This is a genomic window from Pseudomonas sp. JZ134 (genome assembly GCF_051027695.1).
GTDB lineage: Bacteria > Pseudomonadota > Gammaproteobacteria > Pseudomonadales > Pseudomonadaceae > Chryseomonas > Chryseomonas luteola.
In genome coordinates, this window is the sequence record NZ_CP069250.1 from 2297169 (window position 1) to 2354839 (window position 57671).

The following is a 57671-nucleotide window of genomic DNA, read 5'->3' on the forward strand; positions in this document are numbered from 1 at the left end:
AGCGGTGACGGTTTTGCCTTTGATTGCGAGACACCACGCCACCGCGTCTTTGTCGATGAGTTTCAGTTGGCGAGTCGCCTGGTCACCAACGGTGAGTACATGGCCTTTATCGAAGATCAGGGCTATAGCCGCAGTGATCTCTGGCTGTCCGATGGCTTCAGCCAAGTGCGGCAGGCCGGCTGGCAAGCACCCCTCTACTGGGAGAACGTAGACGGCCGCTGGTACGCCATGGGCTTGGGCGGCCTGCAACCTGTCGATGAGCAGGCACCCGTCTGTCACCTGAGCTTTTACGAGGCGGACGCATACGCCAGCTGGGCCGGCGCCCGCCTGCCAACCGAAGCCGAATGGGAAGTAGCCGCTGCCGGTCTTTCGCGTACAGGCAACTTTGTCGAGCAGGACCATCTTTCGCCTGTGGCCTGTAGGACTCACACGCCCGATCAACCCTGCCAGCTGTTTGGAGACGTTTGGGAATGGACTGGCAGCGCCTATCGCCCCTACCCCGGCTTCAAGCCGCTGGATGGCAGTCTGGGCGAGTACAACGGCAAATTCATGTCCGGGCAGATGGTCTTGCGGGGCGGCTGTTGCGCCACCCCTACCGATCATATTCGCGCGACCTACCGTAACTTCTTCTACCCAGCCATGCGTTGGCAATTTGCCGGCCTTCGCCTTGCCAAGGAGATCTGATCATGGCTCTAGCGGTTCGCTTCTACGATCAACAACCGGACGTCGCCAGCGACTCCCTACGTGAAGATGTCCTGAATGGTTTGGCAGCCGAACCCAAGGCCATTCCGCCCAAGTACTTCTATGATCAGCGCGGCTCCGAACTGTTCGAAGCCATTACCGGTACGCCAGAGTACTACCCGACTCGTACTGAAGAGCGCATCCTGACCGAAGCGGCTGGCGATATCGCTGCTATTGCAGGCTCCGGCATGACGCTCATGGAACTGGGCAGTGGTGCCAGCCGCAAGATTCGGCTCCTGCTGGAAGCCCTGCGTCCTCAAAGCTACCTGGGTGTGGACATTTCCCGAGACTTTCTTCTGTCCAGCACGCACCGCCTGGCCGCCGACTATCCCTGGCTGGACGTAAGTGCGCTGTGCACGGATTTCACACAGCCGATGAAGCTTCCCCAAACGCTGGGAAAAGCGCCCGTGCTGGCCTTTTTTCCCGGTTCGAGCATCGGCAACTTCACGCCAACCCAGGCATGTGCCTTTCTGCGTAACCTCCATCGATTGCTGCCACCGGGTAGCGGGCTGTTGATCGGTGTGGATCTGATCAAAAGCAAGGCCCGCCTGGAGGCGGCCTATAACGATGCCGAGGGCATTACCGCGGCGTTCAACCTCAATCTGCTGGAGCGTATCCGTCGCGAGATGGATACCGACCTTGATCCTTCGCGCTTCAGCCATTACGCCTTTTATAACGAACCGCAGTCTCGTATTGAAATGCACTTGGTTAGCCGCCGCGCCCAGACGATTCGTGTCGAAGACCAGCGCTTCATGTTTCGTCAGGGCGAAACGCTGCACACCGAAAACTCTTATAAATACAGTTTGAAAGGATTTGAAACCTTGAGCCGGGAAGCTGGCTTTTCCCCAATAGCCGTATGGAAAGATCCCGCGGCCCTCTTTAGCGTGTACTATCTGGGACGATAGCGCCCAAGCAGCGGTCAGCCGCGTCGTTAAGGGCTGACCGTTAGGGTACTCATGATGCCGATGCGCCACTCTGGCGCAGATGCCAAGGCTAAGCTATTCCTATAGTTGTACTAAACCGTTGCGATTATTAACTGTTTAGTGGAAATGAGCTGTAGAGCGCTCATGCGAAAGTATGGGTGTGTTATTTAGCAGACATGTCTGCAGGATTTAGCTTATGAGTAATGGCGCTGCCCTTCCGCCTAATGAAACAGAGCGCTTGGCTGCTTTGCGCAGTTCAAACTTGCTGGACAGCCCAGCTGACCCCGCATTTGACCACATAGCCGAAATTGCTACCGAACTCTTCGACGTGCCTATCGCCATCGTTTCGCTGGTGGATGAGCATCGACAATGGTTCAAGTCTATCCGCGGACTCGACGCGCAGGAAACGCCTCGGGATATCTCGTTTTGCTCTCATGCCATCCTGGATGAAAACATCATGCAGGTGCGTGATGCCCAGACCGACCCACGGTTCAAGGATAATCCACTGGTAACCGGTAACCCTGGCATACGCTTCTATGCCGGCATCCCGTTACGGACCCACGAAGGCTTGGCCTTAGGCACCTTATGCCTGATAGATACCAACCCACGGTCTGAGCTCAGTGGTGCCCAGGTACGACTCCTCAGTAAATTACGCGATATGCTGATGGAGCGCATCGAGACGCTGCGTTCACTCAGCTACGTAGACCCTATTACCCAACTGCCTAACCGCAGCCGTCTGCTGGAAGATGCCGAATCGATGCTGCGCAGCTCCGAAGAGCTGCTGGCTGTCTCCATGGACGTGTTCGACCCGTTCTATCTCAATGGCCTGCTTAATGCGCTGGGCCAGGACCACTACGAAGGACTGCTCCAGTCCATCAAGGAGCGACTGCTTTCCCTGATGCCTTCGGGGATACGGTTGTACTCCATCGGTACGGCCCGCTTTGCATTTTTGGTCCACGGCATGACCGATCTGCAAGGCAAGGAAGTACTCGATTGCATCGAGCGCGGCATGACGGGGCTTATCGACTACAACGGCATCCCGATTGAAACCCGTCCCGGTCTTGGGATTCTCAAGCTCAAGCCCGGCGACACCCGTGATTGGCTGAGGGCGCTCATCTCGACGGCCGATATAGCCCGCGAACGTAGAATGGGGAGCCGTTATTACGACTCCGCCCACGATCTTGCTCAGCAACGGGCCTTTGCCCTGTTGAGCAGCCTGCCGGTCGCCCTGCACAGCGAAGGTCAGCTCTCCCTGTTTTATCAGCCTCGTGTAGACCTCAAGTCGGGTGCCTGCCGCTGCGTGGAAGCCCTGTTGCGCTGGGCTCACCCAAAGCTGGGCGCCATCGGGCCTACCGAATTCATAGCACTGGCTGAGAAAACGGCCCTGATTCGCTCTATCAGTTACTGGGTCATCGATGCTGTCTTGAGCCAGTATGCGCTTTGGAAAGCAGACGGCCATTGTTTCAATGTGTCGATCAACATTTCGTCCCACGACCTGGACGATCCAGATTTTGCCGAGCGGGTAGCGGAAAAAATGGCCAAACATGGCGTACCGCCCTCCTGCGTGGAGTTCGAGGTGACGGAAAATTCGCTCATGTGCAATTTTGAGAACGCTCGCATCCAGTTGGATGCGCTTCGGCATCTAGGAGCCTCTATCTCAATCGATGACTTTGGAACGGGATACAACAACCTGATCTATCTCCGCCAGATACCAACGGATTACATCAAGATCGATCAGAGTTTCATTCGCTGCCTGCCAGGCGACGACAAGGACGCACTCATCGTTCGCACCATGGTGGAACTGGCACACGGCCTGGGATACGAAGTCACCGCGGAAGGCGTGGAAACACCCGAGATTCTGGACACCGTGCTGGCGCTAGGATGCGATGAAGGTCAGGGCTACCACATTGCCAAACCCATGGGTGCGCTTGAGCTTGAGCACTGGCTCAGGCGACCCGTAACGCCTCAGACCTCTGGCCAGGGCGGCTCGCCTTTCTCCTCGTCTTACGCAACGAACTAGCTCTGATACGAAATTGGCCCTGTAATCAACAGGGCCAATTCGTTTATTCCGCGTCCGTCTTCTTACGCCGCAGAGGTGCCATGCCATCCTGGCTGACCACCTTGGAAGCGCTGGGACGCTTGGGCCGTGGCGATGTCTTGGCTTTCGTCACTGGCTTCTTGGTGTCGGTCTTTTTCTTCTTGGTGCTGGCAGCCTTGCCAGACGCCTTGAGCTTCTTCGGCCCTTGATAGGTACCTTTAAGCGGTTGCACCACGCGCCGCTCGAAACGCAGTTTCAGGTAGCGTTCGATGCTGGACATCAGGTTCCAGTCGGTATGGCAGATCAACGAAATTGCCATGCCCGCCTCGCCGGCACGTCCGGTACGGCCAATACGGTGGACATACTCATCCCCGCTGCGCGGCATATCAAAGTTAATGACCAGATCCATGCCTTCTACATCCAGGCCACGGGCCGCTACATCCGTAGCAACCAGCACGGACACGGCGCCCTGCTTCAAGCGCTCCATCGCCAGCTTGCGGTCTTTCTGGTCCTTTTCGCCATGCAGAACGAAAACCTTGATGTTGCTGGCGGTCAACACGCCACCTAGGCGGTCGGCCTGTACACGGGTATTGGTAAAGACAATGGCCTTGCGATAGGTCTCGTGGGCCAGCAACCATTGCAGCAGGCGCTCCTTGTGAGCCACGTCATCGGCAGTGATGATCTGCTGGGTGACCGCCTCGTTGAGTTCCCCGGTGCGATCAAGCATGAGCACTTCCGGCTCACGCAGGACATGTTCTATGACAGTACGCAGGGAGCTACCGCCGCTGGTAGCCGAGAACAGCAACGTTTGTCGGGACTCTGAAGTGCACGCGTCGGCCAGTTTAAGCACATCTTCAGAGAAGCCCATGTCAAGCATCCGGTCGGCTTCGTCCAGGACGAGAAAATCGACATCGTCCAACTCAAGGCTACCGCCATTCAGATGCTCGATCAGCCGTCCGGGCGTTCCGATAAGAATCTCGGGATTCTTGCGCATCGCCGCGGCCTGCTCCTTGAACCCCTCACCTCCGGTAATGAGTCCGGCCTTTAAAAACGTGAACTGGGCAAACCGCTCGACTTCCTTGAGCGTCTGCTGGGCCAGCTCGCGGGTAGGCAGCAATATCAACACCCGAGCACCCACTTGGGGTTTGGGCTCGGACAACAGACGATGCAAAATCGGCAGGACAAAGGCAGCCGTCTTGCCACTGCCGGTACGGGCAGTCACACGCAGGTCTCGCCCATCCAGTGCCGGGCCGATGGCGGCCTCCTGAACCGGCGTGGGCTTTTTGAATTTCAGCGTGTCCAGTGCCTTGAGCAGACGCTCGTGCAGGTCGAAATCGGAAAACAAGGACGCATACCTCAAAGAAAATCGTAGTTCTGCTGTATAGCCTACCGGTTACGCAACAAAATCGCTGCCTTATTTAGCGCAGCGGATGTTTCAGCTTCCCAATGGGTAGCTCATCGACGTGGCAGTAGACGGCTTGTAGATCAGCTGCCAGCTGACGCGCACGTCCAACGCGAACCGGAGCACGCTCGGTATCGATGACAAGGACAGACGCATCAAGACGAGGCAATGAGGTCCAGGCGCGTACACGGCCATCGGTCATCACAACGATACTTACCGGCTCATTGCCGAGACGACGTTGGTGTTGCTTTAGCCACTCATGTGCGTGCTTCAGGGATTCAAGCAAGGGAGTACCGCCCCCTGCACCCAGGTCTTCAAGCCAACCCGGAACCTGTTGACTGGCTCGACGAGCCTGGGCAAGCCAGTGCGGCTGTACACCTGTTGCCCCTAGCACCGCTACGCTTGCCCGCGCGCGGTAAGCCTGCTCGAGAAAACCCAGCAATATGCCCTTGGCTTGAACCAGGGCGCCATGACGTCGCATGGACGCCGAGGCATCGACAATGAACAACCAATGCTCTCGTGGCGACTGAGAGCGAGGCTGGCGTATCAGGTCAGCCTCACGTCGAGGAAGCTCCCTCAGTAAGGTGGGTACCCAGGCAACTGCCCCTGCCTCACCTGTGCGAGAAGCACCGTGCCGGCCGCTACTGGCCTTCCCCGGTAAAGGTCGAGCATCCGCCACTTGGGTTACACGCGGGCGAATGCTCAGCGCTTTTTTGGCCAACTCTCACCTGAGCGCTTTTCTCCAATCGCCGTCGCCTGAGGCGGTAGCTCACCCCATTGCCCTTCACTCTTCGAATGGCTTGAAGAGGGTTCGGAGACGGGACGATCAGAAGATGGCGGTAGCGGTAACTCCGAAGGGGGTTGCTGTCGTCGACGATGACGCAACGCGAACTCTTCCACCGCATCGATATCATCTTCAGTAATCATTTCACTGCCGCGCCAAGCCGCATGGGCGCGTGCTGCCCTTAGCCATACCAGGTCCGCACGCATGCCATCCACTGCCGCTGCAAAACAGCGCTCGGCAATACGCGACAGCGACAGATCATCCAGTGCGACCCCTGCCAGCCGGCTACGTGCAGCCTGGCAGCGCTCGACAAGGTCCGCCTGGCTTCCGGCCCAACTGGCAATAAAACCGGGCGGATCAAGGTCGAACGCCAGACGGCGGCGCATGATCTCGGCTCGCTCCGCTGGCGCAGGATGGGCATTCAGCACCACATTGAAACCAAACCGATCTAGTAATTGGGGGCGTAACTCCCCCTCCTCGGGGTTCATGGTGCCAATCAGTACAAAGCGCGCCGGATGCCGATGGGAAATCCCGTCGCGCTCCACGGTGTTTACACCACTGGCGGCTACGTCCAACAACAGGTCAACCAGATGATCCGGCAGCAGATTGACCTCATCCACATACAACACTCCGCCATCCGCCTTGGCCAACACGCCAGGTGAAAATGCAGCGCGCTTTTCACCCAGGGCGGCGTTCAGGTCGAGTGTGCCGGTAATACGCTCTTCGCTGGCCCCCAATGGCAAGGTCACGAATGAACCACCCGGCATCAGGGCGGCCACGCCGCGTGCCAGGGTGGACTTCGCCATACCGCGCGGACCTTCGATCAATACCCCACCGATACCCGGATCAATCGCATTGAGGCAAAGCGCCAACTTCAAGGAGTCAGCTCCTACAATGGCAGCCAAAGGAAATTGCGGAGTATCAGTCATAGAGGGCTCATTAATGGGCTGGTATTATGAGAAAACATCTACTTAGCTTTCCTCGCTGTCCATCAGAATGTTTTCCAGCGCTTCCCGATAATGCCCAGGCTCCTGCCAGAGCCCGCGTTGCTGGGCCTCCAGCAATCGCTCGGTCATTTCTCGCAAGGCATCAGGATTGTGTTGCTGGATGAATTCGCGGGTGGCCGGATCGAGCACATAGGCATCGGCCAACAGTGCATACTGATGGTCATCGATCAATGCTGTCGTGGCATCGAAGGCAAATAGATAATCCACCGTGGCCGCCAGTTCAAAGGCGCCTTTATATCCATGCCGCTTCACACCATCGATCCATTTGGGATTGGCAGCCCGGGAGCGAATAACGCGGTTGAGTTCTTCCTTGAGGGTACGGATGCGGGGCGACTCCGGCTGGCTGTGGTCGCCGTGATAGGACGCTACCGCTTCACCCTGCAATGTCTCCGCAGCGGCTAGCATGCCACCCTGAAACTGATAATAGTCGTCCGAATCCAGTAGATCGTGCTCACGGTTATCCTGGTTGTGCAGCACAGCCTGTAAATGGCCGAGCCGCTCGACGAAGCGCTCCCGTGCAGGCGTGCCTGGGTCATCTGCGCCATAGGCGTAGCCGCCCCAATTAAGGTATACCTCCGCCAGATCATCGCGAGATTGCCACTGACGCTCATCGATCGGGCCTTGCAGACCCGCCCCATAGGCGCCGGGCTTGGAACCAAATACCCGCCAGCCAGCTTGGCGCCGCGCCTCGTCAGTCGCCAGCCCCTTCGCTTCGAGGACACGTTGCTCCTCACGGACCCGGGCGGCCAATGGATTCATATCGTCCGGCTCGTCCAGCGCGGCCACCGCCTGCACCGCGGCATCAAATAGCCTAATCAGGTTGGCGAAGGCATCACGGAAAAAACCCGAAACCCGCAACGTGACGTCTACACGCGGCCGGTCCAGGATTGTCAAAGGCAGGATCTCGAAATCACTGACACGCTGGCTACCCGCCTGCCAGACGGGGCGCACGCCCAGCAATGCCATGGCCTGGGCGATATCGTCGCCACCTGTTCGCATGGTAGCGGTTCCCCAAACGGACAGCCCCAATTGCCGCAGGTAATCGCCATGATCCTGCAAATGACGCTCCAGCAAGAAGTTGGCTGATTGCCAACCGATTCGCCATGCCGTTTGGGTTGGCAGGTTGCGGACGTCTACCGAATAGAAATTGCGGCCCGTAGGCAACACATCCAGACGGCCTCGACTGGGTGCTCCGCTGGCACCTGCCGGGACGAACCGTCCTGCCAGTGCGCTGGTAATGCCCTCGATCTCCGCCGGACCGCAGGCGTCAAGAAGCGGTGCTATATGGCTTTTGAGCTGGGCCAGCACCAGCCCCGCATAGGGCCACTGCGCCTCATTCAACTCACCGCCCAGTGCCTGCTCAATCAGTCGACCGGCTAGTAATTCCAGGCGCTCACGCGTGTCACCGGCGATACGCCAAGGCTCCGTACTGACTGCCCGTAACGCTTCAGGGTGCGGCCCAGGCCAGGGCTCTCCCAACGCAGCATCAAGGGGATCAATATTCAGGCTCAGGTCTTTAGCCAATGCCTGAAGCAGGCTGGCATTACCGCCCTGCCCGTTACCGCGGGGAATACGAACCAACGCCAGCAGGGTATCAAGCCGCAGGCGCTCCTGCGGAGACTCACCAAAGATATGGAGCCCGTCGCGTATTTGCGATTCCTTCAGCTCGCACAGGTAGGCGTCTACCTTGGGTAACCAGTCTTCGGGTGCTTCGGTATCCGAAAGTTTCAGCTCCTGGTCCAGACTGGAGCGGCGTAACAGCTGTGCGATATCGCCTTGCAGCTCGCGGGCGCGACGCGGATCAAGCAGTTGCGCTTCATAGAACTCATCGGCAAGCCGCTCAAGATCGCGCAAAGGCCCATAGCTCTCGGCGCGCGTCAGCGGAGGCATCAGATGATCGATGATAACCGCCTGGGTACGACGCTTGGCCTGCGCCCCTTCGCCCGGATCATTGACAATGAAAGGATAAATGTTGGGCGTTGGGCCAAGCACGGCATCTGGCCAACAGGTTTCAGACAGACCAACACCCTTCCCTGGAAGCCACTCAAGGTTGCCATGCTTGCCGACATGCACCAGCGCATGGGCGCGATAGACGTGCCTCAGCCAAAAATAGAACGCCAGATACCCATGCGGCGGCACAAGGTCCGGATCGTGGTAAACCGCACCGGGATCAAGGTGATAGCCCCGCGCCGGCTGGATACCTACAAACGTCAGTCCGAACCGCAGCCCGGCAACCATCATGCGGCCGCAGCGAAACATGGGGTCCTGCTCGGGATCGCCCCAGCGTTCCCGCACCGCGTCCTGGTTCACCTGCGGCAATTCGGCGAAAAAGCGCAGGTAGTCCTCCAACCCCAGGCTTTGATGGCATGGCCGTAGATCCAGGCTTCCCAGATCATTCGTCACGCCGCCCAGTAGAGAGTGGACCAGGGCCGTTCCGCTCTCGGGCAGGCCTTCGACCGGATACCCTTCGGTCTCCAGCGCTTTGAGAATATTGAGTGCAGCGGCAGGCGTATCCAGCCCTACACCATTACCAATCCGGCCGTCCCGGGTCGGGTAATTGGCCAGGATCAAGGCGGTACGCTTTTCACTATTTGGCAATCGAGCCAACATGATCCAGCGCCGAGCCAGTTCAGCCACAAACGCCATTCGCTCATGAACGGGCTGATAACACACCACATCGCTCTGGCTGCGCTCATCTCGCCAGGCCAGGCCCTTAAAACTGACGGGGCGCGTGATGATCCGCCCATCCAGTTCCGGTAAGGCAATGTGCATCGCCAGGTCGCGTGGACCAAGCCCTTGGGCGTTCTCCCGCCATCCCGGTTCGTTATCCTGGGCACAAATAGCCTGCAGTACCGGCACATCGCGACGAAACGGGCGGAGATGAGGGGAATCCGGGTTGGACTGGGCAAAACCTGTCGTATTGATGATCAGCTCGGTCTCTGTCGCCTCCAGCAGTGCCTCGACCTCAGCAAGGCACTCCGGCTCCTTGAGACTGGCTACGGCAACAGGTAACGGATTAATCCCTTGAGCTATCAATGCTTCGCAGAACGTATCGATGAACCCTGTATTGGCCGCTTGTAGATGACTGCGGTAGAACAACAGGGCTGCTACCGGCCCATTCTCCTGCCAACGCTGCTGCCACGAGCCCAGCGCCTTATCTTTATCACGCTCTGGCGCATACACCGCAACACGCGGTAGCGGCTGAGGCTCGACCCACATCGTCTCACGTCCAAACCATCGCTGGCCGATGAAGCGATACAGCATGCGGGCATTATCCATGCCGCCCTGTCGCAGGTACTGCCAGATCCGCTCGGCATCCTCAACGGAAGAGTTACCCAACGCCATTAGCTCAGGATCGGGTTTGTCATCTCCGGGTACAAGAATCAGCCTGGCACCTTGTGCGGCCAGCTGGGCCAATTGATCTACACCGTAGCGCCAGTACGCCGCCCCGCCCAGCAACGAGACAATGATGACCTTGGCATGCTGAAGCACCTCATCGACATACAGATCAACCGAGGCGTGATTCATCAGCTGCATGGGGTTGGCCAGGCGCAGGCTTGGAAAGTCCTCAGGCAGCCCGCGCGCCGCTTCGGCCAGCAGCGCTAGATGAGAATCGGCACTGCACAGGATCACCAGGTCGCCCGGGGTCTGTGCAAGATGAGCGATTCCGTCGTCGGGAGTAAAGCCGCCGGGCTGAGTCCTGAGGAGATGCATCGTATTAAGCCAGTACGCTGCGGAGTTCAGCGCTGATGGCAGCCTGATCCAGATCCTGGCCAATCACGACCAGACGTGTCTGCCGAACCTCATCCGCCTTCCAGGCACGATCGAAGTGCTTGTCGAAGCGGGTACCTACCCCTTGCACCAGCAGGCGCATCGGCTTGGCCTTGATGGCGACGAAGCCCTTGATACGCAGGATGCCGTGGCGCTGCACCAGCCCGGTCAATGCGTCCAGCAAGACACTCTCCTCTACCTCTGGCAGATCGACCGCAAACGAGTCGAATTCGTCATGATCATGCTCCTCATGAGGCTCATGGTCGTGATGCGTCTTTCGCGCGTCGATATGCAGCTCGGCCTCGGCATTCAGCCCCAGCAGGACAGACAACGGCAGCTGCCCATTGCTCGCTTCGATGATTTTCACGGACGCTGGCAATTCGCTCTCGATCTGGCTACGCACGGCCGCCAGGGCCATTTGAGGCATCTGGTCGACCTTGTTCAGGATGACCAGATCGGCGCTTGCCAGTTGATCCTCGAACAGCTCATGCAGTGGGGACTCGTGATCCAGGTTGGGGTCCAGCTGACGCTGGGCATCGACTTTTTCGGGATAGGCCGCAAACGTACCCAGGGCAACCGCCGGGCTATCCACCACGGTGACAACGGCATCCACGGTGCATGCATTACGGATTTCCGGCCACTGGAAGGCTTGTACGAGCGGCTTGGGCAGCGCCAGGCCAGACGTCTCGATCAGGATGTGGTCGATATCGGCACGTCGGGCCACCAGGTCGCGCATCACCGGAAAGAACTCTTCCTGCACGGTACAGCACAGACAGCCGTTAGCCAGCTCGAATACCCGGCCTGCGGCTTCTTCTTCGGTACATCCGATGCTGCACTGCTTCAGGATTTCACCGTCGATACCCAGCTCACCGAATTCATTCACAATGACGGCGATGCGCCGCCCTTGGGCATTTTCCAGAATATGGCGCAGCAATGTGGTTTTGCCGGCGCCGAGAAAGCCGGTAATGATTGTGACAGGAATCTTGGCCAAGGTTTTCATGAGCTGCCTTATGAAAAAGGGACAGGCAGGCATGACGAAGACGCGCTCATACGCAGTCCAGACGCCACACCGGATCACCCCGCCCGGTTGTCGGAAAGAATACGGCTCACACGTGCAGCCGCATTCTGAAATGTGTTCAAGGCAGGTCTCCTGGCTCACGGCAACGCTTCTCGCCTTCCCGCCCAAGAGCAGTGGCTTCCTGAAAAGCATCGATTAAACAACCGTTTACAGTTGCGGGGGCAGCTGCGGTCTCGCACCGCATTCCCTCTTAGCTTTGGTCATGTGCCAAAGCACCCTGAAGGCGCAAAGGCTACGAGCGACACTCTGGAGTGTCAATCGATGAAGTTGACGCTTCGCCCGTGTTCGTGGTCTGCTTGCGCCTGATTTCAGGTGTCGCCACGCGGTTCGTGGCGGTGAAACGGGAAGCCGGTTCAAGTCCGGCACTGCCCCCGCAACGGTACGTGAGTGTAGATCGATATCCACTGTGCTCGGCTGTAGAGCATGGGAAGGCCGATCTTGCAGGCGTTGGAGCCCCTTGCTCCACCCCCTTCACAAGTCCGGAGACCGGCCTGATTGACGATTGAGCAACCCGCGGTGGGCGGGCGCAGCTGAATGGCGTGGCGCGCAAGCGACCGCGCCTTCGTGCGTTCCCTCATCCTCGCCACACTCCTAGGAGGGAATCCATGAATAGCCAATCCCTGTCTCATGTGCCTACGGCATCCGGCACCCTGACTCAACGCCTGACTGCCGCCGCCCTGGCGTGCGTGTTGGGAGCAGGCCTGGTCTTTCTAGCCGGCTTCTCACACATCGACGCCCTTCATAATGGCGCTCATGACACCCGTCATAGTGAAGGCTTCCCCTGCCATTGAGGCTGTGACATGTACAAACGGATTGCCTTTACAGCCAGCTTTGCCGGACTACTGGCGGCACTGCTCCTGAGCGTGCTGCAGGGTCTTTGGATCACGCCGCTTATCCTGGAAGCCGAAACCTATGAGGTAGCGGGTGAAGCGCACGCGCATGCCGCTGACACGCCTGCTCACCACCATGACGACGAGGCCTGGGCGCCTGAAGACGGCTGGCAACGAACGCTTTCGACACTCGGCGGCAACCTGGTCGTTGCGGTTGGATTCAGCCTGATATTGGCAGGCCTGTTTACGCTACGAGCCCCGCGCCACGCCTGGCATGGCTTTCTTTGGGGCGCTACCGGCTATCTGACCTTTTGTCTTGCGCCCTCCCTGGGGCTGCCACCGGAACTGCCCGGCACCGCAGCGGCTGAACTGACCGCACGGCAAGGCTGGTGGATCGGCACCGCGGCTGCCACAGCCTGCGCCCTGGCCCTGCTATTTTTCACCCGCCATAGGGTGTTGCGTCTGGCCGCATTGGCCCTTTTGGCGCTGCCCCATATAATTGGCGCACCACAACCTGCCGAACAGGCAAGCCTGGCCCCTGAATCCCTGCAGCAACATTTCCAGTTGGCAGCACTTGTTTCCAATGCCGTTTTCTGGATTGTGCTGGGCTGGCTGAGCGCCTGGTTCTACACCCGTGATACAGCTGAGAACACCTGATGACTTTAAGTAACAGCGCACCCGCCATTCTCGTCGTGGGGCATGGCACTCGCAGCAGGCCGGGCGTCGAAGAGTTCTTCCGCCTCGCCGAACACCTCAAGAGCCGCTTTCCAGATCGTCTGTGCACCACAGGCTTTCTCGAATTCGCCCGCCCGACCATTGCTGAAGGCCTTAACAAGCTGATCGCAGAAGGTGCTCGTAACATTACCGCCATTCCTGGCATGCTGATGGCCGCCGGCCATGCCAAGAATGATATTCCCAGCGAACTCAACGAGTTCATGGCCGCGAACCCGGAAGTCAAGATCACCTACGGAGTGGAACTGGGCGTCAACGCCAAGATGATGCGCGCTGCACGCGATCGTATCGAGGCGGCCGAAGCGCAGTTTGGCGATGATTACCGTCGCGATGAAACCCTTCTGGTCGTTGTCGGGCGAGGCGCGTCCGATGCTGACGCCAACTCCAACATCACCAAGATCACGCGCTTCCTGTGGGAAGGCATGGGCTTCGCCTGGGCCGAGACCTGCTATTCCGGCGTAACCAAGCCGCTAGTAGCCGACGCGCTGCCTGTCGTGCATCGCCTGGGCTACCGCAATGTCATCGTATTCCCCTACTTCCTTTTCACAGGACGCCTGATCGATCGCATCTATGCAGACGTAGATGCCTATGCCGAGGCGCATCCCGAGGTACGGGTTGTCAAGGCCGGTTATCTCAACGACCATCCCTTGGTCATCGAGGCGTTGGTGGACAAACTCCATGAAACCGAGGAAGGCACTGGCAACATGAACTGCCAGCTTTGCCATTACCGCGAGCAGATCATCGGCTTCGAAGACCGTGTCGGTGCTCCCCAGTTCGGACACCACCACCATGTGCGCGGTATTGGCACCGATGCCGATCATGACCACCACCATCATCACCATCATGGTCATGAACATGGCCACAGTCATGATCATGCTCTGTCACCTGCCCAGGCAGCGCCGCTCAAAGGTGTTCAGAAACTGACCCCGGCGGATTGATTGCATGCCCTTCGATTATCAGCGCGACCCGGAGGCCATCGAGCGTCAGTCCTTTGAACAGATCAGGACATTGACCGACCTCAGCCGCTTTGACCCTGACCAGGCGCAGATTGCCATGCGCCTGGTACACACCTGTGGCGAACCGGAGATTGTGGAAGCGCTGCACTTCAGCCCACATGCCATGGAAGCCGGTCTTGCCGCCGTGGAGGCGCAGGCCTCTATCCTCTGTGATGTCGAAATGGTCAGGCACGGCCTGACCCGACGCCTGTTCGGTGAACGTCCCTTATGCTTTCTGAATGACGAGCGCGTCCCGGCACTGGCAAAAGCAACGGGTGAAACGCGCAGCATGGTGGCGCTGTCGCTGTGGGAGCCCTATCTGCCCGGCAGCATTGTAGTCATTGGCAACGCCCCGACAGCCCTGTTCAGACTGCTTGAGCACTTGGAATCGGGTGGCCCCAGGCCCGCCCTTGTCATCGGGATGCCGGTTGGATTCATTGGTGCAGCAGAATCCAAGGATGCGCTCATGGCTCATGGGCAAGCACTCGGCATCGAGTGGATAGCACTCAGTGGCCGACGGGGCGGCAGCGCGTTGGCCGCCGCTACGCTCAATGCACTGGCACGTGTGCAGCAAGGGATACGCTGGTGAGCGAACGAACCTGGAATGGCCCTACGCTGGAAGTCATCGGCCTTGGGCTCTCAGGCGAAGCCCTTTCGGCCGAAGCGCGGCAGGCACTGGACTCGGCTGAGCTGGTCATTGGTGCACCGCGTCATTTCGAAGCGCTCGAGCAGCAAGGCCTCGATGTTCCTCGCCGAGCCTATTTTCCAAGCCCGTTTTCAGCGCTCTGGTCGCTTCTGGCAGAGCACTCCGGCCAGCGCATCGTCCTGCTTGCCTCTGGCGACCCGCTTTTTTATGGCCTTGGCGGACATCTGCGCAAGCACCTCACCGCTGAAAAGCTTCGCTTTTATCCGGCAGTGTCCAGTATCCAGGCCGCCTTTGCCCGGATCGGCCAACCCTGGCAAGAGGCTGAAGTGGTCAGCCTGCATGGTCGTCCCCTTTCCAGTCTGCGCGCCGCCCTGAAGGTCAACCGCTGGTTTGCAACGCTCACCGATGCCCACAGCCATCCTGCCGCGATCGCAGACGAGCTGGTTGCCGGAGGCTTTGGTGATTCCACCGTTTGGGTAGCAGAAAACCTGGGCACCCATGAGGAACGTGTGTCCGCTCATACGGCCAGCCTTCTCAGTGAGTCGACTGAAGTCTTTTCTCCCTTGAACGTCGTGATCTTCAGGACTCAAGGTGCAGGTGGCGTACTGCCTGAATTCCCGGGCATCACCGACGCCGCGTTCAGCACAGACGGTGACGAAGCAGGCAGAGGTCTGCTGACCAAGCGCGAGGTACGGCTGTGTGTTCTTTCGCTGCTTGAGCCCCGTGCAGGTGATATCGGCTGGGATATTGGTGCAGGGTGTGGTGGCGTAGCGGTGGAATGGGCCCGATGGAACCCCTATGGGCAGGTTCATGCCCTGGAGTATCACGCCGAGCGACTCACCCATCTTGCTACGAACCGTGACCGCTTCGGCGTCGTCAAGAATCTGCATATTCATGAAGGCCGTGCGCCTGAGCATATCGCTAAACTGCCATCGCCGACCGTCGTATTTGTAGGCGGTGGCGGCCGTGATCTGGCTGCGATTCTTGAAGCATGCTGGGCTCGACTCCCGTCAGGAGGACGCCTGATTGCCAGTGTCGTCACCGAGGATGCGCGTATGGCTTTGCATGGCTTTTCACAAATTGAGCCTGCCCAGGACGACGAATGGATCCAGTTGGCCGTTTCCAGAGGCGACCGTCTCGCCGGTCAACGCCTCATGCGCCCGCACCTGCCTGTACTTCTTTTCAAGCGAATCAAACCATGACTGGTACACTTTATGGCATCGGTGTCGGCCCCGGCGACCCCGAACTGCTTACCTTCAAGGCTGCCCGCCTGATCCGGCAGTGTCCGGTAGTAGCCTATATTGCCAATCAGCAAGGTGCCTCCCAGGCGCGGGTCATCGCCCAGGAACATCTGATCGATCAGCTGGAGCTGCCTATCTACATGCCGTTCGAGCGTCAGCGCGATGCGGCGCTCTCTGTCTATGATCAAGCTGCTGCCGATATTGCCCACCGGCTTGAGCATGGACAGGATGTGGCGGTTCTATGCGAAGGCGATCCTCTACTGTTCGGCAGCTTCATCTATCTACATGATCGGCTGGGCGAGCGGTTTCCCTGCCAGATTGTGCCGGGCATCAGTTCGATCATGGCCGCCGCCGCTGCAGCGCGTCACCCGCTGACGCGACTCGAACAAAGCCTGCGCATCCTGCCCGCTACTGCCGGCCCGGAGCGGCTGGCCAGCGCCCTGCATGAGCCCGGACCGCTCGTGATCATGAAACCCGGCCGCCAGTATGGTGAAATCCTGCGCTTGCTGCGACGTACCGGACGTGACGCTGATAGCGTTTATGTCGAATACGCCAGCCGTGACACACAGCGGATCATTCGATGCCATGAAGCGATGCCTGATGGAGAACAAGGCCCCTACTTTGCCTTGTTCCTAATCGGGGCACAGCCATGCTGACCATCGTCAGTCTGACGGATGCCGGTGCTGCGCTCGCTCAACGCTTGCAGTTACTGGATCGAAGTGCCGAGTGGCTGCATCGTCCTCAGCCTTTTATCGAAATCGTACAGCAACGCTTCCAGGCCGGACATCGGCTGGCATTGATCTGCGCCAGCGGTATCGCCGTACGCACCCTGGCGCCAGTGTTGCAAGACAAGTACCGCGACCCGCCGGTGCTGGTGTTGGATGAAGCCGGTCGGTTCATCATTCCCCTGCTGTCCGGCCATGAAGGCGGCGCCAACGCCTGGGCGCAGGAATGGGCGGAGCAGCTGCAGGCTCAATGCGTTATCACCAGTGCCCGGCGCTACACCCGTCCTCTCTACATTGCTGGCCTGGGATGCGAGCGAGGCTGCCCGGAATCAGTACTGCATACACTGATGACAGAAACCCTGGCTGCCCATTCGCTGACCGTAGCCGACATCAATGGCTTCGCCAGCATCGCATTGAAACACGACGAAGTCGGCATGCTGGCATTGGCTGAAACATTAAATGTACCTATTCGGTTTTTCGAGGCCGACACGCTCAACCGGTACGAAAACCAGCTCACTCAACGCTCCGCTATCGTTTTTCGCGAAACGGGCTGCTATGGCGTGGCAGAGGCAGCGGCCCTTGCAATGGCCGAGCAGGTAACGGGCGGTCCGGCCGAGCTGATCATTCCCAAACACAAGAACGCCCGTGCGACCTTTGCTCTTGCACGCGCCTATCAGGATCCTTCATGACTGGACGTTTAGTTATCATCGGTACCGGCCCAGGCGGGCTGGAGCACTTGAGCCCCGCTGCCAGCCGCGCGCTGGAAGGCGCTACAGACCTGGTTGCCTACCCGCTCTACGTCGACCTGCTCGGCGAGATCGTGGCCGGCAAGGCACGTCACGATAGCCCGCTGGGTGATGAAATCGGCCGTGCCCGCCGCTCCCTGGAGCTGGCCGCCGAAGGCCGAAGCGTGGCGCTGATTTCCAGTGGAGATGCAGGCATCTATGCCATGGCGACTCTGGTGTTCGAGCTATTGGAGCACGAGGCGCTGCCCGCCTGGCACGAGGTGGAGATTGCCGTAGTGCCCGGCATTTCAGCCCTGCAAGCCTGCGCCAGCCGTGTGGGCGCCCCACTTGCCCACGATTTCTGCACTATCTCGCTTTCAGACTTGCTCACTCCTTGGGAAACCATCGAGACACGCATCCGTGCGGCAGGCCTGGGAGATTTTGTGGTGGCCTTCTACAACCCGGTCTCCCAAAAGCGTACCTGGCAGTTGGCACGTGCCCGTGAGCTGTTACTGGAAAAACGCCCAGCAGACACGCCTGTCATTATCGGTCGCAACGTCACCCGGGCAACAGAGCAGATCACTGTCACTACACTAGGCGAACTGGACCCAGCTCAGGTCGATATGCTGACCATTGTGCTGGTGGGCAACAGCGAAACCCGCCGAGTTGGCCAATGGGTATACACGCCCCGCGGCTATGCTAAAAAACTGGGAGCCGATGCATGACGGTTTATTTCATCGGCGCCGGTCCTGGCGACCCCGAGCTGATCACCATCAAAGGCCAGCGACTGATTCACAGCTGCCCGGTCATTCTCTATGCAGGCTCCCTGGTCCCTGAGGCTGTTCTCCAAGGCAACACAGCCGAACAGGTCATCAATACTGCCGAGCTTCATCTGGCGGAAATCATGACGCTGATCGAAGCTGCCCACGCCAAGGGCCAGGATGTAGCACGCGTGCATTCAGGCGACCCGTCACTCTATGGCGCAATTGGCGAACAGATTCGCCGTTTACGTGAGCTGGACATTCCGTTCGAAGTGATACCGGGCGTCACAGCCACGTCTGCTTGCGCTGCCTTGCTCGGTACAGAACTGACGCTCCCGGATATCTCTCAAACCATTATTCTCACGCGCTATGCAGGCAAGACAACTATGCCCGAGGGTGAGCAACTGCCGGACCTTGCTAGGCATGGCGCAACCCTTGCCATACACCTGGGAATCAACCGACTGCACAAGATTGTCGAGGACCTGATCCCGCACTATGGCGCCGATTGCCCGGTGGCTGTGGTGCACCGAGCTACCTGGCCGGATCAGGACTGGGTAATGGGTACGCTGGAAGACATCCTGGCTAAAGTTCGGGCCAAAGGCTTCCACCGCACGGCGCTGATTCTTGTCGGGCGCGTGCTGGCACCAGATGATTTTTCCGAATCCTTTCTTTACCGGGAGGACAAGGCTCATGTATATCGTCCGGCATACAAGCGTCGCAAGAAAGCCAGCGAGGAGCCGCCTGCATGAGACCGTTCACCTGCCCGTTCGTCCATTCCAAACCTGACGCACTCATGTCAGTGGTGGGCTGAAGGACGACTCAACGCCCATGCGCGAGGAATCTCCCGAGCGTAAAGGTCCGCTGCGCAGCGGCTTTACAACAGGCAGCTGCGCCACGGCCACAAGCCTGGCAGCGGCACGCCTGCTCTTGCGTGGCGAAACCTGTGATGCCTTGACCATCGACCTGCCCAAGGGCGGGAAAACCCTTCTGCTTCGCATCGAGCATTGCGAGCGTAGTGCTACAGGTGCCACCGCCTCGATCATCAAGGATGCTGGAGATGACCCGGACGTTACCCATGGCGCACGGGTTTTCGCTCAGGTCGAGCTGACAGCCGAACCCGGTATTACCTTTCTAGCAGGTCCTGGTGTTGGCACAGTAACCCGACCAGGTCTGGTACTGGAGGTTGGTGAACCCGCGATCAACCCGGTACCCCGGCAGATGATGCGCCACCATCTGGAGCGGCTCGCCCTTGAGGCTGGCTACCCTGGCGGGTTCCAAGTGACTATCGGCGTTGAAAGCGGTGAGGTATTGGCGCAAAAGACCATGAATGCCCGCCTGGGCATCCTGGGAGGGCTGTCGATTCTGGGTACCAGCGGCATCGTTCGTCCCTTTTCCTGCGCAGCCTATATCGCCTCAATTCAGCAGGCTATTGATGTTGCCCACGCCAATGGGGAGTCTCACCTGGCTGCGTGTACCGGCAATGCCAGCGAGGCGGCCATGCGGACCCACTTCGGCCTGCCTGAAATTGCCTTGATCGAGATGGGAGATTTTGTCGGCGCAGTCTTAAAACACACCAAGCGCGTGTCGGTGCCACGACTGTCTCTCTGCGGCGGTTTTGGCAAGATCAGCAAATTGGCAGCCGGACACATGGATCTCCACAGCCGTAGCTCCAGCATAGACCTGCCCTGGCTGGCTGAGCAGGCGGCAGCTCTCGGCGCAGGCGCCACCTTGCAAGCGGCTATTGCTTCCTGCACTACCAGTCAACAGGCGCTCAAGCTTTCCCATGAGGCCGGTTTCCTCCTGGCTGACCATATCTGCCGACTCGCTCGTAATGTGGCGCTCAGTAAACTGCCCGCTGCCACGGCACTGGACGTTTTTGCCATCGACCGCGCCGGCAATCTGATGGGAAGCGCGTCTTGAAGAAAATTCTGCTGCTGGGCGGCACTCGCGAAGGTCTGCGCCTTGCCTATCAGCTTCCCGCTGATGCCATCTATAGCCTGGCTGGCCTGGGTCAGATACCCGATGACTTACCCTGCCGCTGCCACGTGGGTGGCTTTGGCGGTATCGATGGGCTGGTTCGTTTCATTCATGAACAACGAATTGATTTGCTGCTCGATCTAACCCATCCGTACGCTGAACAGATCAGCCGACATGCTCAGAAAGCCGCTAGACAAACAGGTACCCCATATTGGGTGCTGCATCGTCCGGCCTGGCATCCTTACGCGGGTGATGACTGGCGGGAATGGCATCACTGGCCCGAGCTGACGGCCCAGCTTTATCCCTTTGCCCGCGTCCTGATGGCGCTCGGACGAGAGCCTCTAACCCATATCGATGAGATACCCCGTCACCAGCGCTGGTGGGTTCGCTGCCTGGTCACTTCGGAGCAGACTCGTTCCAACGTTACGCTCCTGAACGCACGAGGGCCATTCCAGATAGAAGACGAATACACCTTGTTGAAAGATCAAGAGATCGAGGTGATTGTATGCAAGAACAGCGGCAGCAGCGCCACCGAGGCTAAACTGATCGCTGCGCGCGACTTGAAAATTCCTGTCCTGATGCGTGCTCGCCCCCCATTGCCACAGGCGGACCAGACATTTACTGCAATCGATTCCCTGATGACGGCGCTAGGCCTAGGCCGGTAGTCAGGACTGAGCAATATCTGCATCGGCAACAGGCGCGTCTTCGCCTCGGGCCCGTACATGAATCGCTGCAAAAGGCTCGTTCTGTACCAACTCGATCAGCGATTCCTTTACCAACTCCAAGATAGCCATGAATGTCACCACCACACCTAAACGGCCTTCTTCGACAGTAAACAAGGCAATAAAGGGTACGAACTGCCCCCCCTTGAGGCGTTCGAGCACATCGCTCATGCGCTCACGAGTCGATAAGACTTCCCGTGATACCTGATGGCTCTCGAAGAGATCCGCCCGCTGCATAACCTCACTCATGGCCAGCATCAGCTCGTTTAGACCGACATCCGGCAGGAGCTTGCGCGCCTTGGCGTCAGGTGCCGGTAAAGTGGGTACGGTAATGTCACGCCCTACCCGAGGCAAAGTATCTATATCCTCAGCAGCTTTTTTGAAGCGCTCGTACTCCTGCAACCGGCGAATCAATTCAGCTCGAGGGTCATCCTCTTCCTCTTCTACCTCCGAAGAGCGAGGCAGCAACATGCGCGACTTGATCTCCGCCAGCATGGCTGCCATGACCAGATACTCTGCAGCAAGCTCCAGACGAACCGATTTCATGAGTTCGACATAACCCATGTACTGCCGCGTGATCTCGGCCACTGGAATATCAAGAATATCGATATTCTGTTTGCGGATCAGGTAAAGCAGCAGGTCAAGCGGTCCCTCAAAGGCTTCGAGGAAGACCTCCAGCGCATCTGGCGGGATATACAAGTCCTGTGGCAGCTCGGTAAAAGCCTGCCCGTAAACCAGCGGTACTGCCGCCTCTATGCGTGCCGAAGGCTCGTTCACGTCAGGACTGCCTGGCTCGCTCATGCACGCTCACGCTCAAACGGCTCTGGATCACCAGCACCAACACGTAGAACTTCCGGCTCGCTGTCGGTCAGGCTGATCACCGTAGAGGGCTCAAGTCCCCCCATTCCACCATCAATGATCAGGTCAACGAGATGGTCCAGCTGGTCTCTCATCTCATAAGGGTCGGATAGCGACTCTTTCTCGCCGGGCATGATAAGGCTGACACTCATCAGCGGCTCCCCCAGCTCTTCCAGAAGCGCCTGAGTGATGGGATGTTCGGGCACCCGCACACCAATGGTACGTCGCTTGGGATGCAGCAGAATGCGTGGCACCTCACGGGTGGCGTTGAGAATAAAGGTATAAGGTCCTGGCGTATGCGCCTTGATCAGTCGAAAGGTGCTCGTGTCGACCTTGGCATACAAACCAAGCTCGGAAAGATCGCGGCATACCAGAGTGAAGTTGTGCTTATCGTCCAGCTGGCGAATTCGCCGGATGCGTTCTACGGCATTTTTCTCACCGATCCGACAGCCCAATGCATAAGACGAGTCGGTGGGATAAGCGATCACGCCGCCGCTTTGAATGATATCCACGGCTTGACGGATCAGCCTCGGCTGGGGATTTTCCGGATGTATCTCGATGTACTGGCTCACGTTGGCTCCTGACTGGCTGGGTAGATGGCATGACCGAACCGTGCCCACAGCGGAGGTAGGTCTTCAGGGACCGGGCGGTACATGCCCAGGTCAGACCAGTCACTCGGTGTATGGAAATCACTTCCGGCACTAACCATCAGACCGAACTCACGCGCCAGAATTGCCAACATGCCAACCTGTTCGGCTGGCTGGACCCCATTGACCACTTCCAGGGCATGCCCGCCGGCCATGATGAAGTCACCGATCAGCTTGCGCCGTTTAGTCCGTGTAAAGTCATAAGCCAATGGATGAGCCAGACTGATCCACGCCTTGGCCGCACGCAGGGTTGTGACTGTTTCCTCCAGGGTCGGCCAGTGCTGCTTGACATCACCGATCTTGCCTCCGCCCAGCCATTTGCGGAATGCTTCGCCCCTGTCCTTCACATAGCCTGCCTGCACTAGAAACTCAGCGAAATGAGGGCGGGAAGGCGCATTACGGCTATCACCCAGCGCCTGCTGAATAGCCTGAGCGCCTTCAAGCGCCCCCGGCATGCCCTTGGCAGCCAAACGTCGATCAATTTCTTCGGCCCGCGCCCAACGCCCCGTGTAAAGGGCCTCCAGTGCCTGCTTCAGGTCTGGAGAGTCGCTGTCAAAGCCGTAGCCCAATACATGGATGGTTGCGCCGCCCCAGGTACAGGAGAGCTCAACGCCTGTCAGTAACGTCAATCCCAGCTTATCGGCCGTCTGTCGCGCCTCGGCAAATCCTTCCAGGGTGTCATGATCGGTCAGGGCCAGTAACCGAACGCCCCGCTCATAGGCGCGTGCAACCACCTCGGCCGGGGCCAATGTCCCATCGGAAGCCGTACTGTGGCAGTGCAGATCGACACGCATCCTGGTTCCTCGTCTTGATTCGTCTGTTATTATGCCCGGATGTCTTGGCTCCGGCTGCTTAAATGAAACAACTTATCGATTTCATCCCCCTGCTTCTGTTCTTCATCGTCTTCAAGCTTGAACCTCGAACCGTCGAGTTCGCAGGTCATGCCTTCTCACTGGGCGGCATCTTTAGTGCAACAGCGGTTCTGATCATTGCGTCAGTCATCGTCTATGGCATCCTTTTCATCCAGCAGCGACATCTGGAGAAAGGCCAATGGCTGACGCTGGTGGCCTGTCTGGTGTTTGGTGGCATGACCCTGGCGTTCCACAGCGAAACCTTCCTGAAATGGAAAGCGCCTGTGGTCAACTGGCTGTTTGCCCTGGCCTTCATCGGCAGTCATTTCATTGGTGACAAACCGCTGATCGAACGGATGCTGGGCCATGCCATGACCCTGCCCCATGCGATCTGGGTACGCCTCAACATTGCCTGGATCATCTTCTTCTTGGTCTGCGGCTTTGCCAATTTGTTCGTCGCCTTTACGTTCGAGAGCATCTGGGTGGACTTCAAGGTGTTTGGCAGCCTGGGCATGACGCTGCTCTTCATGATTGGTCAGGGCATTTACCTGTCCAGGCATTTGCATGACAGCGACTCCAAGAAATCCTAGAACCGCTGAAGTCTTCATACAGCTGCCGGCCTGTCATACGTCGGTAGCCTGCTTCCGGTTCCCGACGAGCCTAACGTAATGAGCCAAATTCTTCTGATCGATGACGATCGTGAGCTTTGCGATCTGCTAAGTGCCTGGTTGCAGCAGGAAGGATTCGAAGTGCGCGCCAGCCACGATGGCTTGACTGCACGCCAGGAACTGGCTGCCCACACTCCTTCTGCAGTAGTACTGGATGTCATGCTGCCTGATGGAAGTGGTCTGGAGCTGCTCAAGCAGCTACGCAGCGACTACCCCGAGCTACCTGTCGTGATGCTGTCCGGCCGTGGCGAACCCCTGGATCGCATCCTGGGCCTGGAGCTGGGCGCGGATGACTATCTGGCCAAACCCTGCGACCCGCGAGAGCTGACTGCGCGCCTGCGCGCCGTTCTACGCCGCAGCCACCCGGCGCAGCCCGCAGCCCGTTTACAGCTGGGCGATCTGTCGTTGAGCGTTGCCCGAGGCGTCGCCAACATCGGCGAGCACGAGGTCAACCTGACACTTACCGAGAGCCGCATTCTGGAAGCCCTGCTTCGCCAACCCAGTGACCCTCTGGATAAACAGGCTCTGGCCCAAATTGCCCTGGGACGTAAGCTTACGCTTTACGATCGCAGCCTCGACATGCATGTCAGCAATCTGCGCAAGAAACTGGGTGCCCATGCGGATGGCAGACCCCGCATCATGGCCATTAGAGGCCGCGGCTATTACTACAGTGAATAGCCGGCACGGTACTGACACAGTTTACTGACTGCGTATTTACCCAAGCTTTACCTTGATTGACGGCGCCTGACCTTGCCTCCGCTAAAGTGGACTCATCCGGTCGATACCGGCTCTCAAAAAGGAGAACCTTATGCGCAAGATGATTCCCGCCCTGCTGTTCGCTTCCCTGCTGCCTACTTTATCTTTTGCAGCGCCTGCGCCAGCCGATGACATGCCGCCGCCCCCGCCCGGCATGCATATGGACGGTCCCAAGGGACATCGCGACATGATGGGCGGCCCGTTCCGGGAACTTGATCTGACGCCTGAGCAGCACCGTACTATCGGTAAGCTGATGGGTCAGGAGATGCACGATCGCCAGGACATCATTCACAAGTACCTGGACAAGTTGCCAGAAAAAGAGCGTCAGGCCATGAAGGATGAGCTCAAGGCCAACCGCGAAAAGACGCAGAAGACCATTCGCGATCAGCTCACGCCTGATCAGCGCAAAAAGTTCGACGAGCTGGCCAAGAAGCAGGAACAGCGCAAAGCGGAATGGGCTGAGTTCCAGCAGTGGAAGAAAGAACACAAATCCAATTGATGCCTAAAACTGCCCAGCCCAGCTGGGCAGTTTTCCATCCAAACCAGGGTTCCACATGGTATTGAGAACATTGTTCTGGCGAATATTCGGTACCTTCTGGCTGGCAATCCTGTCGGCAGTCGGCCTGACCATGCTCCTGGGGCATATTCTCGATCAGGATTCCTGGATCCTTTCCCGCCATCCCGGCCTTCAACAGCTGCCCGCCAAGTGGGTCGAGCGCTACGAGCATGAAGGCGAAGACGCGGCCCAACGATTGCTCGAACACCGCAAGCGCCGCTTTGGCGTCGATATACAGGTACTGGGCGAGAACGGGGCGCCACTGGTGCCCGGCACCCTCCCTCCGCATGTCATGGAAATGGAAAAACGCGGTCCCAGAAGACCGCCGCCCTGGCGCCGGATTACTACGGAATATACCAGCAGCGAAAGCGGGCGCAGTTACCTGTTCATTTACCATATCCCACTGCCCGAGCTGAACGCCTGGCGGCGCGATTCAGTGCTCTTCCCTATCAGTGTATTGGTCATTGCCTTTGTAGTTCTGACGCTGTTCAGTCTGCTGTTAACGCTGGCGATTACCCGACCCTTGAACCGCCTGCGCAGCGCTGTGCATGATCTGGGACGTACGGCCTATCAGCAGGACAGCCTTGCCAAGCTCTCTCGGCGAAGAGACGAGTTTGGTTTACTGGCGCTGGACTTCAACCGAATGGGCGACCGCCTGCAAAGTCTCATAGTCAGCCAGCGTCAACTGCTTCGAGACGTCTCTCACGAGTTACGCTCGCCTCTTGCCCGACTTCGCATTGCCCTTGCGCTGGCCGAGCGCGCGCCCCTTGAAGATCGCGCCGCCATGTGGCCCAGGCTGGAACAGGAATGCAATCGTCTGGAAACGCTGATCGGTGAGATCCTGGCGCTGGCCCGCCTGGACGGCGAATCTGGCGACAGGGCAGACATCCCTCTGAATGCACTCATCGAACACCTGTGCGATGACGCTCAGCTGACCGCACCCGAGCAGCGGATCGAGGTAAATGTACCCGCTACCCTGATGCTGCACGGATGGCCTGACCTGCTCGAACGCGCCATCGATAACCTGATCCGTAATGCACTGCGCTTCAATCCACCTGAAACGCCTCTGGAAATTACAGCCCACCAGACCGGGGGAACACTGACTATCGCAGTGCGTGATCACGGAACAGGGGTGGCGAATGAAGACCTACCACGGTTGGGCGAACCCTTCTATCGTGCGGCCAACCAGACGAGTCAGGGTTACGGCCTGGGCCTGGCCATCGCTCGGCGCGCGGTCGAGCGACATGGGGGAAAGCTCGTGTTCGCCAACCATCCCGAGGGTGGGTTCGTCGCCACACTGGAGCTTCCCGCAAGCCTGATTACACCGGCCAAGTCTTGACGAATTGCTTCGTTTCCAACGCTACCGGCTTGCGCGGAGTAACGTCCGGCGTCCCCAGGTAAATGAAACCGACGATTTCCTCGTGAGCACCAATGCCCAGCCCTTCGCGTACGACAGGATCATGCGTAAGATCACCGGAGCGCCATATAGCGCCTAACCCCATGGCATAAGCCGCCAGTTCCAGAGCATGAGCCGCACACCCTGCTGCCAGGATCTGCTCCTGCGCAGGTACTTTGGGGTGCTCTTGAATGCAGGCCACAGCCACCACCAGCAAAGGCGCACGCATAGGCATGTTGCGCGCCTTGGCCAAGGCTTCGGGCGGGCTCTCTGGGCGTTGAGCCAGAACCGCCCTTGAAAACAACTCGCCCAGCGCCTGGCGCCCTTCCCCCTGAATCATCAGGAAGCGCCAGGGGCGCAACTGCTTATGATCGGGCGCCCTTAACGCGGCAGCAAAGAGGGTTTCCAACTGCTCTGCCGTAGGGGCAGGCTCGGTCAAGCGAGCAACGGAAACGCGGTTGAGCAGCACATCGAGTGCATCCATGAACACCTCTTTTCATCGAAACGATCGTTGTTGTACAGACCGGCTGAATTGTGCCATTACTCCATGCCAAACTTCTGCTCATCGGTAACAAGTAAAGACTTTGGACGAGAATAACGACCTCAGATAAGATCGCGCTCGCCAGCGACGCTATTCTGGCACAGCTCTTTGCAAGACTTTTGAGGGTTACTATGGCATCACTTTTTCTTCCAGATGGTTCGATTCTATGAAGTTTCTGACCCATCGACACGCCAACAGCCCATCCGAGTACCTAGGCGAATACTACTCTCGCGCATTGGCCTATCTTGCCCTGGCAGCCACCATTGCCGCAGGCGCCTATGCCCACCACTTCGCATACAACATTTTGTGGCTGGTGCCTTACACGCTGCTGTATCCCCATGTGGCTCAACAGGTCAGCATACGCTTCCGCCGCAACCGCAACCAGGAAACCGACCTGATCCTGCTGTTCATCGATTCGGTGCATGCGGGTATCAGCATTCTGCTGCTGGGCTTTTCGCTGGTACCCAGCTTCATGGTCCTGCTGCTATTGACGTTTACCTCCCTGTTGATGGGAGGGGGCCGCTATGCTGCTATTGCATTGCTGACAGCCTTCAGCGCTCTACTGGCGACCAGTGCGGTCGCGCTGGAGCACATCGAACCGCACACACCGCTTCTGGTTACCTTTGTCAGTATCGTAGGCACCAGTCTGCACCTCTGCATGACAGCGTACTTCATGTATGAACAGCGACTTCGCCTGCGTCAGGCGCAGGAAGAGCTCAAGCTTGAACATGAAAAAGCTGCGAACCTGGCCCACAATCTTTCTAAATACCTGCCTTCTCAAGTATGGGAGTCGATCTTTACCGGTAAAAAGAACGTCATCCTGGAGACCCAGCGTAAAAAGCTCACCGTGTTCTTTTCCGACATCAAAGGGTTTACGGAGCTGTCCGAAGAGCTTGAAGCCGAAGCGCTGACGGACATGCTCAACAACTACCTCAACGAGATGTCGAAAATTGCCATCAAGTACGGTGGTACGATCGACAAATTCGTAGGGGACTGCGTCATGGTGTTCTTTGGTGATCCCAATACCCAAGGTGCGAAGAAGGACGCGGTTGCAGCGGTATCCATGGCCATCGCCATGCGCAAGCATATGAAAGTTCTCAGGCAGCAGTGGCGTAGCCAGGGCATTACCAAGCCTCTGGAAATCCGAATGGGCCTCAATACGGGTTACTGCACGGTCGGTAACTTCGGTGCCAGCACACGGATGGACTACACGATCATCGGCCGTGAAGTAAACCTTGCCAGCCGACTTGAAAGTGCGGCCGATGCCGGGGAAATTCTGATCAGCCATGAAACCTACTCGTTGATCAAGGACGTCATCATGTGCCGGGATAAAAGCCAGATCAGCGTAAAGGGCTTCAGCCGTCCAGTTCAGATCTATCAGGTTGTGGACTTCCGCCGTGATCTGGGCGCTTCACCCAGTTACATGGAGCATGAAGCCCCAGGCTTTTCCATGTACCTGGATACCAATAGCATCCAGAATTATGACAAGGAAAAAGTCATCCAGGCCTTGCAGCAGGCTGCTGAAAAGCTGCGAGATAAAGTCATTCTCTGACTCAGGGGCAGCGCATTGCTGCCCCTCCTTTCCTACCGACTGATTCGGTACACCACCTCATCAAGCCGGATCACCCCCTGCCGGGCGAATTTGGCGTTTTCCGCCAGTACATCATTGCGCTCCAGACAGGTCAGCCCCCAAGCAGAGCCATACAAGGCATGGAGTTCGTGCTCCGACACTGAAAACGGTGGGCCCGCGCGCTGGTCCTGGTCATATTCAAGAGTTACGAGGAGTCCTTTCGCCTTGGCTGGCATAAGCCTGCCCATTTGCTTAACGTAAGAAGGTCTCATATTTTCCGGCAAGGCAATCAAGGCTGCCCGGTCATAGAAGCCAGCGCATGCCGCCACTTGCTCTGCGCCTACCTTGAAGAAATCACCTTGCACAATTTCATAAGGTCCCGCCTTGTAGAGCACCAGATCACCGCGCTTTTCCTGCATAGGACTCAGCCCCTGCTCGGCAAAGAATGACTCGACCGCCACCTGGGAGAGCTCAATGCCCACGACCTGATAGCCCTGCTCTGCCAGCCAGACCATATCCAGTGTTTTTCCACAAAGCGGAACCAGTACGCGCGACCCGGCAGCTAGCTCCAGTGACGCCCAGTTTCGTGTGAGATAAGCACTGACTTCAGGCACGTGAAAACCGATCTCGTTGCGCTCCCACTTGGATATCCAGAATGCTGCTTCCACATGACCTCCTTGCTGATAACTAGACAGTAGGCATCCAACACCCGAAAACAAAAGCCCCGGCACAAGGCCAGGGCTTTTTGCAGATCACACTGCTTAGTCTTCGCGATAACGACGCAGACGCAGCGGCTTGCCACCTACACGCGTATCTTTCAGACGACTCAGCAGCCCTTCGAGTCCCTCTTCCGGCAACTCGATCAGGCTGAAGGATTCACGGATCTGAATACGACCAATCGCCTCGCGTTGAACGCCACCCTCATTAAGGATAGCACCCAGCAGGTTTTTGGCAGCGATGCCATCACGTGCACCAAGGGCTGTACGGCAACGTACGCGACCCTCCGGCAGTGGCGCCATTGGACGACGATCACGTGGCTCGCCACGCTCACTGCGACCACCACTGCTCTGACGCTCGCCACGATCGGAGCGAGGCGCCGGTGTCAGCGGCTGCTCACGGCGAACCGTGTCGATATCCAGCGCACGGCCAGCAGTCAGCTTGGCCAATACCGCAGCGGCCAATGTTGTCGGATCACACTGCAGACGCTCGCACAGCTCGTCACGCAGCGCACCGCGGTTTTCTTCTGCGTCCGCGAGTAGCGCACCCAGACTGTCCGCCAGGCGGGAAATGCGGGCTTCCAGTACCGCTTCGGCATCGGGCAGGCGAATCTCGCCAACCTTCTGACCTGTTACACGCTCGATGACCTGCAGCATGCGACGCTCACGCGGCGTTACTAGCAGCAGCGCACGACCTTCACGACCGGCACGACCTGTACGACCGATACGGTGTACGTAGGACTCTGGGTCATAGGGCATGTCGATGTTCAGTACGTGCGTGATACGAGACACGTCCAGACCCCGCGCAGCAACGTCTGTTGCAACCACGATGTCCAGCGATCCGTCCTTGAGCGACTCGATCACTTTTTCTCGCTGAGCCTGGGGCATGTCGCCGTTCAAGGCACTGACGCGATAGCCTTGACGCTCGAGCATTTCAGCCATGTCCAGCGTGGCTTGCTTGGTACGCACGAAAGCAATCAGGGCATCGAAGTTTTCCACTTCCAGCAGACGCAGCACGGAGGCTGGCTTCTGATCAGCGTGAACCATCAGGTGAGCCTGTTCGATACGGGCAACTGTCTGGGTCTTGGCTGCAATGCGGATGTGCTTGGGCTCTTTCAGATGACGCTCGGCGATCGCACGGATCGACGGCGGCAGCGTAGCGGAGAACAGCACGGTCTGACGCGACTCAGGCATCGCTTCGAAAATGAATTCGAGGTCGTCCATAAAGCCCAGCTTGAGCATTTCATCCGCCTCGTCGAGTACAAGACGTCCAACAGTGGACAGTATCTTGTCATCCCGACGAAGGTGATCACACAGGCGGCCTGGCGTAGCAACCAGAACCTGAGCGCCCAAACGCAGCGTGCGCAGTTGTGGGCCCATGGGCGCGCCACCGTATAAGGCAACGACCTTAACGCCCGGCATTTCTGTTGAGTAGGTTTCGCAGGCTGTTGCCACTTGCAGGGCCAGCTCACGGGTTGGCACCAATATCAGGACCTGTGGCTCACGGCGAGCAGGGTCGATACGAGACAGCAACGGAAGCGCAAAAGCGGCTGTCTTGCCAGTACCCGTTTGAGCCTGGCCGATCATGTCGTGGCCAGCCAGAATGACTGGAATCGACTGGGCCTGAATAGGAGAAGGTTCTTCGTAGCCAACGGACTTGATTGCCGCCAGTACGTTAGGATTAAGATCGAGAGCGGCGAAACCGCCGATTTCCTGGGTCATTGTCTTGCCTCTGTACATCGCAAAGACCCAAGACCTAGTGCTGCTAATTTCCGATAGACCGAAGTCACCCAGGCAGACGAGGTGAGGATTTGCGAATGAGTAAATTACGTGGTGTTACATCTGGAATAGTTCGCACTGCAAGGCTATGGCCGGTGCGAACCGGGAAAATGCAGTTCCTGAACGGAAAGGTCTGAAAAGACCGAGGCGTATCATACCGGAAAACTCAGGATTAGCCCAGCCTTTCTCAAAAATGCTTTCAAGGCTAAGTATTTAGCTCGCCGGACGAATCAGATCGACCAGATGGCCCAGTGAGTAACCAGTCTTCTCCTCCATGGCACCGACACGTACCGACAGTCCGCTCCGGTCCAGGGTTTGCTCGAAGCTGGCCGGTACCAGAATGATGACATTGCCCTCAGGCACCGGACACTCCCAATAGTGGTGCCTGAACATGCCACGCAGGAATGCAGATCCCAGGGGCTTGTCGTCGGTACTGCTCCACTGATTAATGATGAGCCAGCCACCAGGATTAAGACGGCTCTGGCAGCCTGTCAGAAACCCCCATGCCAAGTGAGCGGCTGAGGGGCCTACATCCGTATAGAGATCGACGAAAATCAGATCGGCTGGCTCGCAGCTGTCCAGCAGATCCATCGCATCGCCAATGCGGATATGCAGGCGCGGATCATCACCAAGACCGAAATACTGTCGAGCCAGCGGCGGTACCGCTTCGCGCAGCTCGATTGCCTCGACATCTTGCAATGGCAGATGGTCAAGGCAGGCACGCGTCAGTGTTCCGGCACCCAAGCCCATGAATACCGCCCGCCGTGGTTCAGGATGGCAAAGCGCGCCCATCAGCATGGCCCGGCCATACTCATATTCCAGCCAGCCGGGATTGGCAGTCGATACGCAACTCTGCTCGATTTCGTCTCCAAACTCGAGAAAGCGGTATTCCCCTGCTTCCACGACTCGAATACGACCATGTTCGTCGTGTACTTCCGCCAGTAACCGCTCCTGAGTATCCATGTCGACTCCTTTATACAGAGCACACCATCTTAGGCAGACTGATATAGCACGTCTATCAGCGCCAAAGGCTGTTAATCGGTTAACATGCCTGCCCGATTGGATAATCCGTAAAGCAAGTAGCCATCATGACTCAACCTTGGAGCCCTGACAGCTGGAGAGCACTGCCCATCCAGCAACAACCCGTCTACCCCGATGCCAAGCGTCTAAACGACGTCGAGCGCACCCTGGCCGGCTTTCCACCGCTTGTATTTGCAGGTGAAGCCCGTGAATTGCGTCGCCAGTTTGCCGAAGTTACCCATGGCCGGGCGTTTCTGCTTCAGGGCGGTGATTGCGCGGAGAGCTTTGCGGAATTCTCTGCCGGCAAGATCCGCGATACGTTCAAGGTGCTGCTACAGATGGCCGTGGTGATGACCTTTGCCGCCGGGTGCCCTGTGGTCAAGGTGGGTCGCATGGCCGGCCAGTTCGCCAAGCCTCGCTCTTCGGGTGAAGAAACCCAGGATGGCGTCACGCTGCCAGCCTATCGCGGCGACATCGTCAACGGCATCACCTTTGATGAAGCCAACCGCGTACCGGATCCTCAGCGTCTGCTGCAGGCCTATCACCAAGCGACGGCAACCCTGAACCTGCTGCGTGCCTTCGCCCAGGGGGGTTTTGCCGACTTGCATCAGGTACATAAATGGAACCTGGACTTCATTGCGAACTCGGCTTTGGCCGAGCGCTACCATCAACTGGCGGACCGCATTGACGAAACTCTCGCCTTCATGCGTGCCTGCGGACTGGAAAGCGCACCGCAGCTTAAGGAAACCAGCTTCTTTACCGCTCACGAAGCCCTGCTGCTCAATTATGAAGAGGCGTTTGTCCGTCGTGACAGCCTGACGGGTGACTGGTATGACTGCTCTGCGCACATGCTCTGGATTGGCGACCGTACCCGCCAGCCCGACGGCGCGCATGTGGAGTTCCTGCGGGGTGTCAATAACCCGATCGGCGTAAAGGTTGGACCGACGACATCAACGGAAGACCTGATACGCCTCATCGATACGCTGAACCCGGACAATGATCCCGGCCGTCTGAATCTGATTGTACGGATGGGCGCCAACAAGGTGGGTGATCACCTGCCCCGCCTGATTCAGGCTGTACAAAAAGAGGGCCGCCTGGTGCTCTGGAGTTCAGACCCGATGCATGGCAACACGATCAAGGCTTCCAGTGGCTACAAGACGCGTGACTTTGCCAGCGTTCTATCGGAAGTTCGCGAGTTCTTCCAAGTGCATCAAGCTGAAGGCAGTTATGCGGGCGGCATTCACATCGAGATGACCGGCCAGAACGTGACTGAGTGCATCGGGGGTGCGCGACCTATTACCGAGGCCGGCCTGTGCGACCGTTACCATACCCATTGTGACCCACGTCTGAATGCCGACCAGTCTCTGGAACTGGCCTTCATGATTGCGGAAACCCTCAAGCAGGTCCGCCGCTGACCTCAGCCAGTGGTGCCTTGAGCACCGCTGCACTGCCATGCAGACTGATCTCCGCCAGGCCAAGCCAGTTGGCCAACTGGCGGAGATTGGCTGCCAGCGAACGACCAGCCTCCTCGCTCAAGTGTCCCTCCTCACCATGCAGGGCATGCACCGCCAACCGGTCATGGGCGCGCTCAGCCCGTAGATCTACCCGTGCAACCAGGCGCTCATTGAAGAGAAAAGGCAAGACATAGTAGCCATACACTCGCTTATGAGCAGGCATATAGAGCTCCAGCCGATACTTGAAATTGAACAATCGCTCCGTACGGGCGCGCTCCCAAATGAGCGAATCAAAAGGTGATAACAGCGCGCTCACGTGTCGCGCGCGCAGGGATTGCTGCGGCTCGCCAAGGCTAAAGGCCGGCTTTTTCCAGCCCTCTACAGTCAGCATCAGCAGCTCGCCGGATTCTACCAATTCTGCGATACGCACCTTGGCATCAGCAGGATCGAGCCGGTAATAATCTCGTAGGTCCTTTTCGGTCGCCACCCCCATGGCTGCTGCGCTTCGGCGGATCAACTCGCGCTGGGCCTCCGCTTCACTCAATAGCGGCTTTTCTCGTATGGCCTTCGGAATCACCCTTTCAGGCAGATCGTATAGACGTTCAAAGCCACGCCGGCCTGCCACCGTTACTTCTCCAGCCGCAAATAACCATTCGAGTGCCTTTTTTTCGACGCTCCAGTCCCACCAGGGTCCCGCCTTGCCGACTCGGGTCGTCAGGCTTCCTGCGCCAAGCGCGCCCCGCTCCCGTACCGCCTGTAGCACCGCTTCAATCACGGCGCGCTGCTCACGCCCAACCCGTGCCAGCTCCCGATAGATGCCTTGCCCCTGAGCGGCCCGCTCCATGCGCCAGCGCATCAGCGGATAATCCTCCATCGGCATCAGGGAGGCTTCATGCCCCCAGCACTCGAACAGCTGGTGCGGTTTCTCTAATGACCATGCCATCTCATCCAGAAGCTTTCGGGGATAGAACCCGAGCCGGGAAAATAATGGGAGGTAATGTGACCGCACGAGCGCATTGACCGAGTCGATCTGCAGGATGCACAAGCGCTTCATTAACGCTTCGATATGCCGATGCCGTACCTCGCCCCTGGGCTTGAAGCCGTAAAATCCTTGGGCCGTCAGGGCGAGTCGGCGAGCCTCTTTCAACGACAGGGACAAAGGGACAGACATGATGAATTCCAAGGACCAGGTACGGACACCCTAGTCAACCCTCTGCCAGACATCAACGCGAAAACGGTCCCTCCCAGAACCATTTGGAACCCTCCCGCTCTGCATCCGCCCGGCTCAAGCCCAGATCCTTCAAGGCGTCATCACTTAACATCGCCAAGGTCTGGCGTTGCCTGGCCTGCTCACGCCAAGCCCTGATGACTCCATGTGTTTTCTGCCAGAACAAGAGAGCCGATATTTTGCGGCGCGCACTATCGGAAGCCTGGATAACCTCATGAGCGTTCATGCTGATACCTCCTCTTCATGTAGTGGCATCATTCTTGGCCCGCGTCTAAGATCAATCCAACGAATAGTTCTGATGCCTTACATTCAGGAGATTAATGCTTTGAGCTTTTTCCCCAGCATTGACAGTGAGCTCTTGCGCACCTTTATCGCCATTGTCGACAGCGGTGGCTTCACGCGTGCGGCCGAGGTCGTCAACCGAACCCAATCTGCCGTTAGCATGCAGATGAAACGTCTCGAGGAGGATATCGTTCAACGTCAGCTATTCGATCGAGAGGGACGCCAGGTTCGCCTCACGGCTGAGGGTCAGGTGCTGCTGGGATACGCTCGCCGTATCATGGCGTTGCACAGTGAGGTGCTGAATACGCTACGCGAGCCCCATATGGTAGGTACCGTTCGCATCGGGACTCCCGATGATTACGTTATGCGCTTTCTGCCCGGCATTTTGTCACGCTTTGCTCAGACCTATCCGCTTGTGCAAGTCGAAGTTCAGTGCGAGACATCAGCGCAGCTGTTGCAGCGGCATGACCTTGATCTGAGCATCGTGACCTGCGAGCCCGGCCACGAAATCGGTCAGTTCCTTAGAGAAGAACCCGTTCGCTGGATGCAGGCCATTGGCAGCTCCGCTCTTGAGCGAAGCCCGTTGCCTGTAGCGGTCTTCAATCATGGCTGTTTTTGCCGTCTATGGATGTGCAATGCCCTGGAGACAGCGGGCATCGATTACCGGGTTGCCTATAGCAGCCACAGCCTGTCGGCCATCCTGGCCATGACCGGCACCGGCCTTGCCGTAACCGCGCAATTGCACAGCCTGGCTACGCCAGAACTGGAAATCATCAACGAGGAAGAGGCCGGTCTGCCCCGCCTGCCCTCCGCCCGGATCATGCTGGTTCGTAATTCGAACACTGAGTCCCAGGTTACGGAGGCCTTCGCAAACTTCATTGTCGAAGGCTTCCGTCTTGGCTGATCATTTGAGCGCAAGCAATATGGCGCATACCAGAAGAAAACCACAAAACAGCCCACGCAGCAGACGCTCCGGCAAGGCGTGGGCCATTCTTACACCCCACCCGACGCTGAAGAAACCACCGATTGCCAGTGGTATGCCAATAAGCCAGTCGACCTCATGGTGAATCGCATAGGTTGCCAGCGTAATGCTGGTGGCCGGGAGCGCCATGGTTAGCGAGAGCCCCTGCGCTACGACCTGGGACAGGCCGAAGACACTCGTCAACATGGGGGTCGCAATCACCGCGCCGCCTACGCCGAAGAGACCTCCTACCAGACCGGCAAACACGCCCAGCACTGCCAACCAGGCGACTCCAGGTGGATTGGTCACCGTATGGCTCTTCATGCGCAGCTGCCAGAGATTGTAGGCCACAAGAAACAGCAGGAAGACTACAAAGCCTTTTCTCATCAGGTTTGCATCCAGCCCTACCGCCAGCATCGCCCCTGCAATGGCTGACAGGATACCCGCTCCCGAGAGAATACCTGCACGGCGCCAATCGATGCGATTGCGTTGGTTGTACTTGATGATTGACACCAGCACATTAGGAACGACCATGACCAACGCTGTGCCTTGTGCCAACTGCTGATCGAGCCCGAAGAGCAGCCCCAGCACAGGGATCGCAATCAGACCACCCCCAATTCCAAAAAGACCACCCACTACGCCCAGAACACTACCCAGCAGGATATCAAGCACAATCGCCGTTACATCCATACATCATCCTGTCCATCACTGTGCTTTGGGCCAACGAAACACGGCCCACAAAAAAGCCCGGCATCAGCCGGGCTCTTGTGACACTCGCCGATCAAACCTTGGCGCGTGACTTGTACTCGTTGGTACGAGTATCGATTTCGATATGGTCGCCGATATCGCAGAACTCGGAAACTTTCAGTTCGAAACCGGTGTTCAGACGAGCAGTCTTCATCACCTTGCCAGACGTATCACCACGAACAGCCGGCTCGGTGTAAGCGATCTGACGAACGATAGTGGTCGGCATCTCGATGGAGATTACACGATCATTGTAGAAAACAGCTTCGCAGACGTCAGTCATGCCGTCTTCGATGTAGTTAACCGCATCGCCCAGGTCGTCTTTTTCGATCTCGTACTGGTTGTATTCATTGTCCATGAACACGTACAGCGGATCGGCGAAGTAGGAGTAGGTTACTTCCTTGCGATCCAGAATGACTGGTTCCAGCTTGTCGTCAGCACGGAATACCGTTTCGGTACTGCTGCCGGAAAGCAGGCTCTTCAGCTTCATCTTGACCACTGCAGCGTTACGGCCGGACTTGTTGTACTCAGCCTTCTGGATGACCCAGGGAGCGTTGTCGATCATGGCCACTTGGCCGGCACGGAACTCTTGTGCGGTTTTCATGCGGTTATCCGTTTGGAAGAAGATAGAAAATCAAGCGCCGTATAATAGCCGCTCTGTATGGAATTGTACTAGCGTTGACGCCAAGTCATTGAGTTCACTCTGTCGGGCACACCAGTTTTCCGCATGAGCGGTCATTTCGGCTTCATGTTTTGACCATTCACGCCACGCCTGCCCAAGAGATCCTTCTCCGTTCCATGCGTGCCATAGCGTACGCGTAGCTACCTGCGCAGCCGGGCTTGCTCCGACGAGATACCGGTCCAGGAACGCATCCAGCTTGAGCATATGGGCACGCTCTTCCTGCGGATAGATATGCCAGATGAAGGGTCGACCAGCCCACTGCGCTCGAATGAATGACTCCTCGCCCCGTGCAGCATTGAAGTCGCAGCACCATAAGAGCAGGTCATAGTCATCCTGCTGGCGGAACGGAACAATGCAGAGCCGCAATGCGCCTCGGTGATATTTCTCGCCTGCCTTTAACGCTTCAGCCTCCAGCCAATGGGCCACGTTGCTTAATACACGGCCTTCAGGAATGAGCAGCAAGGTGGGCTCAGCGCCCTGGGCCAGTTCATCCAACCACTCCGATAGTGCTGGAATCTCATAGCTGAACAATGAAAGGATGCGCTCGCCAGGCGTCTGGGTAACGCCCAGGGCAGCCAGAAACCGTGCTCGTGCGTCAGTAGACGCCTGAAAGTGCAAACGCTTGTCGAGCAGATCCTGTTCTCTGAGCAGCCCTCCCGTTCCCTCAGTGAAGCCGGGAAAGAAAAAGTATTTCTGCATCCCCTGCTGCGGCGATGGAAGGCGATGGCAGCTCTCCACCCAGGCTTCGGCGCTCAGGTATTCAAGGTTGATCCAGAGGGGATGGGAGGCACGTCGAGCCATTGCGTCGATATAGGGAGCCGGCAATGGACAGCCAAACGCTTCGACAACGACATCTGCCGGAATGACATCATCGAGCCAGACGGCTGTCCAATGATGTACTTCGACGCCCAGATGACGCTGGACAGGATCATCACTGGTGCCTGCGGCTGGATGAATACGTGCAAAGGACGACCAGTCATCCACCCACAAGCGTACCTGCTGACCATGCTCGGCTACCAGCTGACGCGCAAGGCGCCATGTCACACCAATGTCGCCATAATTATCGACGACACTGCAAAAGATATCCCACGAAGCGTTCATTCACCCTCACTGCTCAGCGGATGACGCACTCAGCGTCACAACCGGACGGCATTTAGCCAGACACAGCGCTCAGGTCAACTAGAAATAAGGGAAACAGACAGATGCCATCAAAACGCCATTCGTCCTGAGAAAAAATCGTTCGGTCAGAAGACGCCAGATAGGCCTTAAGCAGTGGGAATAGCCGCCGATAATTTGCACTGGTTCACAAAATGAATCGAGTGGATTAAGGAAATCAAATTCAAGGCATGGCTGCGACCGGACAGACTGTACTCAAGACACGGATCGCAGGCGGTAGTGGGGCAACTCTATTATGGCGGCCCTTGATGACGCTTTTATTTCCAAGTGCCTTATCCATTGCACCTTACGCCGCTGGGTGCACTAGAAATAAACGCGGCAAAGCCCAGATGCTTTGCAAACAGGAGCAATACCAGAATGGCTACCCTGCCCGTTACTGAGATCGTTGCCACAGGCAACAGTGGTCGTGAAGACGTTTCCACGCTAATTCGTCATTACGATTTGCAAAATTTCCGCTACGCTGAGATTCAGACTGTACAGAATCTGAATAAAGCGTTGGCCGAATGGCCTCTTCTCCTGGAGACGCTTCAGGTCGTACTACCGACTCAAGAGCAAGCCAAACTGAAGAATGCCTCATAAAATATGCACGTTATAGCCGTCCAGGGAATACGGGGCGGCTGTGGAACCACCTCAGTAGCCGCAGGCCTGGCGGCCAGTCTAGCCACCTTACAGAAGCATGTTCTGCTGATTGATCTTTGCCCCAGCAATCTACTGGGACTGCACTTTGGCTTATCCGTTACAGAGGATGCCGGATGGGCACAGGCTCTCGCCGAAGGCTACCCCTGGCAAAGCACCGCTTTCCTTTATAAGGAGCACATCTGGCTGCTGCCCTTTGGTCGTCCGACCTCGCTTTCCCATCTACATGAGCTGGCTGCAGACTGGTTGCCCACATCCCTGCGCGCACTTGCGATGCCGGACGATACCTATGTGATTTTCGACGTGCCACAGCACTCGAGCTTTCGCGAGGCACTAGGTCAGATTACGGACCTGCAATGGATTCAAATCGTGCAGGCCGATCCCGCCTGCCATGCCCTGATCAATCAGCAGTCGCTGGTGGGGCAGCTGAATACACCCAACCGCTTCTGGCTGGTGAACCGTTACCAACCCGCTTACAAGCTCTCTCGGGATCTCATACAACTCTGGCGCCTGGTCCTGGGCAGGACACTGATTTCAACCATCATCCACGAGGATGAAGCTGTACGCGAGGCCCTGGCCCTGAAGCGGCCGCTAGCAGATAGCGCTCCGGCCTCTCTGGCCAGCCACAACTTCCTCTCGCTGGCTACATGGAGCGTGGCGCAGGCAGGCGCCACATGATCCTGGCACCGGCTGCCAAATCCTGGCTTTCGCTGTACTACCACAAGAGCCGCGAGCGCCATCGCGCGCCGGTTGCCTTACTGATGACGGCATTGTGGCTACTGGGCTGGACATTCCTGCGATTCGAGCGCCCCACCTGGCAATGGGTCGCTATCAACTGGCGTGCGCTGTACCCTCAGTTATCCACGCGGCGCCTGGGCAATCCTCTCAGAACTGTCATGCAAAGTATCTGGCTTATTCTGGTCAGGCCCGTCAATGGCAAAGGTCCCGATTACCTGGCTGCTCTCTCCAAGGGTTTCCAACGTTTTCCTGCCCTGCTTGAACATCGGCGTCGCCTCTATCGTTCAGCCGCACGTCTGCCGGAACGTTTGCCACTCGCTACGCTGAAAGAAGAGACCTGGTCGTCTCTTTCGGTTAGAACGAAATGTATCTTAGGTGGTGCCTTTGCGCTTATTGCCACGCCGCTTTTGCTGCTTTGCGTAACGCAGCCATTCGAGATCGGCCAGCAGATCGTTTTTATCGCCATGCTATGGGCGCTGGCAATGGTCATTCGCAAGATGCCGGGGCGCTTCCCGACGTTAGCGCTTATTATCCTTTCGCTGCTTGTATCGTGTCGGTATTTCTGGTGGCGCTATACGCAGACGCTGAACTGGGAAAATCCGCTGGATGTCATCTGCGGCCTGCTCCTGTTGCTGGCAGAAACTTATTCCTGGTTGGTACTGATCCTTGGGTACTTCCAGACAATCTGGCCGCTGGATCGCAAGCCCTATCCGCTCCCCCTCAACATTGCCGAATGGCCTTCGGTCGATATCTATATTCCCACCTATAACGAAGACCTGTCTGTCGTTCGGTCGACGGTACTGGCCTCCCTGGGTATCGACTGGCCAAAAGACAAGCTGAACATCTACATTCTTGATGACGGTAAACGGGAGTCATTTCGCCAGTTTGCTGCGGAAGTTGGGGTGCACTATCTGATTCGCTCGGATAATCGCCACGCCAAGGCAGGCAATCTGAATGCGGCCATGAAAGTCACCAAAGGTGATTTCCTGGTGATCTTTGACTGCGACCATATTCCGACCAGCTCTTTTCTACAGATGACCATGGGCTGGTTCCTGAAAAGCCCAAAGTTGGGCGTTATGCAGACGCCTCACCATTTTCTGTCGCCAGACCCCTTCGAGCGCAACCTGGGTAACTTCCGGCGTACGCCGAACGAAAACACCCTGTTTTACGGTCTGGTCCAGAACGGAAACGACATGTGGGACGCCACGTTCTTCTGCGGCTCCTGCGCCATTTTGCGGCGCACCGCCGTGGAAAGCATTGGTGGTTTCGCCGTGGAAACCGTAACCGAGGATGCCCACACGTCCCTGCGTCTGCACCGCAACGGCTGGACGTCCGCTTATATTCGTATTCCCCAGGCGGCAGGACTCGCTACTGAAAGCCTGTCAGCCCATATCGGCCAGCGAATTCGTTGGGCTCGGGGTATGGTGCAGATATTCCGACTGGACAACCCGCTGATGGGCAAAGGCCTCTCGCTTCCCCAGCGACTCTGCTACTGCAACGCAATGCTGCATTTTCTCGCTGGCGTGCCTAGGCTCATCTACCTGCTTTCACCATTGGCCTTCCTGATCCTGCATGCGTATATCCTGTATGCCCCGGCGCTGCTGATTCTGCTGTTCGTTCTGCCTCACATCGCCCATGCCAGCATTACCAATTCGCGCATCCAGGGTCGGTACCGTTATTCCTTCTGGAGCGAGATCTACGAGACGGTGCTGTCCTGGTACATCGCCCGGCCTACCACAGTGGCGCTGATCAATCCGCACAAGGGTAAATTCAACGTAACGGCTAAAGGGGGACTGGTTGAGGAAAACGTCTTTGACTGGACGATCTCGAAGTCCTTTCTGTTCCTGGCTGGATTGAATGTGGTAGGCCTGCTGTTTGGTGTCTATCGTTACGTTACCGGCCCAGCCGTCGAACAAGGCACTGTCATCATCAGCATGCTCTGGACCGTCTATAACCTGATTATCCTCGGAGGCGCCATTGCAGTTGCCGCAGAAGTTCGTCAGGTTCGTCGCACCCATCGCGTCGACTTGAGACTACCTGCCGCCATACGCCTGACGGGCGGCCACGTTTATGCATGTACGCTGACGGACTACTCCGACGGCGGTGTGGGACTGGAGCTGCCGCCAGAGCTGGACCTCAAGTCGGACGAGCAGATCTTTTTGCAACTAAAGCGCGGCCTTGAGGAGTACAGCTTTGCCACTCGCGTTCGGAACCAGCGAGGCCGGGTAGCAGGGCTAGAGCTTGATCCGATGGATGTTCAGACACGCATCAATTTTGTGCAGTGTACGTTTGCACGTGCCGACACTTGGGCCCAATGGCAGGAAAGTTTCGTGCAAGACAGTCCGCTACGCAGCATCCTGGCCATTATCCGGGTCGGATTATCAGGTTATAAACGCATGCTGCAGCACTCCCCCAGGCTTTCCCGTCCTCTTATCAAGGGCTCGGTGTGGCTGGTGGAGAAACTCGTGTCGTTCATACCTGTAACCCCTGTCCTACCGCCAAAACGAACACAACAGCAAGGATAAGCATGAAAGGCGTAATCCGCTTTCTCATCGCAGCGGCTCTGCTGGCCTGCGCCCCCTGGACTACCGCGGCGCCTACGGTTGCGCCTGCTCCCAACACGACACCCGTTGCCCCACCGGTACAGGAGCGGCAGCTGGGCTTCAATCAGATCTCATCAGCGGGAAACCTGACGACCCGTAATGTCTTGAGAAATCTCTACGCATCGTTCGGGTTACGTAGCGATGAGGTCGTCACAGGCGCTCGACTCCATCTGGTGTATACCCCCTCGCCGGCGCTGATTCCGGTGCAGTCGCACCTGAAGGTCTATCTGAACAATGAATTGATGGGGGTATTGCCTATCAATCAGGCGGATCTGGGCAAGGAAATCACGCGGGATCTACCGCTCGATGCCCAGTTTATTTCTGATTACAACAACGTGCGCTTTGAGTTGGTTGGCCACTATGCCCCCATTTGCGAAGACCCGCTGCACTCCAGCCTATGGGTTGACTTCAGCGCGAAAAGCCAGCTGATCCTGAGCACTCAGGCACTAAAGATCCAGAATGACTTATCCAAATTACCAGAGCCCTTTTTCGATCAACGCGACCCAACGCCCCTGAGCGTTCCATTCATCTTTGCAGATCGGCCTAACAGTGCCGAGCAGACTGCTGGGGCAGTAATGGCGTCCTGGTTTGGAACGCTGAGCGGCTGGCGAGGCGCCAGCTTCCCGACTTCCTTTGGACACCTGCCCATCCAAGGCAATGCCGTTGTGTTTGCAACGAATGCACAGTTGCCTGCGTTGATTGAAGGCCATGCGGAGGTGACAGCACCGACCATTGAGATTGTCGAGAATCCGCAAAATCCTTATGGAAAGCTGTTATTGATCCTTGGACGCGACGACAACGACCTGCTGACCGCAGCGAAAGCCGTCGCCTTGGGCGCTGTTACGCTACGCGGACAATCCACTACCGTGGACTTCCTGCAAACTCTAGCACCCCGCCAACCCTACGATGCCCCAAATTGGGTTTCACTGGATCGCCCTACTCGATTGGGCGAGCTAATGGATTATCCCAATCAGCTGGAAGTCACCGGCATGGTGCCGCGACCGATTACGCTGGCGTTCAATATTCCGCCGGACCTGTTCGTGTGGCGTAATCGCGGTATCCCGCTGGATCTTAAATACCGCTACACGCCCCCGCTCCGTGACGATACGGCCCTGTTGACGGTCAACGCCAACAACCAGTTCATCAAGGCCTTTACGCTGGGCAAGAATGCCAACCAGAGCATGGGCGGTGTTAATCTGCCGATTCTTAACGAAAATCTGCTAGGGACCAGTACCGGCTTTCAAGTGCCGTCACTCAAGCTAGGGGCTCGCAATGAGCTGCGTTTTGATTTTTCTTTCGGCGCCTTCCCGGCCAATGGCGACAATACCAGCTGCACCACGACGCTTCCGCTCAATGTTCAGGCCGCAATCGATCCGGACTCGACCATTGATTTTTCTTCGCTCTATCACTACAAGGCCATGCCCGATCTACGCGCCTTTGTCAGTGCCGGATATCCCTTTACTCGCCTTGCCGATCTATCCCAGACGCAGGTAATGATGCCCTCGCAGCCAACGCCGGAACAGACAGGCCTTTTGTTTACGTTGATGGGACGCATGGGGGCCATTACAGGCTATCCCGCGACACAGGTCTTCATTGGTGATGACTGGTCAACCATAAAGAAAGGCGAACGCGACGTTCTGATAATAGGTGAAATTCCCGAGCAGGCTCGGACCGAGTTGGACAAGAATATGACAGCGTTCGTGGATGAGACCCGAACGTCGCTCATGCTGCCCAACCGCAAGACATCCCGCCTTGAGTCACCGCTACAGGACACTGGATCTGCCATGGCAGATACACAGCTGCAGACGTTGTCGTCGGGGCCGATCTCGGCGCTGGTCGGGTTTGAATCCCCATACGCCAGCTCGCGCAGCGTAGTCGCTCTGATGGGTTATGGCGAAAACAGCTATCAGCAGCTGCAAGAGGCCTTGAGCCAGAATACCGGGCTTGAGGATGTCACTGGGTCCGTCAGTCTTTTCCGCGGAGACCGGATCGACAGTCATATCGTAGGGGAGCCTTACTATGTAGGCAGCCTGCCCTGGTGGCTGCTTCTCTGGTATCACCTGTCCGCACATCCGCTGCTACTGGCATTCATTGCAATCGTGACCACACTGATATTGGCTGCTCTGCTCTGGAATGTCCTCCGCTGGCTGGCGCGCCGGCGCCTGCAGGAACAGGAGTAACCTTTATGAAAAAAGTGCTTGCCTCCCTCTGCCTGATCAGTCTCGCCAGCCCCGTCTCGGCTGCCTGCCAGTGGCCGGCTTGGGAAAGTTTCAAGCGCGGGTTCATCGAAAATGGCAGGGTGATTGATCGCAGCGACGAGCGCGCAATTACGACATCGGAGGGGCAATCCTACGCGCTCTTTTTCGCCCTGGTGGCAGGTGACCGAACCACGTTTCAGCGTTTAGTCAACTGGACGCAGGGCAACCTGAGCCAGGGAGACTTTTCCAAACACCTGCCCGCCTGGCTCTGGGGGCGAGCGGAAAACGGCAACTTTCAAATACTGGATGACAACGCCGCCTCTGATGCCGACCTCTGGATTGCCTACAGCCTTCAAGAAGCCTCACGCCTCTGGCGGATTCACAATTACCAGACGTTATCCAATCGGCTTCTGCAGCAGATCGAAAAGCAGGAAGTCGCGCGGGTTGAGGGGCTTGGTCCGGTGCTTCTGCCCGCCCCGGTCGGTTTTACCGACGATGACAGCTGGACGCTAAACCCCAGCTACACGCCGCTCTTTTTGCTCAGCAGCTTCGCATACAAGCATCCGGAAGGCCCCTGGCAAGGCATGATTGCCCCTACGCTGCGACTGCTGAACGAAACCGCGCTCAAAGGCTTTGCACCTGACTGGATTGATTGGCGCTCAGGTGCCTGGCATGGCTCCGAGCGGAGCAACTGGCAAGGCAGTTATAATGCCATTCGCGTCTACCTGTGGGCGGGTATGCAGGCACCTGGGTCAGCCGGTCGAGACAGCCTGCTTTCGCGCTTCCAGCCCATGCAGACTTATGTCTCGCAACGGGGCTACCCGCCCGAAGAGGTCAATGCCGAGACAGGGACCACTCAAAACCGAGGGCCTTTAGGCTTCTCGGCGGCTGTACTTCCGCTTCTGGCAAGCCTGGGTGACAAGGCGGCTCTCGACGCTCAGCTAACCCGTCTGAAGCAGAAGCCGCTCGAGGCAGATGCCTATTATGGCAATGTCCTGTCGCTGTTTGGACGAGGCTGGCAAGAAGGTCGCTTCCGCTTCAACGTTCATGGTGAATTGCAGTTGCCGGATACCGCTGCATGCCCACGCTGATTGTTCTGCTGTCTCTTCTATTGGTTAGCCTGTCGGCCCAGGCCGAGGGGCCCGTTACGCCGGAGGATCGGCTAATGGCACAGGTCAGGGCTGGCGAGGCGCGTAACAAAGATGACCTGATCGAAGACAGCCTTTACCGCCTCTTCAAAGTGGCACCTGATCATCCGGAAGGCTTGGCTGCCCTTGCCCGCCTAAGACTAAGACAGAACAAGCCGCAGGAAGCACAGGCCGCACTGGAACATCTGGAGAAGGTTGCTCCAGGTTCGCAGGCGTTGAGTCTGGTACGGCTTGATATCGAACTCGACCAGCCACAAAAAAAAGCGCAGCTTCTTCAAGCCAGGCTGCTCGCGCGGGCGGGGCGCTATGACGAAGCCCTGAAGCTATACGATGAGCTATTCAAGCCAGGCCTGCCGTCGCCGGAATACGAGCTGGAATACTGGCAAGCGGTTGCCAATACGCCGCAGGGTCATACCAGAGCCCTACAGGGAATTCAGTCGCTGGTAAACCGCTATCCACAAAGTGGCAACTATCGGCTGGCGCTGGCCAGACAGCGCCTCGATCTGAATCGTTATGATCCAGAAGCCTACAAAGATCTGGAAAAGCTCAGCCAAGACCCCTACGCCCGCCAAGGCGCCTCTGCTGTATGGCTGGACCAGCTTCAGCGAATGCCAGTTGAAGATAGGGCTGTCACGCTCTGGAAGCGTTACCTTGAGTCCTACCCGGATGCAGCTCCTATTGCCCGAGAGGGATTAGCCGCGCAGCAGCAACTGCTGGCAAACCCGACTTTCAGAGCCAAGCAAAGGGCGCAGCAGCTTCTGGAGCAAAACTCACAGGACTATGCTGCTATCGAGCGCGCCTTGCAGCAGGCCCTCAAGGGCTTCCCCAATGATTCTGACGCTTTAGGCAGCTTGGGAAGACTACGGCAACGGGAAGGCAGGCATCAGGAAGCGTTAGCCTTTTACCAGCGGGCCCTGGCCAACGAGCAGAACATCGACCAGCGAGCCCAATGGCAGAGCCTGATTGCAACAGCCCAGTTCTGGGCAACCCTCAATGACGGGGATGCTGCATTGCGTGCAGGCAATTACACTGCAGCGACAAAGGCCTACCAGAACGCTGCCAGACTGCAACCTCGCGCCGTAGAGCCCTTGACGGGCCTTGCCGATGTCTATGCAGCGCAGGGTGATACGAACAGAGCCGAGCAGACCTACAAGCGGGCGCTGGCCTATGACCGTCGAAACGGTTCAGCACTACGGGGCCTCATCAACCTTTACCTTCAGCAAAACCAGATCGACACGGCCAAATCTCTTATCGCCTCCCTTCCCCAGGATCAGCGTCAACGTTATACACCTGAGTTGAACCGGATTCAGGCGAACATCTTGTCGCGCGAGGCCGATGCCCATGCCGCCAAAGGTCAACGGGCAACCGCTGAGCACAAGCTGACAGAAGCCCTTGAGCTGCAGCCGCAGGATCCCTGGCTGGCCTATAACCTTGCCAGAGCGCGCGCAGCACTGGGTAATCCAAAGGCAGAAGACGCCTTTGCAAATCAGCTGCGTCAGCGCTCCACTGATCCGGTCCTGCGGTATGCCCATGCGCTCTTTCTCGACAGTCAGGACCAGGCGCAACGGGCACTTGATAGCCTGCGACAAGTCCCGGCCAACCAGTGGAGTGAGGATATGCACAGCCTTGCCTATCGACTGGATTATGGCCTGACCCTGGCTCAAGCGCGCGATTTAAACAATCAGGGCCGCACCCAGGATGCGACCGCCCTGCTTGAAAAGACACGTACGCGCTTTCCCAAGGAAGCGGGTATTCCTCTCCTGCTGGGCGAGTGGTCGGTATTAGGTGGACATCCTGACGAGGCCAAACGTTATTACCGTGCAGCTCAGGTACTTGAGCCTGACAATATAGAAGCCGGACTCAGCCTGGCAGAGCTTGCCCATCAGCAGAGCCTTGATATCCAGGCACGGCGCCAACTGGCCGAGCTGTCCTCCAAAGCAGCCACTGCAGGACAACAACGTCGGATGGCCAATTTGTGGTCGGAATTGGGAGAGCCGGAGAAAGCCGCTGCCTACATGAATGCCGCGCTGGAGGTCGAGACCCGTGATCCGCTCCTATGGCGCGACGCGGCGCGGCTCGCCAGGCGCAATCAACAGCCGGACCTGGCGCTTGATCGCTATCGCCAGGCCATGCGCACAAGCAACATGGGCGATCCGGGCGAAAACGATGCGCAGTTCACCTGGCAAACCCGAGTACAACCTGATGACGACTGGCTCAAACGCAGCATTCGCAGCGATACCGCTGAGCTTTATCAACAGCAGACCGCTACTGCGACACTGCAGTATGACGCATGGGACAGTTCAGGCACACCGGGTATATCGGACCTCAAGGCCGATGATCTACGCTTTGAAGCTGATCATCCCCTCAGGGATGGCAAAGGCTTTTTCCGGGCGGAAACCATTACGATGGATAATGGCAGCCTGGGAAACATTCTTGAGCAGAACAACTTTGGAAGTGTCGCCCTCTGCCAGACCCGTGAGGAATGCAGTCGCGGGCATATCAACCAACGAGCTCAAGGTACCAGCCTGGCTGTTGGCTGGCGTGGGCAAGACACCCAATGGGACGCAGGTACTACGCCGCTGGGGTTTCCAGTACAGGATATCGTAGGGGGCGTACGCCTGAGCGGTGATCTTGAGCCCCTTGGCTGGACAATGGATATTTCCCGCCGCGCCCTGTCCACGTCCTTATTGGCCTATGCAGGTACTGAAGACCCTCGCACAGGCAAAACCTGGGGTGGCGTCCGCACCAATGGGGTATCGCTTGGTTTGAGCTACGACCAGGGCGGCTTCTATGGCATCTGGTCGAGCCTGCAGGCTCATCGTCTGACTGGTAAAAACGTGGAAAGCAATGATCGCCTGCGCCTGATGAGCGGAATCTACTTTCGCCTGATCGACGAGCCCAATCGACGCCTGCGGGTTGGCAGTAACGTCATGTACTGGCACTTCAAGGAAAACCTGAGCGGTTATACGTTCGGCCAGGGAGGCTATTATAGCCCACAGCAATACCTGTCCTACTCTGTCCCGATCAACTTTGCGCAACGCTGGGATGCTTGGTCGTTTTACGCCGAAGCATCAGCCAGCTACTCGTGGGTGAAAGAGGATGATGCGGATTACTTCCCGACAAAGTCCGCCTGGCAGCGCGAAGCAGGAAATCCTGTACTGACGGGAGGCCGCAGCAAAGGCCTTGGCTATCGAGCCAGCTTTTCGCTGGAGCGTCGTCTTTCGCCCAACTGGTTCATCGGTACGTCTGCCGGAATCGAGCGCTCCGTGGGGAGTGACTACAAACCCAACCAGGCACTCGTGTACCTGCGCTACAGTTTTGCTCCCTGGGAAGGCGATCTCAGGATGCCGCCCGAGCCACTTCAGGAATATGCACAGTTTAATTAAACCCAGGCCAGCCTGAAAGAGATTTTCAGGAACCCTGGGCATCTGGGTCAGTCCCTTCCCTGTAACCAACAGCCCGCCTGCTCTCGTTGAACAGGCACAGCGCTGACCCTGGATGATCCACAGGAGTGAGACATGACCCAATCCCAAAACGAAAATCGCCGCATCGTAATGGCCTCGCGCCCGCAAGGCGCACCGACGCAAAAGAACTTTCGTCTGGAGCGCGAGCCTCGCCCTGAGCCAAAAGACGGTGAAGTATTGCTGCGCACGGTCTACCTGTCTCTCGACCCCTACATGAGGGGCCGGATGAGCGATGCGAAATCTTATGCCGATCCGATGCAAGTGGGCGATGTGATGGTGGGAGGCACGGTTTGCCGCGTGGAAAGCTCCCGACATCCGGATTACAAGGAAGGCGAATGGGTATTAGCTGCTAATGGCTGGCAGGATTATGCCGTCTCCAATGGCGATGGTCTCAACAAGCTCGGCGATAACCCGGAGCATCCCTCCTGGTCATTGGGCGTTCTTGGAATGCCTGGTTTTACTGCTTACATGGGGCTGCTTGATATTGGACAGCCCAAGGAGGGTGAAACCGTTGTGGTTGCCGCGGCCACCGGTCCCGTTGGCTCGACGGTGGGACAGATTGCCAAGCTCAAGGGCTGCCGCGTTGTAGGCATCGCGGGCGGAGCTGAAAAATGCCAGCATGCTGTAGAAGCCCTGGGCTTTGATGAATGCATCGACCACCGGAGTGAGCATTTTGCCGAGGCACTGGCCAAGGCCTGCCCTAAGGGTATCGACGTGTATTTTGAAAACGTAGGCGGCAAGGTATTCGATGCGGTTCTGCCTCTCCTGAACACCAAGGCACGCGTACCGGTGTGCGGTCTGATCGCCACTTACAACAAGGATCCAAAGGATCTGCCGGACGGCAAGGATCGCCTCCCGATGCTGGAGGCTACGTTCCTGCACAAGCGCATTCGCATGCAAGGGTTCATCATCACCATGGACTATGGCGACCGTTACGGTGAGTTCCTGGAAAACATGACGCCCTGGATAAGCGAAGGCAAGATCAAGTACCGCGAGCAGATCGTGGACGGTCTGGAAAACGCTCCTGACGCGTTTACGGGCCTCCTGGAAGGCAAGAACTTTGGTAAGCTGGTCGTCCGGGTCGGCAACGACTGAAGCTAGCGCCAGAAAGGCCAGCCGTACATTACGACTGGCCTTTCTCGCTTACTTCCCCCGCTCCGGATACTTGATCCAGCTTTTACCATCCAGCCTCAAATAATGCGTGTTGTTGAAACGCATCATCACACTGCCTTCGTTTTCCGCCACCACATGATCCAGCTGCGGCAGGCTAGTAATAACGGCATTCAGGTCGAAATTCGGATTTTTCCAGGCAGCGCCATCCACCAAGTGATTGATCAATTCCGACAACGCAAAGTAGCTGGCAGGCGTACGGATATGAACAGGCGCCCCACTCAACGTCGCCTTGGCATTGATGAGTTTGACGCCGGCCGGAATGTGCGTCACGGTAGGGCTTGGAATTTCTCGCATTCCCTTGATCTGCATGAGATCGCCTCGCAATGCGGCGCCATGCTCGGACACGATCACCAGCAGAACCGGCTTTCCAGAAGCCTGGAGGCGATCAATAAATCCGCTCAGGTCATCTAGTACGTTTTGCAGACGCGGCTTGTATTCTGCCGTGACCGTCTTGCCGGACGTTGGATCAATGATCCGATTCCCGTCGTGCAGCGAGATTGTGTTATAGAACATCGCCTCGCGCGCTGACGCATTGTCTAGTCGCTGTTGCCACCATTTGGAGAGCACTTGTCCATCACGGTAAATGGGCGAGCCATCAAAGCCCGTCATGACGGGCCGCAAGTCCCCAAACGGGAAAAGAGTCGCCTGCATATCACCGTTGTCTTTGACCTGCCCGATCAGATTATCGAAGCGACCGGTATGGTTCATGACCATGGCCTCGTCAAAACCCAACTGCTTGAGATTTTCGAAGAGAAAGCACTGCTTGCTGGCAGGCTGATACAACCCGGCATTAGGCAACTGGCCGCAGCTCGCTCGAAGCAGCCTCAATACAGCTGGTCCGCTGTAAGTAGCGGCCGAATTGAAGTCATCAAACAGCACGTCCATCTTGTTCCAGAGCGGATGCTGGCTGAGTCCGACATCCTCCATGTCGTCCCAGGCCAACGAGCAGATATTCAGGATCAGCACGTCAAAGGGGGCCGCGTCGCTACCTAGAGCTGGAGGGAACTGGCTGACCAGAGTGCTCTGATGGGTATAAAAATCACTGAGTGTTGCATTGAGATTAGCATCGGTTGGCTCTACCGTTCCGCCCGCCACCTGCCTGGGCACAGGCGACGCCTGTCCTCCAGGCTGTACAGTCGTGGTTGGGACGTCTACAAGTGTTGGTCCCGCGGCAGGGTTTGATGAACGCCAGAAGGTTGTCTGGCCAGCCATCAGAATCGTTACCAAGGCTACAACCGTTACCGCCGTGAAACGTATCCACTGACTGAAGAACAGGTACCCCACCAACAGAACGAGACCTGCGGCCAGCCAGGAAGTATTAATGAACCGCCCTACCAGCTCAAGGATATAGTCAAAACTGAACGCCGATATCTCAGCAGACTGGGCAAAGAGCCGGCTGACAGGGGGTAGCCAGGTGTCATATAGATAAAGCGACACGCCAATGGGAATCGCCACGACATGCCTCAGACGGTGCAGCCATACCGGCGGCAGCGGCACCAACAGAAAAGCCGCAAAGGCCAAATTCTCCAACGCATGAAAATTTAGCAGGCCTTGCCAGACCAGCACGAATTTGGTGAGGAAGTAATAATTCCAGAAGCCCAACCCTCGCCAGTATTGAAGCGCGGTGGGCGGCGGCAGCAGTGGTCTATCGGTCATAAACACATCTTCAATCAAGGCGTCCTGCCCGCTCAAGGCGATAGCGAGGCGTAGTCGAATGGATGACGGAGCATAAACGTCCGTCAGGTTTACTGATTACCGCCCTTTTGTCTCGCCATCACGAATCTTGCCCCCTTTAAGCTCTATCGAGGGTTTCAGGTAACGAGGCCTTTGTGTCTTGTGAAATATCCAATCCAGTATGGCCTTCCAAGCCGAGCGCAGCAAAAAACCCGCCAGAAAAGCCAGAATGCCGGTCAGAATGATGGCGTAGTGAAACAGCTCATCGCTCATGGGTTGCAGTCCTCTTTACCATAAGCGAAACACGCCTCAATACAGGCTGTGGCTCACCCGATTCGGGAGAGACATCTTTGATGTCAGCCGGCTCGGCAATACCTTTGAGCCGGAAGGCAAGGTCATCCGTATAGTCATGCTGGGCCGGTAGCGCATTCATTCGACTCAGCTCCAGCCCCAACCGCTCGGCGCTGTCATAAATCTCGACACTCGATGCCAGCGTATCGACAGAAACACGAAAAATATTTCGCAAGGCCGGTTCGATATCGTTAAGGCGACACGCAAACAGATACAGGTACAAGCTTTGCTCGACCACGGTCACGAAATCGCCACGACGCTTCATGTCGCACTGTGCCAATAGATCCAGTGCGGTCAGACCATGGGCGGGCTTGAGCTTTAATACCATGCCGGGCAGCTCATCCTGTACGATGCGCTCCAGCTCGGCCTGTACACTGCCAATAAAAGTCTCTGCAGCCACATAGCCACGCATGAATTGGGGACGTAATGCCTGCAGGAGCTTATCGAAGTCCGTATCGCCCGTTCGCCGATAAATCTGTCCTTGTACACTTTGCAACTGACTAAAGAAACGGGATACATCGTTCAGGTACGGCACAACGAGGTTGGTACCCGCTGAAAAGAACAGCCGTTCATCCACGTGGCGAAGACACTGACTGATTTCACGAATCACAATCTTGAGCCGATTGCCTCGGGCAGCGCGTAAGCCATGGATCTGTCTTGCGAGTTCCTCTACCTTGCCCGCAGTTGCAATGCCCAGCACTACCGTAGCGGCATGGGCGCCATGGGCTGCATTAAGCAGATCTTTCAGTGAGTCAAACAGCTGCCAATGCCGGGAGGGTGCCTGTCGGCCTGCCAAGCATTCTCGCCAGGCCAGAACCACCTCGTCATCACGGTTACTGGTAGACACCTCCACATCAGCGGCATTGGCCAGTCGCAGGCCGGACTCACTCAGCTCAAGTGAGAAGTCAGCATGAAAAACGCCACCCTCCCCGCTACGCCAGTGATCAATATGGTAATGCACATGAAAGGCATGACGCTCCATTTCACCCAGGCCGGATAACTCATCACTTAGTGGCGCCAGACGTGTCCGCTGCTGGACACCATCTCCTACCCCAATCATGAGCCATGTAGCCTTGTGCTTACGGACCCATCCGGCCAGATGAGCCAGCCGCTTTTTCAGCGCAGCCTCGGTCAGACTGTCCAATTGGCGAACATCGTACTGCACCACGATCAGCCGGCCGGCCAACCTGCCATACCATTCAAGCTCTTCGGTCAACCGCTCCAGCCAGCGCTCATGGTTCTGTTCAGCTAGCGTATAAAACCGGACGTTAGTTTTATGAGCCAGCAGAACGTCGATCCAGCTGTCCTTGGGCCGGTCAGGCAATACGCAAATTGACGATACGTCCGAAGCCTGCTCATGGAGGGTTGACAGCAGCAACGTATCGGCCACCAGAGCCTGGTTAACCAACAACCAGTACAGGCCAGGCTGGCGCATATGGCCATATTGTTGAGGTAGGGAATGAATAGCGATGTGCAAACTGTTCGCCTTTGCCTGAAGATAAACATAGCATTGCAGACAACCCAGCGAACATCCAGTTGGCCACACGCCACAATCCCGGTTTTTGACAGTACCTAGGGGAGAAAGTCAGCCTAGCCCTTCAATAGCCAGCAACTTGGCAAACAACAGTCGAGCGATTAAGCAGCGACCTTATAACCGCACCTACCACCATCCTTCCCGTACAGCCTTCAGGCCATCAGAAGTTTTGGCCATAAAAGGCAAGTCGCGGCGGACATGTCACCACGACACGCTGCGGCTTGAGTCAACAGCGTCGGTGAAACAACCTCTTTCTTGATCTAAATCAAGACGTAAGACAGGAAAAGAAGATCTGACAAACGGTCAAGCCGTGCGGGAATGTTTGGGAAATTCCGTATCTAATACTCATCACGGAAAACGCTGCTCTTTGATCATGAAGTCACTTCTTCACCTGTCGGATCTCTCGCTTGGACGCTACCAGGTCAATACAGTGGTCGATTGCGATGGTAGCCTGACCATTACTGCAGCTCCCGTAACGGGGAATTCTCCGCTCACCTGGAAGCTGACCTCAGCGCAAGTCCAGAACCCTTTGCTGATGGACACTGTGCTAACGGACATAGAGCGCGAACTTCGCAAACCAACGTCTTTCAGCGAACCCTGCCTGCCAGATCTGACACTCGCAACTTACGCCCCAGGTGCTCGGTATCTAAAACGCTGACATCCTGCCCGTATATTCGGCAGAAATTTCACCCAGAATGCACAAAACCCCTGGAGCTTTCGCTCTCAGGGGTTTTGTTAATCTGGCGGTGAGGGTGGGATTCGAACCCACGATACGATTTCTCGTATACACACTTTCCAGGCGTGCTCCTTCAACCGCTCGGACACCTCACCAGAGTTTTTCTCAACGTCTGCGTCGTTGAGGTGCGCTACTATATCCATGTAGTTTTGAAATGGCAAATTTTTTTTAATGTATTCATGCATTTAAATCAGAAAGCCCAGTTCATGCGTGACCAGGCAGTCAACCAAACGGCTTTACGTGACTCGAAACAGTCGTTACGTTCACCGCAATATTAATAACGACAACGGCTCACTCATGAACGCACTTGTTTCTTATCGCTATGAATCCCCTGTGGCAACGCTTACGCTGAACAACGGCAAGGTCAATGCGCTCTCGCCAGCTGTTATCGATGCGCTGAACGAGGCCCTCGATCAGGCCGAAAAGGACAAAGCCATTGTGGTCATTACAGGCCAACCGGGAATCCTCTCCGGGGGCTTCGATCTGAAGGTCATGATGAGCGGCCCGCAGCAGGCGATCGACCTAGTCACAATGGGGTCTCGTCTGTCACGTCGTCTGTTGTCCCACCCCTTCCCCGTGATAGTTGCATGCGGTGGTCATGCTGTTGCCAAAGGTGCCTTCCTGTTACTGTCGGCGGACTACCGGATTGGCGTCAAAGGCGCCTTTACCATAGGGCTGAATGAAGTCGCCATTGGTATGACAATGCATCAGGCGGGTATTGAAATCGCACGCGACCGGTTGCCCCGTCCCGCCTTTCAACGAGCCGTGATTGGTGCTGAAATGTTTTCACCTGAAGCGGCTGCCGAAGCAGGCTTTCTGGATGAAGTCGTACCGCCAGAAGCGTTGGAAGACGCTGTTCACCGCGCCGCTATGCGCCTGAGCAAGCTCAACATGTCAGCCCATGGGAATACGAAGGTAAAGGCCAGAGCGCCATTACTGTCCGCACTGGATGAGGCTATCGCCCTGGACGCCCAACACTTCGGCCGCGCCTGACAATCATCAGACAAACGGCACGCTGTCACGAAGCCTCTGTGAAACGCGTCTATAACAGTGAAAAGACGCTGTACAGCGCTCCTTTTAATCGCTAAACACCATTAAGTAAGAGATTTAGAAAAGCTTTAGATCTAAACAGGCTGTAACTTGCGACCTAGTCTCGACTCAATGTGATATGGCCCTTGCGAGGGCCATACAAATGCCGACAGAGCAATCGAGCTTCTCCCTATAAGAAGAAAGGGCTTGAGTCATGTTAAGAGAACCGACACCCAAGTGGCGGCAAGCGAGTCTTGTGCTGATCATCACCACCATCGTACTTGTACTTCCCAACCTGACTCGCCTGTTGGGAGGCTGATTATCCTGTGGCAGGCAGCCACCATGCCAGCATCAGCGGCAAGAACCCAAACGCCAGTATGGTTGAACACAATACGAGACTGGCTACTTCCTGGGGAGACCGGTTAGCGCGTAGGGCATAGAGATAGTTGAAAACCGCTACGGGCATGGATGACTGGGTGACGAGGACAGCATGGGCCAGAGGTGGCAGATGTAGCGCCCAACCCACCAGCCAGCCCACAAGAGCACCCAGACATAGCCGGATTCCACCGAATAGGAAGCCGGACCCCAGGTGTTGTGGCCGTATGCTGGCCAGTGACACGCCCAGCGTAATAAGCATGAGCGGAATGGCAAGGCCGGACATGAGGTCGACGGTATTGGCAATCCAGCGCGGCAGTTGGGCATCAAGCATCATGAGTGATAATGCAATCGCTACGCTGATCATGATGGGATTTCCCAGCAGCATCTTGAGCGAGCGCTCGCCGGACATCCAGAAGATCCCTAAACTGAAATTACCGATCGACAAGACCAGATAAAATGCCACGGCCAGCGTCATGCCTTGCTCGCCAAACGCATACAGGCACACCGGCAAGCCCATGTTGCCTACATTGGGAAACATGAATGCCGGGGCTAATACCTTCCAGTCTCGCTTGAAGACACGGGCAAGCCCATAGGCTGCCAACCCCATGATCGCGCAGATAACCACGCAGGCCAGGGCCATTTGCCCAAAGCTGTGCTTGTCGATATGTGCATGCCCCAGTGTCGCCAAGACCAGACAGGGAGAGGCTACGTTGAAGACCAGGCGGGAGATGAAGTCAGTGGGATATTCATAGCCCCAGCGCTTCCAGAAATAGCCGATACCTGCGCCAATGAGCACAGGCGCCATGACCGCGAATAACTCTGACAGCATGCCTTTCTCCCCTGAATCAAGGGTTCATTATGCCCTCTTGAGCAAGAACGGGGAGTAGTAAATCGGTAGTGCAAGACGTGAGATCAAACGGAGCATATGGCAGAAACTAAAATGAGGCATGACACGAACGGCCATGCCTCGACGTCAGGATCAGGTCCTCCTGATTTCCTGGGTTACGCCCCAGCCATCCAACGTTC

At 57.2% G+C, this 57671-nt stretch carries 50 protein-coding genes, 1 tRNA gene, 1 pseudogene and 2 riboswitches (2 of these 54 cut by a window edge); of the genes and pseudogenes, 29 read left to right on the forward strand and 23 right to left on the reverse strand.

From position 1 onward, the window contains the following. From egtB to JQR86_RS10720, 3 genes are all read left to right on the forward strand, one after another. A protein-coding gene (gene egtB / locus JQR86_RS10710; protein ID WP_434154888.1) for an ergothioneine biosynthesis protein EgtB crosses the window boundary here: on the forward strand, nt 1-684 show its 3' portion. It extends 600 nt beyond the left edge of the window; 684 of the gene's 1284 nt are visible here — the last part of the coding sequence; the start codon falls outside the window, past its left edge; the stop codon is at nt 682-684. A 2-nt stretch (nt 685-686) separates the two neighbouring features. Then, nucleotides 687-1646 (forward strand): L-histidine N(alpha)-methyltransferase, encoded by a 960-nt coding sequence (egtD, locus tag JQR86_RS10715; RefSeq protein ID WP_434153553.1) that lies wholly within the window; start codon nt 687-689, stop codon nt 1644-1646. A 214-nt stretch (nt 1647-1860) separates the two neighbouring features. Continuing rightward, on the forward strand, nt 1861-3684 hold the full coding sequence (locus JQR86_RS10720; protein ID WP_150347553.1) for a sensor domain-containing phosphodiesterase: 1824 nt from the start codon (nt 1861-1863) through the stop codon (nt 3682-3684). Nucleotides 3685-3727: 43 nt separating this feature from the next. Here the strand turns inward: JQR86_RS10720 and JQR86_RS10725 are convergent, their stop codons facing one another. From JQR86_RS10725 to cobW, 5 genes are all read right to left on the reverse strand, one after another. Then, nucleotides 3728-5047, reverse strand: a complete 1320-nt coding sequence (locus tag JQR86_RS10725) for a DEAD/DEAH box helicase (protein ID WP_010798057.1) — start codon at nt 5045-5047, stop codon at nt 3728-3730. A 73-nt stretch (nt 5048-5120) separates the two neighbouring features. After that, the gene (locus JQR86_RS10730) at nt 5121-5825 is read right to left on the reverse strand and encodes a VWA domain-containing protein (protein WP_434153554.1); all 705 of its coding nucleotides are present in this window, start codon (nt 5823-5825) and stop codon (nt 5121-5123) included. Beyond that, nucleotides 5807-6817, reverse strand: coding sequence for an ATP-binding protein (locus tag JQR86_RS10735; RefSeq protein WP_434153555.1), 1011 nt, complete (start codon nt 6815-6817; stop codon nt 5807-5809). The genes JQR86_RS10730 and JQR86_RS10735 overlap by 19 nt, the downstream gene beginning before the upstream one ends. A 42-nt stretch (nt 6818-6859) precedes the next feature. Continuing rightward, nucleotides 6860-10609 (reverse strand): cobaltochelatase subunit CobN, encoded by a 3750-nt coding sequence (cobN, locus tag JQR86_RS10740; RefSeq protein ID WP_434153556.1) that lies wholly within the window; start codon nt 10607-10609, stop codon nt 6860-6862. Between the two features lie 4 nt (nt 10610-10613). After that, nucleotides 10614-11666, reverse strand: coding sequence for a cobalamin biosynthesis protein CobW (gene cobW, locus JQR86_RS10745; protein ID WP_019365050.1), 1053 nt, complete (start codon nt 11664-11666; stop codon nt 10614-10616). A gap of 123 nt (nt 11667-11789) precedes the next feature. Beyond that, nucleotides 11790-11979: riboswitch (cobalamin riboswitch) on the reverse strand. A gap of 58 nt (nt 11980-12037) precedes the next feature. Then, nucleotides 12038-12253: riboswitch (cobalamin riboswitch) on the forward strand. Nucleotides 12254-12349: 96 nt separating this feature from the next. Here cobW and JQR86_RS10750 point away from each other — a divergent pair. The 11 genes from JQR86_RS10750 (at nt 12350) to JQR86_RS10800 (ending at nt 21041) form a co-directional block, all read left to right on the forward strand. Then, nucleotides 12350-12535, forward strand: a complete 186-nt coding sequence (locus tag JQR86_RS10750) for a CbtB domain-containing protein (RefSeq protein WP_019365051.1) — start codon at nt 12350-12352, stop codon at nt 12533-12535. A 9-nt stretch (nt 12536-12544) separates the two neighbouring features. After that, complete coding sequence (locus JQR86_RS10755) at nt 12545-13231, forward strand: CbtA family protein (RefSeq protein ID WP_434153557.1); 687 nt, start codon at nt 12545-12547, stop codon at nt 13229-13231. Next, nucleotides 13231-14244, forward strand: a complete 1014-nt coding sequence (locus tag JQR86_RS10760; RefSeq protein ID WP_434153558.1) for a sirohydrochlorin chelatase — start codon at nt 13231-13233, stop codon at nt 14242-14244. The genes JQR86_RS10755 and JQR86_RS10760 overlap by 1 nt, the downstream gene beginning before the upstream one ends. A gap of 4 nt (nt 14245-14248) precedes the next feature. Then, complete coding sequence (locus JQR86_RS10765) at nt 14249-14890, forward strand: precorrin-8X methylmutase (RefSeq protein WP_150347560.1); 642 nt, start codon at nt 14249-14251, stop codon at nt 14888-14890. Then, a complete protein-coding gene (gene cbiE, locus JQR86_RS10770; protein ID WP_434153560.1) occupies nt 14887-16149 on the forward strand; it encodes a precorrin-6y C5,15-methyltransferase (decarboxylating) subunit CbiE in 1263 nt (420 codons plus the stop codon). Before JQR86_RS10765 ends, cbiE begins: the two co-directional genes overlap by 4 nt. Beyond that, nucleotides 16146-16844, forward strand: coding sequence for a precorrin-2 C(20)-methyltransferase (cobI, locus tag JQR86_RS10775; protein ID WP_010798046.1), 699 nt, complete (start codon nt 16146-16148; stop codon nt 16842-16844). The genes cbiE and cobI overlap by 4 nt, the downstream gene beginning before the upstream one ends. Then, a complete protein-coding gene (locus tag JQR86_RS10780; RefSeq protein ID WP_434153561.1) occupies nt 16838-17602 on the forward strand; it encodes a cobalamin biosynthesis protein in 765 nt (254 codons plus the stop codon). The genes cobI and JQR86_RS10780 overlap by 7 nt, the downstream gene beginning before the upstream one ends. Continuing rightward, complete coding sequence (gene cobJ, locus JQR86_RS10785) at nt 17599-18363, forward strand: precorrin-3B C(17)-methyltransferase (protein WP_122042739.1); 765 nt, start codon at nt 17599-17601, stop codon at nt 18361-18363. Before JQR86_RS10780 ends, cobJ begins: the two co-directional genes overlap by 4 nt. After that, entirely contained in the window at nt 18360-19148 is a 789-nt protein-coding gene (gene cobM, locus JQR86_RS10790; protein WP_286788677.1) for a precorrin-4 C(11)-methyltransferase, read from the forward strand. Before cobJ ends, cobM begins: the two co-directional genes overlap by 4 nt. Nucleotides 19149-19227: 79 nt before the next feature. Next, entirely contained in the window at nt 19228-20319 is a 1092-nt protein-coding gene (locus JQR86_RS10795) for a cobalt-precorrin-5B (C(1))-methyltransferase (RefSeq protein WP_434153562.1), read from the forward strand. Further along, the gene (locus tag JQR86_RS10800; protein WP_122042744.1) at nt 20316-21041 is read left to right on the forward strand and encodes a cobalt-precorrin-6A reductase; all 726 of its coding nucleotides are present in this window, start codon (nt 20316-20318) and stop codon (nt 21039-21041) included. The genes JQR86_RS10795 and JQR86_RS10800 overlap by 4 nt, the downstream gene beginning before the upstream one ends. Here the strand turns inward: JQR86_RS10800 and JQR86_RS10805 are convergent, their stop codons facing one another. The 3 genes from JQR86_RS10805 to JQR86_RS10815 all read right to left on the reverse strand — a co-directional run bounded on the left by JQR86_RS10805 (nt 21042) and on the right by JQR86_RS10815 (nt 23397). Continuing rightward, nucleotides 21042-21776, reverse strand: coding sequence for a segregation and condensation protein A (locus tag JQR86_RS10805; protein WP_434154889.1), 735 nt, complete (start codon nt 21774-21776; stop codon nt 21042-21044). Nucleotides 21777-21895: 119 nt separating this feature from the next. Next, entirely contained in the window at nt 21896-22528 is a 633-nt protein-coding gene (locus JQR86_RS10810; RefSeq protein WP_434153563.1) for an L-threonylcarbamoyladenylate synthase, read from the reverse strand. Then, entirely contained in the window at nt 22525-23397 is an 873-nt protein-coding gene (locus tag JQR86_RS10815; protein ID WP_010798038.1) for a PHP domain-containing protein, read from the reverse strand. The genes JQR86_RS10810 and JQR86_RS10815 overlap by 4 nt, the downstream gene beginning before the upstream one ends. 62 nt (nt 23398-23459) lie before the next feature. Between JQR86_RS10815 and JQR86_RS10820 the strand changes: the two genes are divergently transcribed. The 4 genes from JQR86_RS10820 to JQR86_RS10835 all read left to right on the forward strand — a co-directional run bounded on the left by JQR86_RS10820 (nt 23460) and on the right by JQR86_RS10835 (nt 26773). After that, entirely contained in the window at nt 23460-24044 is a 585-nt protein-coding gene (locus JQR86_RS10820; RefSeq protein ID WP_407363220.1) for a septation protein A, read from the forward strand. Nucleotides 24045-24122: 78 nt separating this feature from the next. Then, nucleotides 24123-24800 (forward strand): response regulator transcription factor, encoded by a 678-nt coding sequence (locus JQR86_RS10825; protein WP_407363219.1) that lies wholly within the window; start codon nt 24123-24125, stop codon nt 24798-24800. A gap of 130 nt (nt 24801-24930) precedes the next feature. Then, nucleotides 24931-25377, forward strand: coding sequence for a hypothetical protein (locus tag JQR86_RS10830; RefSeq protein ID WP_010798035.1), 447 nt, complete (start codon nt 24931-24933; stop codon nt 25375-25377). Between the two features lie 61 nt (nt 25378-25438). Then, nucleotides 25439-26773 carry a HAMP domain-containing sensor histidine kinase gene (locus JQR86_RS10835; protein WP_407363370.1) on the forward strand — a complete coding sequence of 445 codons (1335 nt, stop codon included), beginning with the start codon at nt 25439-25441 and terminating at the stop codon, nt 26771-26773. Here the strand turns inward: JQR86_RS10835 and JQR86_RS10840 are convergent. Continuing rightward, nucleotides 26754-27314: an NAD(P)H nitroreductase gene (locus JQR86_RS10840; protein WP_407363218.1), complete on the reverse strand. Its 561-nt coding sequence runs from the start codon at nt 27312-27314 to the stop codon at nt 26754-26756. The two genes, JQR86_RS10835 and JQR86_RS10840, sit on opposite strands and share 20 nt — an antisense overlap. Nucleotides 27315-27537: 223 nt before the next feature. On the opposite strand from JQR86_RS10840, the gene JQR86_RS10845 reads away from it, so the two are divergent. Beyond that, nucleotides 27538-28923, forward strand: a complete 1386-nt coding sequence (locus JQR86_RS10845; protein WP_010798032.1) for an adenylate/guanylate cyclase domain-containing protein — start codon at nt 27538-27540, stop codon at nt 28921-28923. 32 nt (nt 28924-28955) lie between these two features. Here the strand turns inward: JQR86_RS10845 and JQR86_RS10850 are convergent, their stop codons facing one another. From JQR86_RS10850 to JQR86_RS10860, 3 genes and pseudogenes are all read right to left on the reverse strand, one after another. Beyond that, on the reverse strand, nt 28956-29609 hold the full coding sequence (locus tag JQR86_RS10850; protein WP_019365068.1) for a thiopurine S-methyltransferase: 654 nt from the start codon (nt 29607-29609) through the stop codon (nt 28956-28958). A 93-nt stretch (nt 29610-29702) separates the two neighbouring features. Beyond that, a pseudogene (locus tag JQR86_RS10855) lies at nt 29703-31410 on the reverse strand (DEAD/DEAH box helicase). Between the two features lie 239 nt (nt 31411-31649). After that, the gene (locus JQR86_RS10860) at nt 31650-32399 is read right to left on the reverse strand and encodes a spermidine synthase (protein ID WP_010798029.1); all 750 of its coding nucleotides are present in this window, start codon (nt 32397-32399) and stop codon (nt 31650-31652) included. Between the two features lie 125 nt (nt 32400-32524). Between JQR86_RS10860 and JQR86_RS10865 the strand changes: the two genes are divergently transcribed. Next, the gene (locus JQR86_RS10865; RefSeq protein WP_125887972.1) at nt 32525-33871 is read left to right on the forward strand and encodes a class II 3-deoxy-7-phosphoheptulonate synthase; all 1347 of its coding nucleotides are present in this window, start codon (nt 32525-32527) and stop codon (nt 33869-33871) included. Here JQR86_RS10865 and JQR86_RS10870 read toward each other — a convergent pair. Both JQR86_RS10870 and JQR86_RS10875 read right to left on the reverse strand, forming a co-directional pair. Continuing rightward, nucleotides 33852-35081, reverse strand: a complete 1230-nt coding sequence (locus JQR86_RS10870; RefSeq protein WP_434153564.1) for a winged helix-turn-helix domain-containing protein — start codon at nt 35079-35081, stop codon at nt 33852-33854. The genes JQR86_RS10865 and JQR86_RS10870 overlap by 20 nt on opposite strands. Before the next feature lie 52 nt (nt 35082-35133). Then, entirely contained in the window at nt 35134-35364 is a 231-nt protein-coding gene (locus JQR86_RS10875; protein WP_150347573.1) for a DUF1127 domain-containing protein, read from the reverse strand. 99 nt (nt 35365-35463) lie between these two features. Here JQR86_RS10875 and JQR86_RS10880 point away from each other — a divergent pair, with 99 nt between their 5' ends. Further along, nucleotides 35464-36324, forward strand: a complete 861-nt coding sequence (locus JQR86_RS10880; RefSeq protein ID WP_434154891.1) for a LysR substrate-binding domain-containing protein — start codon at nt 35464-35466, stop codon at nt 36322-36324. On the opposite strand, the gene JQR86_RS10885 is transcribed toward JQR86_RS10880, so the two are convergent. The 3 genes from JQR86_RS10885 to earP form a co-directional block, all read right to left on the reverse strand. Next, nucleotides 36325-37071, reverse strand: a complete 747-nt coding sequence (locus tag JQR86_RS10885) for a sulfite exporter TauE/SafE family protein (protein ID WP_150347574.1) — start codon at nt 37069-37071, stop codon at nt 36325-36327. It abuts the gene before it with no gap. A gap of 91 nt (nt 37072-37162) precedes the next feature. Then, a complete protein-coding gene (gene efp, locus JQR86_RS10890; protein WP_010798023.1) occupies nt 37163-37729 on the reverse strand; it encodes an elongation factor P in 567 nt (188 codons plus the stop codon). Nucleotides 37730-37759: 30 nt separating this feature from the next. Then, nucleotides 37760-38908, reverse strand: coding sequence for an elongation factor P maturation arginine rhamnosyltransferase EarP (gene earP, locus JQR86_RS10895; protein WP_434153565.1), 1149 nt, complete (start codon nt 38906-38908; stop codon nt 37760-37762). Between the two features lie 432 nt (nt 38909-39340). Here earP and bcsR point away from each other — a divergent pair, with 432 nt between their 5' ends. From bcsR to JQR86_RS10930, 7 genes are all read left to right on the forward strand, one after another. After that, the gene (gene bcsR / locus JQR86_RS10900; RefSeq protein WP_010798021.1) at nt 39341-39562 is read left to right on the forward strand and encodes a BcsR/BcsP family cellulose biosynthesis protein; all 222 of its coding nucleotides are present in this window, start codon (nt 39341-39343) and stop codon (nt 39560-39562) included. A gap of 3 nt (nt 39563-39565) precedes the next feature. Then, nucleotides 39566-40297: a cellulose biosynthesis protein BcsQ gene (bcsQ, locus tag JQR86_RS10905; protein WP_122042768.1), complete on the forward strand. Its 732-nt coding sequence runs from the start codon at nt 39566-39568 to the stop codon at nt 40295-40297. Next, nucleotides 40294-42882, forward strand: coding sequence for a UDP-forming cellulose synthase catalytic subunit (gene bcsA, locus JQR86_RS10910; RefSeq protein ID WP_289927499.1), 2589 nt, complete (start codon nt 40294-40296; stop codon nt 42880-42882). Before bcsQ ends, bcsA begins: the two co-directional genes overlap by 4 nt. A 2-nt stretch (nt 42883-42884) precedes the next feature. Beyond that, nucleotides 42885-45140 (forward strand): cellulose biosynthesis cyclic di-GMP-binding regulatory protein BcsB, encoded by a 2256-nt coding sequence (gene bcsB, locus JQR86_RS10915; protein ID WP_434153566.1) that lies wholly within the window; start codon nt 42885-42887, stop codon nt 45138-45140. Between the two features lie 5 nt (nt 45141-45145). After that, nucleotides 45146-46249, forward strand: a complete 1104-nt coding sequence (bcsZ, locus tag JQR86_RS10920) for a cellulose synthase complex periplasmic endoglucanase BcsZ (protein WP_434153567.1) — start codon at nt 45146-45148, stop codon at nt 46247-46249. Then, entirely contained in the window at nt 46237-49692 is a 3456-nt protein-coding gene (bcsC, locus tag JQR86_RS10925) for a cellulose synthase complex outer membrane protein BcsC (RefSeq protein WP_434153568.1), read from the forward strand. The genes bcsZ and bcsC overlap by 13 nt, the downstream gene beginning before the upstream one ends. A gap of 132 nt (nt 49693-49824) precedes the next feature. Beyond that, a complete protein-coding gene (locus JQR86_RS10930; RefSeq protein WP_434153569.1) occupies nt 49825-50865 on the forward strand; it encodes an NADP-dependent oxidoreductase in 1041 nt (346 codons plus the stop codon). A gap of 48 nt (nt 50866-50913) precedes the next feature. Here the strand turns inward: JQR86_RS10930 and bcsG are convergent, their stop codons facing one another. The 4 genes from bcsG to JQR86_RS10950 form a co-directional block, all read right to left on the reverse strand. Next, entirely contained in the window at nt 50914-52599 is a 1686-nt protein-coding gene (bcsG, locus tag JQR86_RS10935) for a cellulose biosynthesis protein BcsG (RefSeq protein WP_125887964.1), read from the reverse strand. Between the two features lie 96 nt (nt 52600-52695). After that, the gene (locus tag JQR86_RS10940; protein ID WP_150347581.1) at nt 52696-52890 is read right to left on the reverse strand and encodes a hypothetical protein; all 195 of its coding nucleotides are present in this window, start codon (nt 52888-52890) and stop codon (nt 52696-52698) included. Beyond that, on the reverse strand, nt 52880-54445 hold the full coding sequence (gene bcsE / locus JQR86_RS10945; RefSeq protein WP_125887962.1) for a cellulose biosynthesis protein BcsE: 1566 nt from the start codon (nt 54443-54445) through the stop codon (nt 52880-52882). Before bcsE ends, JQR86_RS10940 begins: the two co-directional genes overlap by 11 nt. Nucleotides 54446-55243: 798 nt before the next feature. Then, nucleotides 55244-55333 (reverse strand) — tRNA-Ser (locus tag JQR86_RS10950). A 202-nt stretch (nt 55334-55535) separates the two neighbouring features. Between JQR86_RS10950 and JQR86_RS10955 the strand changes: the two genes are divergently transcribed. Beyond that, complete coding sequence (locus JQR86_RS10955) at nt 55536-56231, forward strand: crotonase/enoyl-CoA hydratase family protein (RefSeq protein WP_434153570.1); 696 nt, start codon at nt 55536-55538, stop codon at nt 56229-56231. A 355-nt stretch (nt 56232-56586) separates the two neighbouring features. Here JQR86_RS10955 and JQR86_RS10960 read toward each other — a convergent pair whose 3' ends face one another. Then, entirely contained in the window at nt 56587-57474 is an 888-nt protein-coding gene (locus JQR86_RS10960; RefSeq protein WP_125887960.1) for an AEC family transporter, read from the reverse strand. 150 nt (nt 57475-57624) lie between these two features. Then, a protein-coding gene (locus JQR86_RS10965) for a ribonuclease E inhibitor RraB (RefSeq protein ID WP_010798007.1) crosses the window boundary here: on the reverse strand, nt 57625-57671 show its final stretch. Its footprint extends 289 nt past the window's final position; 47 of the gene's 336 nt are visible here — the last part of the coding sequence; the start codon falls outside the window, past its right edge — the gene reads right to left on this strand; the stop codon is at nt 57625-57627.

Excerpts from the sequence above, each read along its gene's own strand:
- JQR86_RS10825 (WP_407363219.1), top strand. The coding sequence starts at position 24,123 with ATGAGCCAAATTCTTCTGATCGATGACGATCGTGAGCTTTGCGATCTG.
- JQR86_RS10930 (WP_434153569.1), top strand. The coding sequence starts at position 49,825 with ATGACCCAATCCCAAAACGAAAATCGCCGCATCGTAATGGCCTCGCGC.
- JQR86_RS10720 (WP_150347553.1), top strand. The coding sequence starts at position 1,861 with ATGAGTAATGGCGCTGCCCTTCCGCCTAATGAAACAGAGCGCTTGGCT.
- JQR86_RS10875 (WP_150347573.1), bottom strand. The coding sequence starts at position 35,364 with ATGAACGCTCATGAGGTTATCCAGGCTTCCGATAGTGCGCGCCGCAAA.
- JQR86_RS10755 (WP_434153557.1), top strand. The coding sequence starts at position 12,545 with ATGTACAAACGGATTGCCTTTACAGCCAGCTTTGCCGGACTACTGGCG.
- bcsC (WP_434153568.1), top strand. The coding sequence starts at position 46,237 with ATGCCCACGCTGATTGTTCTGCTGTCTCTTCTATTGGTTAGCCTGTCG.
- cobJ (WP_122042739.1), top strand. The coding sequence starts at position 17,599 with ATGACTGGACGTTTAGTTATCATCGGTACCGGCCCAGGCGGGCTGGAG.
- bcsA (WP_289927499.1), top strand. The coding sequence starts at position 40,294 with ATGATCCTGGCACCGGCTGCCAAATCCTGGCTTTCGCTGTACTACCAC.
- bcsG (WP_125887964.1), bottom strand. The coding sequence starts at position 52,599 with ATGACCGATAGACCACTGCTGCCGCCGCCCACCGCGCTTCAATACTGG.
- JQR86_RS10870 (WP_434153564.1), bottom strand. The coding sequence starts at position 35,081 with ATGTCTGTCCCTTTGTCCCTGTCGTTGAAAGAGGCTCGCCGACTCGCC.
- JQR86_RS10885 (WP_150347574.1), bottom strand. The coding sequence starts at position 37,071 with ATGGATGTAACGGCGATTGTGCTTGATATCCTGCTGGGTAGTGTTCTG.
- egtD (WP_434153553.1), top strand. The coding sequence starts at position 687 with ATGGCTCTAGCGGTTCGCTTCTACGATCAACAACCGGACGTCGCCAGC.
- JQR86_RS10750 (WP_019365051.1), top strand. The coding sequence starts at position 12,350 with ATGAATAGCCAATCCCTGTCTCATGTGCCTACGGCATCCGGCACCCTG.
- bcsR (WP_010798021.1), top strand. The coding sequence starts at position 39,341 with ATGGCTACCCTGCCCGTTACTGAGATCGTTGCCACAGGCAACAGTGGT.
- efp (WP_010798023.1), bottom strand. The coding sequence starts at position 37,729 with ATGAAAACCGCACAAGAGTTCCGTGCCGGCCAAGTGGCCATGATCGAC.
- JQR86_RS10780 (WP_434153561.1), top strand. The coding sequence starts at position 16,838 with ATGCTGACCATCGTCAGTCTGACGGATGCCGGTGCTGCGCTCGCTCAA.
- JQR86_RS10840 (WP_407363218.1), bottom strand. The coding sequence starts at position 27,314 with ATGGATGCACTCGATGTGCTGCTCAACCGCGTTTCCGTTGCTCGCTTG.
- JQR86_RS10860 (WP_010798029.1), bottom strand. The coding sequence starts at position 32,399 with ATGGATACTCAGGAGCGGTTACTGGCGGAAGTACACGACGAACATGGT.
- JQR86_RS10955 (WP_434153570.1), top strand. The coding sequence starts at position 55,536 with ATGAACGCACTTGTTTCTTATCGCTATGAATCCCCTGTGGCAACGCTT.
- JQR86_RS10960 (WP_125887960.1), bottom strand. The coding sequence starts at position 57,474 with ATGCTGTCAGAGTTATTCGCGGTCATGGCGCCTGTGCTCATTGGCGCA.
- cobW (WP_019365050.1), bottom strand. The coding sequence starts at position 11,666 with ATGAAAACCTTGGCCAAGATTCCTGTCACAATCATTACCGGCTTTCTC.
- JQR86_RS10820 (WP_407363220.1), top strand. The coding sequence starts at position 23,460 with ATGAAACAACTTATCGATTTCATCCCCCTGCTTCTGTTCTTCATCGTC.
- bcsQ (WP_122042768.1), top strand. The coding sequence starts at position 39,566 with ATGCACGTTATAGCCGTCCAGGGAATACGGGGCGGCTGTGGAACCACC.
- bcsZ (WP_434153567.1), top strand. The coding sequence starts at position 45,146 with ATGAAAAAAGTGCTTGCCTCCCTCTGCCTGATCAGTCTCGCCAGCCCC.
- cobM (WP_286788677.1), top strand. The coding sequence starts at position 18,360 with ATGACGGTTTATTTCATCGGCGCCGGTCCTGGCGACCCCGAGCTGATC.
- JQR86_RS10815 (WP_010798038.1), bottom strand. The coding sequence starts at position 23,397 with ATGCGTGTCGATCTGCACTGCCACAGTACGGCTTCCGATGGGACATTG.
- JQR86_RS10830 (WP_010798035.1), top strand. The coding sequence starts at position 24,931 with ATGCGCAAGATGATTCCCGCCCTGCTGTTCGCTTCCCTGCTGCCTACT.
- JQR86_RS10765 (WP_150347560.1), top strand. The coding sequence starts at position 14,249 with ATGCCCTTCGATTATCAGCGCGACCCGGAGGCCATCGAGCGTCAGTCC.
- earP (WP_434153565.1), bottom strand. The coding sequence starts at position 38,908 with ATGAACGCTTCGTGGGATATCTTTTGCAGTGTCGTCGATAATTATGGC.
- cobI (WP_010798046.1), top strand. The coding sequence starts at position 16,146 with ATGACTGGTACACTTTATGGCATCGGTGTCGGCCCCGGCGACCCCGAA.
- JQR86_RS10735 (WP_434153555.1), bottom strand. The coding sequence starts at position 6,817 with ATGACTGATACTCCGCAATTTCCTTTGGCTGCCATTGTAGGAGCTGAC.
- JQR86_RS10795 (WP_434153562.1), top strand. The coding sequence starts at position 19,228 with ATGCGCGAGGAATCTCCCGAGCGTAAAGGTCCGCTGCGCAGCGGCTTT.
- JQR86_RS10760 (WP_434153558.1), top strand. The coding sequence starts at position 13,231 with ATGACTTTAAGTAACAGCGCACCCGCCATTCTCGTCGTGGGGCATGGC.
- bcsB (WP_434153566.1), top strand. The coding sequence starts at position 42,885 with ATGAAAGGCGTAATCCGCTTTCTCATCGCAGCGGCTCTGCTGGCCTGC.
- JQR86_RS10845 (WP_010798032.1), top strand. The coding sequence starts at position 27,538 with ATGAAGTTTCTGACCCATCGACACGCCAACAGCCCATCCGAGTACCTA.
- cobN (WP_434153556.1), bottom strand. The coding sequence starts at position 10,609 with ATGCATCTCCTCAGGACTCAGCCCGGCGGCTTTACTCCCGACGACGGA.
- JQR86_RS10865 (WP_125887972.1), top strand. The coding sequence starts at position 32,525 with ATGACTCAACCTTGGAGCCCTGACAGCTGGAGAGCACTGCCCATCCAG.
- JQR86_RS10940 (WP_150347581.1), bottom strand. The coding sequence starts at position 52,890 with ATGAGCGATGAGCTGTTTCACTACGCCATCATTCTGACCGGCATTCTG.